The organism is Clostridium sp. CTA-19 (genome assembly GCF_054767855.1).
In genome coordinates this window covers 115,343-162,558 of sequence record NZ_BAAABH010000004.1, presented here as the reverse complement: position 1 = coordinate 162,558, position 47,216 = coordinate 115,343, and the positions used below count along the sequence as shown (strand labels likewise).

Here is a 47,216-nt window from a genome sequence, read left to right as displayed (position 1 = left end):
GCAGTGTTTCAATATTTATAGCTGATCTTCCCATAATAAAATCCTTTCTATACAATATTATATTTAAAAATTTACGTATATTAAGTATTTGTAGAAAGATTTTTATTATTCAGTATAATTTTAGCTATCAACTTGGAACCCTATATAAGCTTAAATTCAAATCTATTTTTAAATTACAAAAGGATGATTTATAAGCAATTATAAATACATCCTTTTAATATCCTTTATAACTTATTTTTTTACTGCTTTAACAGCTGCAGACATAATATACTCTCCAACTTTTAAATTATGTCCCCATTTTTCTTCATATTCCTTAGGTACTTCTTTTACATCTATTGTTATATCTTCAAAACCAGCTTTATAAAGATATGCTTCTAATTCCTCAACTGAGGATGCACCTGTAACTCATCCACAATAAAGCTTTTCATCATTTTTCATTTCTTCTGTAAGCTCTTTCATTATTACTATATCTGATATAGCAATTCTTCCACCTTTTTTTAAAGCACGATAAGCCTCATTATATACCCTCTGCTTATTAGTAGATAAATTTATAACACAATTAGATATGATAACATCCACTATATCATTTTCTACTGGAAGATTCTCAATCTCACCAAGTCTAAAATCAACATTTTTATATCTATTTCTTCTACTCGTAGCTCTTGCCTTTTTTAACATTTCAAAGGTCATGTCTACCCCTATTACCATTCCTTTATCGCCTACTTTATCAGCTGCTAAAAAACAATCGAATCCTGCTCCACATCCTAAATCTAATACGGTTTCACCTTCTTTTATATTTGCTATAAGCTGTGGATTTCCACACCCTAGTCCCATATTTGATTCTTTTGGTGCAGATTCTAGTTCTTTCATTGAATATCCTATTTTACTTGATATCTCTACTGGTGAATTTTTTATTGTTAAAGTTTTATTGTTACAGCAACTCTCACTTGCACCATTAGATATTGCAATTGACTTGTAACTTTTTAATACAGCACTTTTTATCTTTTCATCACTTAAATTTTTCATACTATATTCTCCTTTTGTATTTATATAATATCATTAACTTTGATTATTTATAGGGTTTCAAGTTGACTCTTAAAGTTATCCATTCCAAAACTTGGATACCTAAAATAGTGAGACATGCTCCGAATCACTTAGAATTCAATACTACATCTTGTGCAAAAATATTTTAAGGGTGTTGAATAAATTTAAATTGGAGCTTGTTTCCCTATAATTCTCGTTTTCCTTTTTTATTTAATATATATTATCACTTACTTGCAATCACTTTAGTTAATTCTAAAATTTTGAGTACTTCTTCATTTTTTATACTATAATACATCCACATTCCCACCTTACGAGAATCTAAAATATTTGCTTCTTTTAATATTTTTAAATGTTGTGATAAGTTAGACTGAGTAAATTCAACATCTTCATTCAATTTGCATACACATAACTCTTCTTTAGATAATTTTTCTACTATTTTTAATCTTATTGGATGGGCCAAGGCCTTTAAAATTTTTGTTTCCTTCTCCATAAAATCCTCCTTAAAGAAAAACATACTATATAAGTATTTTCTAATATACTTATATAGTATGTTTTTTATTTATTTTTGTCAATACATTTTTATTTTTCCTATAAAAAAACCAGCACCTAATCCATTTTAGTAATTAGTGGGCTGGTTTCTATGTTTCTAAATTTTATTTTAATTCTAATAATGTTATTATGTTATCACTTTTATTTAAAAAAGTTCTTTTTATACACCAATGTCCAGCAACAATTAATTTATCATTTTTTTTATTTAGTGATAAATTAATTAAATTCTCTCCATAAGTTAACTCTTCATTTCCGTGAATACATTTTTTATTAACAAAGTCACATTCTTCTAAGGATGTAGATGTTCTACCACATATGTGAAATAAAACATTATTACTTATTAAAATGTCTTTCACACTTCTTATAATATTACACGTCATAGCACCTGTTAACTCTTTAAAATATTTAGGTCCAATTATATCTATGTTACCAACAGGGTCTGCATACGATATAACTTTAACTCCATTTTCAATAGCTTTTCTAATATATTCTACTATGCCTTCTTCTATTAATTTTAAAAGTTTTTCTATAGCATCTTTATTTTTTCTATATAATTTATAAAACAACCTACTATCCATAAGTGAAGTAACTATTGTCATAGGACCTTCTACCATTAATACAACATTCTCCTTATCTTCACTTAATTTCTTTACAGAATCTAATACTTCTTTTATTCTACCTTTAGAAAAATTTATTGGCCTTATTTTTTCTAAATCCTCAACACTATTAATTAAATATTCCCCAACTCTTGATGATGTGTTTTCATCTGCTAATTTTATTATACCTCCGAAAGCTTCAGCCTCTATAGTATTACAAAATGGTACTTTACAAAATACATCATTTCTTACTTCTTTTATTTCCTTGGAAATTTTTGACATAAACTCATTAGTATTTATTCTATCGTAAAAGTCTGGATAGCAATCACATATTGTTTTAGGTACACTTTCTATATTATCACTAACACATTTAAACATATTTTTAATCACCTTTATTTATAAATTTTAAAAACTTAATTCTTTTACAAAATGCTTTTGAAATTCTTCACTAGTTGAAAGTTCTAATATTGATATCTTTTCTTTTAAGCCCATCATAGACTTTAATACATCTTCATTTATAGTTGCAAGCCTTGCTCCTTCTAAAGATGTGTTTCCTAAGAAATCTATTTTACCACTAAATCCTTTTGGAATAAGTCCTATACTGGTAATGCTTTCACCTTTAACATGATATCCAAAAGCTCCAGCTATATATGCATTTTTCACATTCTCTATTGATATATTCATTTCTTTTAACAACATAGTTATTCCTGCTGCAATTGCTCCTTTAGCTAATTGAATTTGTCTAATATCTTTTTGTGAAATATATATATTATCTGTTATATAAAACTTTTTCTCTTTTAATCTATTTTTTAATTTATCTGGTAATTCCTTATTAAATCTCCCACTACTTAATATTACATTAGATTTTACAAGTTCTGCAGCTATATCTAAAAGACCACTACCACATATTCCTATTGGCTTTGAATCTCCTATTACTGAGTATTCAATATGGTAATTTTCATCTATTCTAAATCCTTCAATAGCTCCTTCTTGAGCTCTGCATCCACAACTTATATTCATACCTTCTAATGCTGGACCAGCTGCTGTGGATGTCCCCATTATCTGACCATTATTTATGGCAACTATTTCTCCATTAGTTCCTATATCTACAAATATGCTACACTCACTATTTCTATCAAATCCACTAGCTACAACTCCAGCAATTATGTCCGCTCCAACATAAGCAGATCCATTAGGGAGAATTAAAATTGTACCTTCATGATTTATATCTATATTTAAATCTGTAGCTTTTATTTCTAACCCATTTAAAAATATCGGTCTATAGGGCGCTTTTGCTAATGAAATAGGGCTAATTCCCAATAATAAATGTAACATTGTAGTATTACCTGCAATAGCTATATTATAAATGTTTTTTCTTTCCCCTATTCCTCTTATAAGTTCTCCACTTAATCTATTTATTTCTAGTGTGATTGCCTTTTGTAAGTCTTCTAAACCGTTAGGATTCTCCATACAATATGTTATTCTTGTTAAAACATCTCCACCAAATTCTGTTTGAGGATTTAATGAAGATAATTTGTTTAAAATTGTTCCATTTTCTAAATTTATAAGATAACTGGATATTCCTGTTGTTCCAATATCTATTGCTACTGAGTAAACTTTTTCTATCTTATTATCTATATCTAATATTGTTGCTTTATTTTTCACAACTTCAAAAGAATCCACATTTTCTGATTCTAATTTGTAAATTTTTTCATAAAGTTCTATTGAAGATACATCCCCATTTACATACTCTATATATGGTATTGAAACTTTATTATCTAAGTTATTTACTAATTCTTTTTTTATTTTAGGTGACACTTTTATATCTATTGATTTACCTTTAGTTACTGTTTTTAAATTTTTATTGTTTTTAATAAATTGTACATCAATATCCCCTTGAATCTTTGCTACACATGCAAGTCTTTCATTTTTTTCTTTATTTATAAAAGGTAATTCTATAGTATCTATTTCACTTAATTTGCCCTTTGCAATAACCTTACATTTTCCACAAATGCCAATACCATTACATGGAGTTTCTAACTTTAAATTATTTTTTCTTATAACTTCCAGTATAGTTTTTCCTTCTTCACATTGTACCTTTAGATTCTCATCTATAAAATGTGCTATTGCCATTACTATCTTCTCCCTTTCACATAATCCGTCATAGCTCTTAAATTTTCTTTTGGAGTTGACATACCAAGTCCACAGGCTGGTGAAACTATATCAACACCAGAGTTAATACAATTTTCTGTTACCCTTATTATTCTTTCTTTATCACCTTGATGTAATAGCAAGGTACTTACATTCCCCATAAGTGCTTTATTTATTTGTTTTCTTGCACTTCTCATATTTACTATAGAGTCAAAACTTACTGCATCAATATCTAAGTCATCTAAACTTTCTATAATATTTTTTGTATCACCACAAATATGGATTATTACAGGAGTATCTAGTTCATGTATTTCAGTTAAAAACTTCTTATACATAGGATAAGCAAATTTTTCAAAGTTTTTTCTTCCTAGAATTTCACCTGTAGCTGTAGGATCTGATATGGCTATAACATCTGCTCCTGCATTAATCATAGCTTTTGCATAGTCTATAGAGTAATCATTTACATATTCTATAAATTCATATGCTAAATCTGGATCTTTTCTAAACATTTTTATAAGCTTTAAAGGATCTACAATAGAAGTTGCAGTACTTATGGGACCAGTTATATTACCTATCACTGGTACTTCATTATTTTTAAGTTTTTCTATAGCCTTTAAAATAATTGGCATTCTTTTATCTTTTATAGGATTTATATCATATTTTTTAATAATTTCCCCTATCTCTTCTTCATTATATTTTGTTACTCTTGGCTCTACTGTTTTATCGCCGAAACTTAATTCTATACCTAATGGTTCTGCCTCAACAGTCATACAAAATGGTACTCCATAATTTTCAAAGCCAATTTCTTCATTCACCATTTTTGCTGCCATTACCATACCTTCTAAATCACAATTGTGGTTTTCTTTAATTTCTTTTAATATATCAGTAACAGCTGCATTCATCATACCACCTGGACATATAACTGGAGGCCTGTCTACCTTTTCACCTTTTAAAACTTTTAATAATCTTTCCTTTTCATTCATAACTAAAACCTTCCCTTTTAATTTTTTAAAGTTTACTTATGTCTATAGGATATCTTCCATATATTCTAGCTGCATTCATAAGAGCTTCTATATTTTCAATTTTAGTTCCAGTAGGAATTTGACATCCAGTTCTTAATATATATCCTTTAGGACTTCCATAACCTTTTTTTATACAGCTTTTAGCTTCATTCATAATTTCTTCTATGGTTCCATTTTTTATAGTTTCTACTGGTTTAACATTGCCTGAAATACAAATTTTGTTACCTAATATATCTTTTGCATCTTTAACATCCTCAATATTATCTATACTTATAGATGTTATTCCTGTTTCAGCTACTAAATCCCAAATTTCTTTACTTTTACCACAAATATGGATACCCATTCCTCCACCAGTTGTTTCTTTAACCTTGTCAACACATTTTTTCTCATAAGGCATAGAAAACTCTTTATATTGCTTTATACTTAAAAGACTTGTAGATGATACTGGATCTGACATTGAAAAACCTACACCCAAATTTGATGCAGCTTCTATAATTTTCATATTGCACTGTGTAACAATATCCAAAAGAGTATGAAGTTTATCAGGATTTTTTATCATAGCTCTTAAAAGTTTATCTGTTCCTATAACAGCTGAAGCTGCGCTTAGTGGTCCAGCTAGATTAAATCCCACATTTACAACTTTAGAAAGTCTATCAACTACTTTAGATAATGCCTCTAAACAAATAGGAATCTTTCCATCTTTAAATGGGTTAATAACATCTAAATTGTCTACATCTTTTATATCCTTTAATATTGGTTCTCCAACATAAGATATATTATTCTTTGGAAAAACTAATTTACTTCCTAAAGCTTCTCCGACACCTCTTAATGTTGTATTTATCCCAACTGAATCATGACCTAATTTATTAAACAGAAATTCTTCTAAATCTGCCATTTTATCTGCTGAGTGATAATACTCATCAATTGTTATTCCTATAAGTGGTGCCATAGACTCTCCCATATGCGGCATACATGGTATTCTATCAATTTCTAATCCCTTTGAAAAAGCTGACATTCTTTCTTTAGAAGTCATTTCATCTTTCTTAATAATAATTTCCTCCATACTTTCCTACAACTCCTTTTAATATATAAAAATGCTCTATAAAAAATTAAGAGCATTTTCCCATATAATAATTATTAAATTATCTATATTTCTAGATTACAAAGACTTCTTTTACTTTTCTAACTGCCTCATTTGCATCAACTGTGTAAAAATCCGCACCTATTTCAGTAGCAAATTTTTGAGATACTGGACCGCCACCTATCATAACTTTGAATCTTTCTCTAATATTTCTATTTTTTAAATTATCTATAACAGTCTTCATTCCTGGCATAGTTGTTGTCATAAGTGTTGACATACAAATAATATCTGCTTCTTTTTCTTCTGCCTCTTCAACAAATCTAGTAATTGGAACATCCCTACCTAAATCATATACAGTAAATCCTGCCGCTTCCATCATTACCTTCACTAAATTTTTTCCTATATCGTGAGTATCTCCTTCTATAACGCCTATAACAACTTTCAATGGTTTATCTAATATTCCTCTATCTAAATGAGGCTTTAAAATACCCAATCCTTCATTCATCGCATCTGAACAAATTAGTACTTCTGGAAGAAAATATTCTTCTTCCTCATACAATTTTCCCACTCTATCCATACCTTTAATTAATCCATTATTTATAGTTTCATAAGCAGGAATACCCACTTCTAAAGATTTTTCACATAACTCTCTAGTTATATCTTCCTCCATATCTACTATGGCATCACTAATATTTTTAAATAATTCTTCTTTATTCACAATAACTACCTCTTTTCCAAAACTATATGATTACTTTTTATTACCTTTTTATTACCTTTTTATTACCCTTTTATATTAAAGTTCATCTACATTAATTGGATATCTTCCATATATTCTAGCTGCATTCATAAATGCTTCTATATTTTCAATTGGTGTTCCCATAGGAATTTGACATCCTGTACTTAAAACATATCCCTTAGGACTTCCATAACCCTTTTTTATACATAATTTAGCTTCATTCATTATTTCTTCAATTGTTCCATTTCTCATAGTATCTACAGGCTTAACATTACCTGAAATACACACTTTAGGTCCTAATATTTTTTTAGCTTCTTCTATATCTTCAGCATTATCAATACTAAAAGAAGATACACCAGTTTCTAAAATAGATTCCCATATCTCTTTGCTTTTACCACATATATGTATGCTCGTTCCTTTTCCAGAAAGCTCTCTCATTTTATCTACACACATTTTTTCATAAGGCATAGAGAATTCTCTAAATTGTTTTACACTTATTAAGCTTGTAGATGACACTGGATCTGACATTCCTAAATCTACACCTAAATTTGCAAAAGCTTTTACTATCCTTAAGTTTGTTTCTGTTACTATTTCTAACAATGTATGAACTTTCTCAGGATATTTTATCATGCCTTTTAATAAGTTCTCTGTTCCAACTACAGCTGCTGCTGCACTTAGTGGTCCTGCTATATCACTTCCCACATCTACTTTATCACCTATTTTTTTTACTATAATTTCTAGCGCTTTTAAAGCTAATGGTAATTTCCCATCTTTATATGGATCTGCTGGTGAAAGATTATCTACTAATCTTATATCTTTTAATACTGGTTCCTCTAAATAAGATACCCCATTATTAGGATAAGCAATTTTGCTTCCCATAGCTTCTGCTACTCCTCTTAAAGTAGTTCCTACCCCTACTGAATCATGACCTAATTTATTAAATAAAAATATTTCAAGTTCTGCCATGTATTCTGCAGAATTATAATACTGATTTGTTGTTATACCCATAAGTGGTGCCATTGTAACTCCCATTTGTGGCATACATGGTATTCTGTCTATTTTTAAACCTTTAGAGTAAGCAGCCATCCTTTCCTTAGGTGTCATTTCATCTTTCTTAATAATTAACTTGTCCATAAGGCCCCTCCTTTTCACTGTTCTTCAACTGTATTTTAAAGTATTTATCAATTCTATTCCAATAGAAAAAGGCTATAGTTTGTACAATATCTATCAGTATATTCTATAAAGTTACATTTTATTACTTATTTTTCTATTAACATTTTTTCATATTAAATATAATTTATCAAATAATAAAAACCTACATTGAAAATATTGTAGGTTTCTTATGTCTATTAATTTTTTACATAAAATTATGAAGTAGTATTTTAGTTTGATTCTATATATTTAAAAACTTTCTAATTTACAATCTTCCATATATATTACTAATCCTAAAAAACCATCGTTAATTTTTTTTAAAGTCCCCTTTATTAATATATTATCACCTTTTTTTAAACTTTCTATTTGCTCAATATCATAACATTCAAATTCAAAATTCCCTCTAATAATATTATAATCTTCAATAGATTTTATTATTATTTTTTCATCTTTTTTCTCAATTTTATCAATAGTAGTTTTTACTACTATTTCAGTATCTTTAGTTCTATTATATTTAACTTCATTATATTGCATCATCACTACATCTTTTAACGTCATAGGTTCTATTGCAACTGTATTTTTACACAAAAATACAGTTATTATAATCGCAAAAATAGCAAACTTTTTCTTCATATTTACAGCTCCTTAATTACTACCTATATTTTCATATATTGTACAGTTATCTAATTTTAATGTTCTAACTCCACACTCTGTCAAAATGCCCTTTATTGATACTTCTGTCCATACTTTTAAATCACATATTTTTTCTATATCAGAACTTTTCATTATACATTTTGCTCTTTTATCTAAATCAATTGTAGGTGTATTTTCTAATGGAGAATTGTGTTCCTTTATAAATATTGCTATCTCATCATCCTTTTCAGTTATTTTGTATATTTTTCCATAAACCATAATCTCATTATTTAAATACTCTTTTTCATATAGTTTTTTGTTATTATACTTTAAATCAAACACATTTTTCACATCAATTGGATTAGCATAACAATTTGAATACCCTATTAAACATATTAATATTGAAATTAGAGTGATACTTACTCTTTTCAAATTAATCCCTCCTCCATGAATTTTTTATATTTAAAACTAATATTCTACCTATGATTGTTTTTTATTCATAAATCTTACCAAAATTTTTAATTGTTATAAAAGTAAAACTAGCTACCTAAAATTATAATTTTAGGTAGCTAGTTTAGATTTAAATTTAATTTAAAACACTATTTATAAATTTGTGAACTATATCTTCATATTTTTTCTTATCTTTATCATATGCAACAACATGACCTGCATCCTCAATTATAAGTAATCTATCTTTTTTCCCTTTTTTAACTTTATACATTTCCTCACTCATAAAACATGGAACTGTAGTATCTGCTGTTCCATGTATAAACAAAGTTGGAATTTCACTTTCTTTTATATCATCTATTGGTGATACATCATTCATTGAAAACTTACATTTGATTTTAAATACCATATTTAGAAATGGATATATTGGCGTTAGAGGAACCTTAGCTTTTTTAAATTGATATTTTAAAATTTCCTTTCCATTTGAGTATCCACAATCAGCTATTATAAAATTTATTTTTTCTTCATGTCTTCCACCATACATAAGAACAGTTGCAGCTCCCATAGATTGACCACACAATCCTATAATAGCATCTTCACCTAACTTTTCTTTAATTTTTTCAACCCATATATCTAAATCGTCTCTTTCCAATATACCGTAAGTTGGATATTCCCCATCACTAGCACCATGAGCCCTTACATCTATTTGTAATATGTTAAATCCATCTTTTAAAAATATATCAATATATTGAAGAGTTAAATAATGATTTGCTGTATATCCATGGCATAATATAATAACCTTTTTATTATTAGGAAATTTATTTATATAATATCCTTTAAGTTTATATCCATCCTTACTTACAACTTCTAAATTTTCATATTCTATACTATCGTATAAATTTACATCATAGCTTCCTCTATTTTTTAAAACATTAAAAGCTTCTTCTTTATCTTTCTTCTTTCCTAATATAACTTTTTTATAAGAGTAGTTAACTAAATATACTATTGTTAGCACTAAAACTAATAGTAAAAATATAATTATGTTAATCATAGTAAATCATCCCACCTCACACTACTTAAATAATACAATTATATTCAAAAGATTTTTTTCAGTCAACAAAGTATTATTATATATAGGTTGCAAATTGACTTTTAAAATTAATGTTTTTTAAAATAAACTAGTAAAGACTAATTTTCTATAAAATTTATAAGGTGACAACAAATTTAAAATCTGTTGTCACCTTATTTTATATAAAAATCTCTATAGAATAAATCCATAGAAATTAGTTGTCAGTAAAAATTCATCTCCATTAATATATTTTTTAAATAATTATTTATTCTAATTTCTATCTTTTACATATATATATTAAAATAATTAATACACATAAACCAACAAAAAAAGGACTACATACTATAAATGATAATACTGCAATTATACTGGTTAAAATACCACCTATAGTTACCCCTATAATGCCTAATGAGGCTATCACTGGAAGAATTATAACTAATATAATTATGGATGCTATTATACTGATTAAAATGCCTAGCCCTATTCCAACACCTTTTATAATAAACTTACAGGTAATACAAATTATATAAAACATGAAAATTATCATAGCTAAAAAACATAAAATACTTATCATAATATTCATACCCTCCCTATATTATAATAGTATTATATAATTAAAATTATTTTACATATTTCATACAATTTAACATATTTTTAATATAGTTTCAAAATAAAAAAGTTTACTTCATATCTTAATAAAGTAAACTTTCTACCAATTATTTAACTATCTCTACATTCTCCAATAAAAATAGCAGCAAGCGTTCCCGGGCCACCATGTGCTCCAATTACAGCTCCCATAGAATTTAAAATAACCTTTTCTACATTATTTTCTTTTAAAATTATTTCTTTAAGTTCATGCGCCTCTTTTTCACAATCTGCATGGGCTATAAATATAACTTGATTTTCTATATTAAGTGCTTTTTCTTTAACTTGAGCTCCTAAATATTTAATTGCTTTTTTTCTTCCTTTTATTTTCCCAGCTTGAACAACTTTACCTTCATTATTTATAGTAAGTATAGGTTTTATATTCAATAAAGATCCAACTGTTGCTGCTGCAGATGAAATTCTTCCGCCTCTTTTTAAATGGGATAAATCATCTACAGTAAAAGCATGTAATATCTTACTTTTATTTTCTTCTAACCAATTTACAACATCACATTTGTCCTTACCTTCTCTTAGCATCTCACAAGCATAATACACTAATGCCCCTTCTCCTAAAGATGCACTTATAGAATCTATTATATTTATATCTGCATTTTCATATTTCTCTAAAATATTTTGTTTTGCGATATTAGCACTATTAATCGTACCACTTAAACCTGAAGATAATCCTATATATATTATACTCTTACCTTCTTTAACATATTTTTCAAAGACCTCTTCAAAAGCATAGATATTTACTTGAGATGTAGATGCCGCTTTGCCATCTCTTAATTCCTTGTAAAAGTAATCATACTTTAACGTATCACCTAAATCATCTAAAATATAATTCCCATTTATATTCACACCTAAAGAAAGAAATTCTATGTTGTTATCTTTAATATAATTTAATGGTAAATCACAAGCAGAATCTGTTATAAGTTTTATATCCATTTACTTTCGCTACTAAAATATCCATTTTAGTAACTTCCTCCTTCCAATCCCTTCATTATATATATTTTTTCACTTTATACTCTCTACTAAATCACTTTCTAAATTATTGTTTATTAATTGTCCTTAAGATAGTTTGCTATTTTAAAATATTAATATTCAATAAATTTTAAATAAACGATATCTTATCAAGATATCACATTATAACATAACTTATTTTGATATTCAAATGGTTTGACTATCAAAATAAGTTCGCCGTCTAACTATTTATTGCAAAGTACATTTTTGGAACTATTATAGGGAAACAAGCTCCCATTTAAATTTATTCATCAAATTTTTGTTATCAGTTAAGAAAAATAAGTACAAATATAGTTGGTTAAGAATTATGAATTAAGGATTTAGGATAAAAGTGGCAACCACTTTCTGAAAATGATTTTAAAAAATCTATCAATATAATTTGCTTTGCAAATTTATAAAAAGATACGTGGAGAATTACTAGGAACGAAGTGAGTAGTAATAACTACAACTGTTCACTCTTAACTTTTAACTAAAATAATCTGTTAGTTATTGATAAAATATTAATTTGAGTTTTCTCATTTTATAAATGAATAAGTTTAAAATTTAATTTGGAATCCTACAGTATGTTGTTAATCTTAAATTTTCTTAATCTAACAAATTTAAAATTCAATAATATTTTACACATATAAATTATTATTGAAATAAATGTAATTCTACATAAAAGGAGCCATTGACCGATTAACTTTTATTAGTTAATTTTCCAATAGCTCCTGTTTTTATTTTTTACATTTTTTCTACAACTTCTAAACCTATTAAAGACAATCCATTTTTCAATACTTGAAGTGTTGCCTTTACAAGATTAATTCTTGCATTTTTAATTTCTTCACTTTCTGAGTTTGCTATGTTGTGAGCATTATAAAATTTATTAAATGCTTTAGCAACATCTATACAATATCTTGTTACCATACATGGTTGAAGCTTATCTAACGCAAAATTAATTACATTTTCTAAGTTTCCAAGTTCTTTTACAAGTTCAAATTCTTCCTTAGAATTTAATTTGCTATAATCTATATTTTCATCTAAACCTTCTCCAACTTTTCTTAATATACTTCTTCCTCTTGCATAAGTATATTGTACATAAGGACCTGTTTCACCTTCAAAGCTTAGCATTTCATCCCAGTTAAATATTATATCTCTTTCTCTATTATTTTTAAGATAAGTAAATACTATTGCACCTATACCAACTTTTTTAGCCACTTCTTCCTTATTTTCTAATTCAGGATTCTTTTCATTTATTATTTCTAAAGTTTTAGCTACTGCTTCATTTAATAAATCTTCTAAAAATACAACATCACCTTTTCTTGTTGAAAGCTTTTTATCAGCAAATCTTACAAGCCCAAATCCTACGTGTGTACAATCATTAGCCCACTGATGACCCATAAGTTCTATTGTTTTAAATACTTGATTGAAATGAAGTGCTTGGTCCTTTGCAACTACATATATATTTTTATAAAAGTCATAAGTTTTCTTTCTATAAAATGCTGCTGCTAAATCACGAGTTGCATATATAGTAGCTCCATCTGCCTTTTTTATTATACAAGGAGGCATATTGTATTCATCAAGCATAACCACCTTTGCTCCTTGACTATCTGTTAAAAGACCCTTTTCATCTATCTCTTCTATAACTGCATCCATTTTATCACTGTAAAAACTTTCGCCTGCAAAAGAATCAAAAGATACATTTAACATTTTAAATAACTTGTCAAACTCTTTTAAACTTAAATCTCTAAATCTAGTCCAAAGTTTAACTTCTTCTTCATTTCCATCTTCAAGTAGTTTAAAATGTCTTCTGCCTTCATCATTAAGAGATGGATCTTTTTCTGCTTCATCATGAAACTTAACATAAACCCTTAACATCTCTTTTATTGGTTCTTTTTCTAAAGCTTCTTCATCTCCCCAATTATTATAAGCGTATATAAGTTTACCAAACTGTGTTCCCCAATCACCTAAATGATTTATTCCTATGGCATTATATCCATGAAAATTAAATAATTTATATAAAGAATTTCCAAGCATTGTAGTAAATAAATGTCCTACGTGGAAAGGTTTTGCAATATTAGCTGAACAATACTCAACTATTACATTCTTTCCGTCCCCATCATTATTACTACCATATAAATCTTTTTCTTTTAAAATTTTTTCTATAGTATTTTTTATAAGAATCTCTTTATTAACAAAAAAATTTAAATATGGTCCAAAAGCTTCAACCTTTTCAAAGTTATTATCCTTTATTTTTTCTTTTAATTCTTGTGCAATCATTTGTGGTGCTTTTCTCATTGATTTTGCTAATGAAAAACAAGGAAATGCATAATCACCCATATCTGACTTTGGTGGTATTTCTACTAATTTTTCTAACTCATCTATTGATATATCTACATTTGAAGATAATATACTTGCTATATGATTTTTATAATCCATTTAAAATTCCTCCTAATTTTTTATAATAAAAAAACCGCCTCTTTACAAAAGTAAAGAGACGGGTAAATATCCGTGGTACCACTCTATTTGATCTTAATTATAAGATCCTCTCAAAATTTAACGCTATTTAGCGGCAATCCTTTGTTAGCTTATATTAAACTAACTTTCTAAAATTGCATCTCCAAGGCTCTCTTCCTATAGCAATTGCTATGCTTTTATGTCCCCACTTAAGCTTCTTTGAAATATAAGGCTCACACCAGTTCCTTACTCGCTTAATTTCTTTAAAGAAAGTACTATCCTTTTCATTGATTTTTTCATTAAATTATATATTACATTATATACATATCCTTAATTTTGTCAATAGTTTTTATCATTTATTTTATTTATATAATTTAAAAATTATTTTTCCCATTATATATTATTTATATTCATTACTAAATAACCGCTGTTTTCATTCTCAATTGATAATAGAATCCACATATCTTTTTATATAATTTTTATTCACAAAACAGGAATTTTAGTATATTATAGTTAGTATACTTATATATAAACAAACTTTTTGTGTTATATCAATTGATAATGGAGGAATTATGAATAACAATTTAGAAATCGGAGTAAAGGTTAGTAAAAACACTATAATAGTTAACGGACTATTATCTTTTGTAAAAATTTTTATTGGCATTATATCTAAAAGTAATGCAATGATAGCAGACGGAATTCACTCTTTTTCAGATATAATAAGCACTTTAGGTGTTATTATAGGTTTAAAACTTTCTAGCAAACCTGCTGATGAATCTCATCCTTATGGACATGAAAAAATAGAAAGTTTATCTTCACTATTTTTATCTATATTACTTTTTATAGTAGCTATTGGTATCGGTTTTACTGGTATTAAGAACATAATTTCAGGAAATCTTAGTGTTCCAACTTCCATTGCGATATTAGGAGCTATAATTTCTATAATCACTAAAGAATGGATGTATTTTTACACAATGAAATATGCTAAAAAAATAGACAGTCCATCTTTAAAAGCAGATGCATGGCATCATAGATCTGATTCATTATCATCAATTGGAGCGCTTCTAGGAATTTTAGGCGCTAGAATGGGTTTCCCTGTATTAGATTCATTAGTAGCTTTAGTAATCTCTATTTTAATAATCAAAGTTTCTTATAATATAGCAAAAGAAAGTATATCTCAACTTATAGACCAATCTGCAGATAAAAATACAGTGTTAGAAATAGAAAATAAAATAAAATCCATAGATGGAGTTGAAAGTATAGATAAGCTAAGAACAAGGCTTCATGCTAATAAAATTTATGTAGATGTTTCAGTTTCCGTAAATTCTAACCTTACAGTAGATGAAGGTCATTCAATAGCAACAAAGGTTCATAATTTAATAGAAGAAAACTCTAATATAAAACATTGTATGGTTCATATTAACCCATATAAAGCTTAAATTTTTAACTTTAATAAGAAGCGCAATATATTAATGCGCTTCTTTCTTAACATTTATTTATTTTAATAACAATTTAATAAATATTTAAGTGACTTAAATTTAAGACTTGTAATCCTACATTAATACTTTTTTTTCTTCTAATATTTCAACATTATAATTAAAAGAATTTACAAATTTATATTTAATTTTAAATATACCACTTTCCTGTGAACAATGTACAAATTCTGTCAGTATATTTTCCGTATATTTTGATATAATCATTTTTATGTCTTTTATTACAGTTTTATTATTTGTAAAAGGATTAAACTCTAAATCTACCTCCTTAGCCCCTTCTAAAGGCATATAAATCACATAATATCCACTTTCACATGAAAAACCATTTTTTATAATATCCTTAGGTTTTAAATACTTTATCGTTATAGATAAAATCCCTTCATATATTAGTATCCCTTTATTATTTTTATTACTTTTTGCACAGTTTGAATTTAAAATAAAAAGTTCACTGCTAACACTCAATATTTTAAGTACTGGAAAATTAAATTCCACATTTGCTACTACTAAATCATTAATAATTGTATTAGCTAATTGAACTTCTACTTTTTTTATGCTTTTATCATCTTGTGATTTTTTCAAAACAACATCGTCTTTTTTATATCCTTCTATTGATGCACTATCACAAACTTGTATTTTATTTAAATCAACACTATTATAATCAGGCTTAACTTCATATGAATTTCTATAGTTTTTTTTATAATCATCATCATTTAATATCCTACTCTTTTTATAATGTTTTTTAATATTTGTATTATCAACTTCGGTATTCTTACTATGTTCTTTTGAATCTATCTTATAAGTACTACTATCCTTAATTTTATTTATTGTTTTTTTTTTATTTTTAGATGTTTGATCAATTTCTTCTAAATATAAATATAGTAATATATAATTTAAGGTTTTAGAATCAATTTTAATTTTTTTTATTATCAATCCCACAGCTATTTTTATTAGTAATATTTCTAATTCCATATATACCCCACCATAACATTGCTATAATATTATTTTATAAAAAAGATGCAGAGTTGTTACAACTCTGCATTATTTTTAAACTTTCAATATTCAATTTTATATATATTCTTCTATCCTAATCTTGATTATCTTCTACTGCTTCATCATCTTCTACTGCTTCATCAGCATCTACAACATAGCATCCTTTACCATCAGGTTCTGCACTATAATGCCATCTTTCTATTTCAATTTTAAATATATCAAATTCAAGAGTTAATACTATTTTTTCTGTAAATATAGAATATAGTTCTCCCTCACAGCAATTTTCATCACATTTTCTTAAAATGTCTCCTTCTCGTATTGACCATGATATTAATTCTGCAAAAGGAGGTCTAAATAATGTTACACTTTCAAATTCTTCTCCATCACATAATGATTGACCCATAAATCCCTTATCACATGGTTCTATTGTATTGTTATAATATTCAAACCTTCTTTTTTCTCTTGCTTCCGGTCTTGGCAATCTTATACGTCTATCTAATGGACTAGCAAAACTAAATGGTACTTTTATAATTATATCATTTAAATTATTTCTGTAAGTTCTACATCTACTTGTGTCTATTGTTGGATCTATAGGAGTAGCATATTTTATATCTTTTATAATATATCCTTCAACAATTAGCATATGATCTATTATTTTACATTGGTTTATTATAGGAGTTCTTTTTATTCCTTTTATTTCAACAAATCCCTCTGGAATTTGAACGTGATCAATTATTACACCACTAATTTTTGCTTCACCTATTTTTTTTATTTTCTTTTCGCCATGTCTTCTATGAGAAGTTCCTGTAGGTGTTAATATAGTAGATTCTAGTTCTATATCACTACAATCATGTGTTGGACATCCACTTGGTAATAAGTTTGGTATACAATTATTGCTCATTATTTTTTTCACCTCAAAATATAGTGTAATCACAATATATAACTAAAGCTGTATTACAAGCTTTATACTATAATATATTGTATTTATTTGTTTTTGTTACACTCCTCTACATTTTTTGCAAACAATTTATTATAACTAAACATTTTTTAAATAAATTAATTATTATTTTATATATATTATTAAATAATAGTCACTTCTACATATTTTTTTACATATATATCAAAATTCAAATTTAATGAAATTTTTTCACTAAATACTTTATATAGTTTAGTATCTTTATTTTCCCTTTTATAATTATCTACTCCCTCTATTGTCCAACCAGTTAAATCACCATAAGGCAAATCATTAAAAGTCAAAGAATTTTTAAAATAATTTTCACATATTGACGATGTATTGAAATTTTCTTCAAAATATCTTTTTTTATTATCCTTATTTAAAACTTTACCATTTTTATTTTCTGTAAAACTATTAGAATTAAGTTCACTTATAATAGTAGAAATGTTAAATGGAATTTTTATTTTCACATTTCTTAAATAGTTTTCACAAAAATTATATTTTTTCAAATTACTATCACTATATTTAGGTGTAGCATAACAAATATCTTTTAATATATATCCTTCAACAATTAAGTTGTCATATAAAATTTTGCAATTTTTTATAAAAACATCTCTTTTACATTCTTCTATACTTATATAACCTTCTGGAATTGTTACCTCTTCTAATATAGTAGTTTTCATGAATACAGTAGCAAGTAAAACAGGAACTTTTGCTTTATTTAACTTTTTTTCACCAGAATTCACTCCACTACTTCCTATCTGTTTATGTTCTATTGTTATATCGCTACAATAATTGTTAGAATTATTTATAATACTTTCTTCTACTTTTATGTTCATACCCATATAAAAATCACCTCAAAAGTGCTATTTATAATATTCTATTCCCCCTCTAGAAGTTAAGTTCCATTTTTTCATATGTTTTCCATACTTATAACTATAAAAATGGCCTAAGATAATAAAATTATCTTAGGCCATTTTTTATAAATTACTTCTTATACATTTCTTGAATTTTACTTTGAATTTCATCATTTTCTAAATACTCATCATATGTCATCGCTCTATCCATCATTCCATTTGGAGTTATTTCTATAACTCTATTAGCTATTGTTTGAATAAATTGATGATCATGTGATGTAAAGAATAATGTTCCTGTAAAGTTTATAAGTCCATTATTTACAGATGTTATCGATTCAAGATCTAAGTGGTTAGTTGGTTCATCTAAAATTAATATATTAGCGGAACTTAACATCATCTTAGATAACATACAACGAACTTTTTCTCCTCCTGATAATACAGAAGATTTTTTTAATGCTTCTTCTCCAGAAAATAACATTCTTCCTAAAAATCCTCTTATAAAACTTTCAGATTTTTCTTCAGAATATTGTCTTAACCAATCAACTAAAGTTAAGTCACAGTCCTCAAAATACTTTGAGTTATCGATTGGAAAATAACTTTGAGAAGTTGTAACTCCCCATTTAAACTCACCATTATCTGCTTCTAGTTCTCCTACTAAAATTTTAAATAAAGTAGTTTTTGCAATACCTTCACCTAAAAATATTATTTTATCATTCTTATTTACTCTAAAACTAATATTATCTAAAACTTTTATTCCATCTATAGTTTTACTTAAGTTCTTAACCTCTAAAATATCGTTTCCAGCTTCTCTTTCTGGTTTAAATCCAACAAAAGGATACCTTCTTGTAGATGGCTGTATATCATCTAATGTAATTTTATCTAATTGTTTCTTTCTACTAGTAGCTTGCTTTGCTTTAGATGCATTTGAACTAAATCTAGCTATAAAAGCTTGAAGTTCTTTAATTTTTTCTTCTTTTTTCTTATTTTGATCTTTTGACATTTGAAGTGCTAACTGACTTGATTCATACCAAAAATCATAGTTTCCAACATAAAGTTGAATTTTTCCGAAGTCTACATCTGCCATATGTGTACATACTTTATTTAGGAAATGTCTATCATGGGATACAACTATCACAGTTCCTTCAAAATCTAATAAAAAGTTTTCAAGCCAAGTTATAGATTTTATATCTAAGTGGTTAGTCGGTTCGTCCATTATTAAAATATCTGGTTTTCCAAATAAAGCTTGAGCAAGTAATACTTTAACTTTTTCTGGACCACTTAAATCTTTCATTAATTTTGCATGTAATTCTTCAGTAATTCCTAAACCATTTAATAATGTAGCTGCTTCACTTTCAGCTTCCCATCCATTTAATTCTGCAAACTCACATTCAAGTTCTGATGCTTTTATTCCATCTTCATCTGTAAAGTCTGGTTTTGCATATAATGCATCTTTTTCATCCATTATTTGAATCAATCTTTCATGACCCATCATAACTGTTTTTAATACTTCTACTTCATCATATTCAAAGTGATCTTGCTTTAAAACAGCCATTCTTTCACCAGAAGTTATAGATACCTCTCCAGTATTTGCTTCTATTTCCCCTGATAATATTTTTAAGAAAGTAGACTTTCCTGCTCCATTTGCTCCTATTATTCCATAACAATTTCCTTCAGTAAACTTTATATTAACATCTTCAAAAAGTTTTCTTCCACCATATCTTAAACTAATATTAGTTGCTTGTATCATTAATATGTACCCTCCAAATAATTCAAATTTATTCTTTTGTAATTATAACTAATCACCTAAAATCAGTATATTTTTTACAATTAGTGTTCTCAATATAAACACGTTCACTATTATAGCATATAGCTTGCTTTATTTACAATTATAAATTTAAAATCTCTTTGCTATAGGGTTCCAAGTTGACTTTTAAAATTATCCATTCCAAAACTTGGATACCCAAAATAGTGAGACATGCTCTGAATTGCTTAGAATTCAACACTACATTTTGTATGAAAATATTTTAAAGTTATTGAATAAATTTAAATTCGAGCTTGTTTCCCTATAACTGTTGAAGTTTATAACTTTTCACCTCCATTTTCAAGAAAAACACCATCAACATTTATATATTTGATAGTGTTTTGCTACAATAATTATTTATTCTTTTTATTTTTCCAATATTCACTTGAGTTATGTTGTTTCTTATTTTCTTTATAATTTTCTTGTTTGTCTTTTTTCCCTTTTTTGCTAACTTTATTATATGTCTTCATTTGTTTCTTTTCTTCATCGTTAACTATATTACCAAAATATAATTCTTTTAAAAGAATGCTTATCTTAAATTTATTTTCTAATTTAGTTATTAATGGCTTTTCTATTTCCGTAATTACTGACACAGAAACTCCTTTGTTTTTTCCTCTTCCACATCTACCTGACCTATGAAGATAATCCATTTCATTTTCAGGTAAATCTATATTTATTATATGTGTTATTCCCCTTATATCAATCCCTCTAGCTGTTAAGTCTGAGGATACTAGAATATTACTTTTTCCATTTATAAACTCATCCATAGATTTTTTTCTACTTGATTTAAAATCTCCACCTGAAATAGAGGCTGCCTTTAATCCATGATATTTTAATTTATCTGTTATAACCTCTACATCATTACTATTATTTATAAACACTATTGCTTTTTTAGGCTTTAAAGCTGCAACTAACTTTCTCACCATTAATGTTTTATCTCTTTTATCACATAAAAAACACATATGCTCTATATTTTTATTAGCCATTGGAACTTTATCTTCTTTTACTATAACTGACTCTTTCATAGATTCATCAGCAAATTTTAATACCTCTTCTGTAACAGTTGCTGAAAAGCATAAAAGCTGTCTATCTCTTAATGTAGTCTTTATTACAGCCTTTGTAACCTGGCTATTATTTTCATCTAAAAGTTTATCACATTCATCTAAAACAATTGTTTTAACTGTATGAGCTGATATTTTTCTTTTTTTAATAAGTTCTAATATTCTTCCACCGGAACCAATTATTATATGTTGTTTTTCTTTTAGCTTTTCAGTTTGACGTTTTATGTTTACATTTCCAATTATAGTTGTAGATGTTATGTTCATTTTGCTGTCTTTAGATAACTTATCTATAACTTTATGTACTTGTACTGCTAATTCATGTGTTGGCGTTAATATTATAACTTGATTTTCTTTTTTATCTATATCTATTTTTTGAAATATTGGAAGTAAATAAGCTAAAGTTTTTCCACTTCCAGTTTCACTTTCACCAACTAAATCCTTATTTTCTAGTATATGCTCTATAGTTTTTCCTTGTATTGATGTAGGAACTTTTATCCCTTGTAATTTTAGAGCATTAATAATGTTTTCTTGTATTTTTAAATTTTTAAAATCTTTTTCCATATATATCTCTCTCCTTAAAGTTTAAATATAAGGCTATATTTTTATATCATCATCTATTATAGTGTCCATTGCAACTATTATACTTGCAAATTATATCATTATAAATGAATTTTTACAAAACAAACTGTAATCTCTACAATAAAAATTTTAGAGATTACAGTTTTTTAAGTATTGAGTCATTATTGTTCTATGTTAAATCTATTTTACATATTTTAAATTCAATAAGAGATTGAAAAAATATTTAATCCTCAAATAACCATTTGGTCAAAGAAAATTTTTCTTGTGTAGATCTCTCATTATTACCTTCATTTATAATCTTTTCAGAATTAGATAAATTTTGAATCTCCATAAGATTTATTTGCTTTTTTAAACTTTCGTTTTCGTTTTCTTTTTCAACTAATTTTTCTTCAATAGATATTTTTTCTTTATCCTTTAATAGCAGCTTGTTCTCTAAATATCTATTTTTTTCTTTTAATTTATCATTATCATTGATGCATAGCTTACCTTTCTCTTTTTCCTTATAAAATTGATATTTAAACTTTATTGCTTGATTTTTTTCATACTTCATAGCTTCATTCAATCTTTTCAGTTCTTCTTCTGCAATTTTTAATTTTGCTTGAGATTGTTCTTTTTCCATTTTAAGTATTTCTATTTTTGTAAAATAATCTTTTAGTTCTATCATTTTATAATCTAAATCCTCTCCTGTATCATATAAATCACCTTTATCATCCTCTTGTATGTTTATTGAATTTTCTAAAAGTTCTTGCAAAAACATTTGTTCTTGTCCATTTACACTAATTGCGTATATCTCATAGAAATAATATTTATCTTTTCTATCTTCTAAATATTCTTGGTAAAATACTTTTATAGGGACTTCCTTATTAAAGTGCTTATATACCCTTGGAGTACTAAAATTTTGTCCATGATTTTTAGAAAAACATCCGTAAAGATCATCATCACAAATCCACAAAGCCCATAATGCACCCTTTAATAGTATTAATACACAAGAATCAATCTTTTCACATTGAAACAGTATAACATTTTTTTGTAATCCTATTTCTTTATACTGATAAATTACTCTATTAATCTGATTATCTTGAGTAATAAACAGATAATGATTTCTGCTTTCTTCTACGCAAAAAGTAAAATCTACGTAAGGTAATAATGATGTATATATAACTTCTTGCTTTCCCCATCGCTTTTCAATAATATGAAAATTTCTAGAAGTTAATTTATACCTTCCATCTAACATAGTGTTTAATAATACTAGATTTGATTTAGAATCTTCATAAATAAAATATGGAATTTTATTATAATAATCTAATTTATTAATTATTTGTGGACTACCCAAATTCACTCCATTTTCAGTAATTTGGTGAACTAATACTTCTGAATAAGTATGTTTATCTACTATGTTATATAACAAATGAATATGGCCTAAATGAAAGAATGCTCTAATATATATAGGCATAATTGAATCATACTTCATATGGAGAAGTGTTTTGTAATTCCATTTTATCCCTTCTAATGTGCATAAAATAATATCACCACAAATATCCTGACAGAAAACATTAATTTTCCCATTGCCCTCTTCTAATACATAGAAGTATTTTAAACTTTTCTTGTAAATACTCTTCTTATCTGACCAGTTATGCTTCATAAATATTTGATAATATACCCCTTTTTCACTATCATAAGAAAACTTTAGGATTGTATTATCTTTTTGCTTAATCAAATAACAATCATATTTTTCGTTAATCATTATTTCCCCTCATTTTTTCATCTTTCCTTTGCCACATCCTACAGTCCTTACAAAATGGAATAAATACTATTTCATCCACAATTACTTTCGTTGAAATCAAAACACTAACATCAAACTTCAAATTCTTATTAATAATAATTGGAGTACTTGTTAATTTAGCAAAAGAATTGATTACAAATTCTACTCCCTGCTGCTCTGCATAAACAGGTATATATAATGTAGCTTTTTGAGTTCCCTCCAATCTTCCTTCAATAGTATATTTTCGTTGCTGTTCGTCAGTACATTCTATGCAATATGGGATATAAAAATTATATTGTATTATTGAATAATCTTTCCTATCATCTATAATACTTCTATTTTTTGTTTCATTTATAATTTCACATTTTTTAAATGTAATTTCTTCTATATTTATAATTTCTGTTTCTTCTAAGCATATATCAACTGACACTTCAGGAAAATTTATTTTTTCTTGATAATTTGATAAAACCTTTTTAGCAAGTATTGTAGTTCCATTTTCTTGTTTCAATTTATCTTCTGAATTCGTAAAAATAAAAGATTCATCTTGTACTTCAAATTCACTCTGACTAATCACTCCAATATCATATGGAAGACTATTATTTTGTTTAAATGTAACTGTATCTAAAATAGTGTTACTAGAAGTATCTATTATATCAATTACTCCCTTTCCATCATTACTTCTACTAGTTACAAGTAATTTCTTTTTATCAGGAGATAATCGAAGTCTTTGCAATTCTGTTAGAGTTGTTTTTATTGTTGCTACATATTCTTTTTTTAATATATTTATAACATCGATTCTATGTAATCCACTATTTGCTACATATAAATTTTTTTCATCCTGCTCCAAGGCAGTAATAGCAGATCCCTTTTCTAAATGTATATATGAAATACCTCCACTTTCAATATCTAACACGGAAATATTACTTGTATAATTTAATCTATTAACTCCTTTGTTAGAAATATAAATCTCCTTTTCATTTTCCGATATGAGAATATAGTTAGGTGAAGTCCCAACATCTTTATATTTCTTAATTAAATGAAAATCTGATGTATCATAAACTTTTATTTCATTTTGTAAAATATCCAACACAAATATTTTTTTCTTGTCCTTATCAAGTTTTAAGCTATCTGCAGCAATAAAACCTGTTAAGCATTCAATCTTTTCACCAGTTTTTAAACTATAAATACATACCTCTTCAGTATCACAAACATAGATATTCTGATTGATTGAATCCACCTGTATATTACCATTATTAGGCATATGCCATGTTTTATTAGAATCATATAAGTCATTAATGAGTGTGACTTTACCATTTCTATCACTGGCTATATACACATTGTTTTTTTCATCTACTATGATATTTTGTGGTCTTGGACCTATTTCAATTTCCTTTATAATACAATAATTTTCTCCATCAATAATAGACACCATGCCTGTACCTAAGTTTGATATATAATAAATTGTTTTTTCTCCTTTATCAATCATAAAGTCGCTCTCCCCCTCAATTACTTATACTAAAGAATATGCTTTATGAGTGCTGATTATTCAATAAAAAACGTGAAAAGATCCAGTTAACCAGATCTTTTCAACTAATTCATAATTTTCATTTTTTCCTTATCTTAAAATCCTATATACTGCAGTAGGATACATATTATTATTTAACTCCTCTTGTACTACTTTCTGTCTATTTCTTTAAACTTTACTGCTTGAGTACAACTAATATTGATTTTATTAGGAGAACTAACAAGTTTTACTTGAATGTTTTTCAAAGTAAATGTTGATATATATCATGCCCTATTAATAAGAAGTAAATTTCAGTGTATACTTATCTACTTTTAGATTAATACCCATATTTTATATGTTTTTTAATTTATACATATGCAAGAAAATGATAGACTAAATATGAATAATATATTTTTTAATGCAAATCATAACAATTCTCTATTTTTTATTGTATAATCTAAAATCTTAGAAGTGACTCTATATTTCACTTGGTCTTTTTCCTAATAATCGCTCCATAATGGATTGATTCTTTTCAAGTTCAAGTTCTTTATGCAATTTTTCCTTTTCTTCACTTATCATCCTAATTTGCTGTTTAATTACTATATTTTCCTCTTTAAATTCTTCTAATTCACTTTCAATACTTGTTTTAATCTCTCTTTCTTCTAATAGCCGCTGATTTATATCCTCTAAATCTTTTTGAGTCTTCTGTTGCAACTCCAAGAATATATTATAATTTTCTTCCACCTTATGTTTTTGTTCTAATACTCTTACAATTTTTTCTTCATAATCTTCCATAAATCTTTGCTTTTTTTGTAATTGCATCTTTAAGGAATCAATTTTTCTTTCTAAACTCATCTTCTCTGATGTTATCCTAGATAATTCAAGTTTTAAGTTTTTAACTGTTTTTTCTTCATATGGTGTATCTGTGTTAACTTTATCTACCTCGTCATATTTCAACGAATCTTTATTATCTACTACAAACCAACTTGGAATGAATAAGCACAAATCTAACTCATTAGTTCCATAAACTCCCATTGATTTAATTGAACTCTTATTATCGATACGAATAAAACAATTATATCGATTTACTGCAAGTTCACCTCCTCTATCAAAGTAGAACGCACTACTCCACTTTCCATCATTAAAAACTGTGTAAAAAATCTTGCCTTGCTCTAACCAACAGGAATACAACTTATTATTTTCAATAAATAATAAAGGTTCCTCTAATTTATTATTGCTTTCATGAACTCTAAATTCTTGGATATTTCCAGTTATATCTATATAAACGTGGTCAAGAAAATTTATAGACTCTTCTCTAGACTTATTTAATATATGAATTTCTTCTTGATCTCTTAGTACTTCAAATCCTATATCATCACCTTGAATGCCATAAAGCCTATTTACAGGAGACCATTTAAGATTTTCAAATCTATAATAGTTTAAGGATACCTCATCACCTGCATCAGTAATAAAAAACATATCAATATTATTATTTTCATTTACATTTATTAAATAGTGTTCTCTTAAATTAGGTACTAACATAATATCCTGCAATGTAGTACTTCTAGTTTCTTTTCCATTCCACATGCAATGCATTAACACTCCATGATCACTACCATCACTATCATCACTACCTACTAGTAAATAAAAAATATGCATATTATCTCCACTAATTTCAACTTTTAAGTTTTGTATTTTAAAGTCATCAATTTGTATTTTATAGAGAATCTTTCCTACCCATTGCTTATCCTTCATGGTACAGTATTTCAATTCTCCTTTAATGTTGCTGTAAACTATATGTATTGTTTCATCTTCATCTACATACACAGCAAACCCTAGTACATCTCTATCAATAAGACTTTCTTTTGTCCATTTTCCTTCTCCATACATAATTTTATAAACTAATTCTTTATTATTATTTTCAAAAAATTTCCATACATTATTTGCATAATCAACATATATCCATGGATATATACTACTCATTCCACTCCCCCCTTTATAGAATTATATTTTTAGTAAAAACTTATTATGCCCTTCTATAAAATAAAAAATTATTTTTCACAACTTTTATCGCTTAACATACAATATATTATAAACAATAAAAAAATTTATATTTACTATATTTTTTTGAAGAGGAGGAGAATTTATGTCCATTAACTTGAGGAATTTTTCACCACGTCCCGGTCTTGTAAATAAACAGGGACGTTTACCAGATCCTTCTGAATTAGTCTGTATTGAAGTGCCTAAAATCTTCGATCAATGCTTAATAAAAAGATGTCTTGTATATGGTCAAGGCCATGACACAAATATGACAGATTGTGATTTAAGAAGCAATCCATTAACAAATCCAAAGAGATATATTAACAGTAGAGATTTTAATTTAGAATTAATTTCAGTGGAAAAATTTCCACTTATAGGGAAACCAGGCTTTAAAAAACTAGTTATTTCTTACAAAATTTCTTTCTATTCAGATTATATTGATGAAAATGGTGTCAATCAAAGTGAATTTTTTGAAATTAATAGAACAGATGTAATTTGTAAATTCTACTGTCCTGATTCTATAGCTCAAATTTCTGCTAGCACTATACCAGTTCAAAATGCTGAAGATTTAGACTCTAATATAATAAAACTTGAAATGGTTGCTACTGCTCTAGATGGTAAACTACTAAAAGATGAGAACTGTAACGATGTTTTAGATATTACTTTAGGATACTACATCATTGTAAAATGTGAGCTTATTGTACAACTTTTAGTTCCTGCTTATGGCTACTGTCCAGTTCCAAAAGAACCGTGTGCAGAAGAGCCTGAAGAAAATCCATGTGAAAGATTTAAAAAAGCTCCAATTCCTAAGTTCTATCCAGATCAAAATTTAGAGCCTTTATTCCCAGATTGCGATGACAATGATTGAAAATATAATTAGTAAAATGAAATCAATACATTATCATCACCATTCTTATATAATAATCATATATTATAGGAGAAGTATTAAAAATTACTATATAATGAATTAATTTGCATATAGTAATTTCTAATTAAATTTATCTAATTAAAGGAGGGTTCATTTATGAATTCAATGTCAAAAAACTGTTGTAATGATAACCATAAGTGTTGTAATGATAACCATAATTGTTTTAACGATAACCATAATTGTTGTAAAAAAGAAGATAGACCATGTCCAACTATTATAAAATGTGGAACTCCTAGTGCAACTACAATTCCTGCTGGTTCAGTAGCTGGCGCACATTTTACAGTTAGCTCTATTACTTTAAATAATTCTTGTTTATGTAGACCTATTACAAAACTAGAATTTGCAAGTAATCTTGTTGCTCCAGTTGCTTTCGCAGGAGTTATAAACTTCCAAGTATTTAAACTTTGTAGAGGTCAATTTGCACCTGTTCCTGTTGGACCTGCATGGACATTTGAGTTAGCAACAGTAGTTTCATCACAAACATTCTCATTCTTCGTTTGTGACTGTGATTCTTGCTTTGATGAGTGCTGTACCTATACTGTAGTTGCAACTGTTACTAGTGCACTTACTGCTGGTACTCTTAATATCAACAACGCAACTCTTGGCGCAATAACAACATGTAATTCAGGTAATTGTTGCTAATAATCAATTAAGAAGCTAATTAGTTTTTTATATCTAGAGTAGGTGTAACACACAATAGTGTTACTTACCTCTTCAGATCTTGATGTATAAATTTAATGCAACTAATTCTCGATAGATTTATTTAATTAATAATTTATTTAACTGTTTGGTGGCTGTATTGGATTAGAGTTCTTAACTCAATTTGATACAGTCTATTTTAATATTTCGGTATTTTATTCATCAAGTTTTATGTATTTAATTTTAAATAATAAATTTTTTGGTACAACAAAATATAGGGTAAAACATATTTATCCTATATTTAACTTTTCTTTAATTACGAATATGGCTGCTTATGAAGTAGCTTACCATTTCCTTTCTGAAGGGTTTTATTATATAGCTTATTGACATTGTATCCAAATACCGTTAATAAAAATTTAGTTATAACCTTAACATCTCCACACATAAACAATCTTCTAAAACCGTAATCTTCTTTAATAATCCCCAAAACACCTCCAACTTAAATTGACCTATTCATCCTTAGAATGATTCCTTTAGGAGTTACTCTATTTTCAAGATGTTTTTCTTAGACATATAAAATAAATAACTACATGTAATTATTTATTTTTTTGGTTCCTTTTAAAGCAATTTCTTGCTAGCAACATATATATATTGAAGTTTTAGTTATAATCATCCGACTATCTGCAAAACAAATAATTTATTCTATGCCTATAAGGATTTTTTACTGGTCATCATAATAATATGGTAAATTTTATTCATTTTTATTTTTCATTTTTTATACATTATTTTACAAATTAATTGTTTATTGTTAACTCAGAAAAATCCTACATCTCATTTGCATAATTAGCATATATGGATATATCCTAATTACTACACCTCATCCTTTATAAAATTATATTCTTAGCGAACATTTATTATGCCCTTCTATAAAACAAAAAATTATTTTTCACAACTTTTATTTTTTAACATATAATACATTATAAGCAATAAATAAACTTATATTTATTATATTTTTTAAAGAGGAGGAGAATGTATGTCCATTAATTTGAGCAAATTTTCACCACGTCCCGGTCTTGTAAATAAACAAGGTTGTTTGCCAGACCCTTCTGAATTAGTCTGCATTGAAGTACCTAAAATTTTTGATCAATGCTTAATAAAAAGATGTCTTGTATACTGTGCAGGTTCTGATACAAATACAACGGATTGTGAATTAAGAAGCAATCCATTAATAAATCCAAAGATATATGTTAATAGTAGAGATTTTAATTTAACATTAATTTCAGTGGAAAAAATTCCACTTATAGGGAAGCCAGGCTTTAAAAAACTAGTTATTTCTTACAAAATTTCTTTCTATTCAGATTATATTGATGCAAATGGTATGAATCAAAGTGAATTGTTTGAAATTAATAGAACAGATGTAATTGGGAAATTTTACTGCCCTGATTCTGTAGCTCAAATTTCTGCTAGCTTTATACCTGTTCACAATGCTGAAGATTTAGATTCTAATATAATAAAACTTGAAATGGTTGCTAATGCTCTAGATGGTAGATTACTAAAAGATGAGAACTGTAATGATGTTTTGGATATTACTTTAGGCTACTACATCGTTGTAAAATGTGAGCTTATTGTACAACTTCTAATTCCTACTTATGGCTACTGTCCAGTTCCAAAAGAACCATGTGAAAAAGAGCCTGAAGAAAATCCATGTGAAAGATTTGAAAAAGCTCCAATTCCTAAGTTCTATCCAGATCAAAATTTAGAGCCTTTATTCCCAGATTGTGATTGCGATTGTGATCACGATTGCCATTGCGATTGCGATGATCGATAGTATAATTAGTAAAATGACATCAACAGATTATCATCACCATTTTCCTATAATGCTTATATAATATAGGAAAAACATTAAAAATTTACTATGCAATTTAATTTGCCATTTAGTAATTTCTAATTAAATTTATCTAAATTAAAGGAGGGTTCATTTATGAATTCAATGTCAAAAAATTGTTGTAATGATAATCATAAACATTGTAATGATAACCATAATTGTTCTAAGAAAGAAAATAATCCATGCCCAACTATTATAAAATGTGGAACTCCTAGTGCAACTACAATTCCTACTGGTGCAGTAGCTGGCGCAAATTTTACAGTTAGTTCTATTACTTTAAATAATTCTTGTTTTTGTAAACCTATTACAAAACTAGAATTTGCAAGTAATCTTGTTGCTCCAGTTGCTTTCACAGGAGTTATAAACTTCCAAGTATTTAAACTTTGTAGAGGGCAGCTTACACCTGTTCCTGTTGGACCTGCATGGACATTTGAGTTAGTAGCATTAGTTTCATCACAAATATTCTCATTCTTCGTTTGTGACTGTGATTCTTGCTTTGATGATTGTTGTACCTATACTGTAGTTGCAACTGTTACTAGTGCAGTTACTGTTAATACTCTTAACATCAACAACGCAACCCTTGGAGCAATAACAACCTGTAATTCAAGTAACTGTTGCTAATAATCAAGTAAGAAGCTAATTAGTTTTTTATATCTAAAGTGGTGTAACACACAATTAGTGTGACTGGCCTCTTCAGATTCTTATGTATAAATTTAATGCAACTAATTCTTCATAGATTTATATATTTAATAATTTATTTAACTGTTTGGTGACTGTATTAAATTAGAGTTCTTAACTCAATTTGATACAGTCTATTTTAATATTTGGGTATTTTATTTATTAAGATAAAATTAGAATCTATTGCAGCTTTAATCTTTCTTACTAAATAATTTCTAGGAATTAATTAAGCCATACTATTAGATTCTATTTGTTATCTATTGTATTTATTTTTTACTGTTATAATAATTTATCACCCAAGTTATAGGGTTCCAAGTTGACTTTTAAAATTGTCCATTCCAAAATTTGGATACCTAAAATAGTGAGACATGCTCCGAATAACTTAAAATTCAACACTGTATCTTGTGTGAAAATATTTTAAAGTTATTGAATAAATTTAAATTGGAGCTTGTTTCCCTATATTTTTGCCAAAAACAAAGAGTGTCGACTTTTCGACACTCTGAAATCTATACAACAAAAATTGTAATGATTAAATTTGCTTTATTTTTACATCATTTTAGATAAAGCTATTAATATTCCTGTTTTAGCATGTTCAAAAGTTAATCCCCCTTGTAGGTATGCAATATATGGCTCTCTTATTGGTGCATCTGCTGAAAGTTCAATAGAAGATCCTTGTATGAAAGCACCAGCCGCCATAATTACTTGATCAGTATATCCAGGCATATCCCATGGTTCACATTCAACATGAGAATCTACTGGAGAACCTTTTTGAATTCCCTTACAGAATTTTATTAACTTTTCTTTGTCATTAAATTTTATTGCCTGTATTATATCGCTTCTTTCATCATTATATTTAGGTAATACTTCAAAACCTGAAAGTTCCATTATTCTTGCACAAAATATAGCTCCTTTAACTGCTTCTATAGCTATATGCGGCGCTAAAAACAATCCTTGGAATAAGCTTCTCATAACACCAAATGTAGAACCACATTCTCCACCAATTCCTGGTATTGTCAATCTATAAGCTGCTTGATTCACGTAGCTTTCTTTACCAGCTATATATCCTCCAGTAGGTGCAATTCCTCCACCTATATTTTTTATAAGAGATCCAGCTACTAAATCTGCCCCAACATCTGTCGGTTCTATAATTTGAATAAATTCTCCATAACAGTTATCAACAAAGCATATAACTTCTGGGTTTATTTCTTTTACAGCTTCAATTATAACTTTTATTTCATTTACCAATAATGAATTTCTCCAACCATAACCTGTGGATCTTTGAATATGTACAAGCTTTATACTACTATCTTCTTTAATTGTAGTTTTCATAAGTTCTATGTCAACTTTATTATTTTTTAATTCTATTTGTTTATACTTAACACCATATTCTCTAAGTGAACCTATATTTTCTTCACCACTAATTCCTATTATGTTATGTAACGTATCATAAGGTGATCCACAAACACTAAGCATAGTATCATTAGGTCTTAAGTTTCCAAATAATGCTGCTCCTATAGCATGAGTTCCATTAACAAAATGTGGTCTTACAAGTGCTGCTTCTGTATTAAATATTTTTGCATAAACCCTATCTAATGCATCTCTTCCTATATCTCCATATCCATATCCTGAAGAATTTGTAAAATGCATCTCACTAATTCTTTCTTCTTGTAGCGCACTTAAAACTTTCATCTGATTATATTCTTTTATTTCATCTAATTTTTTAAATTCATCTTTAACATCTTCTAATGCCTTTTGTGATAATTCAATTATTTCCTGATTTACATTGAAATTTTTAATTAAAAAATCTTTAGTTATGTCTAACATTATGTTCTCTCCTTATTACTTAATTAACATCATAATACTACCATAGTGAAAAATAATAATCAAATCATATAACAAAACAAAGAAAATGAGGTGTAGCCATTTAAACTCCACCTCCATACAATTTACTATAAAATTAAACATTTATGATGTAATTTTATTTTTTATTTTGATTTTTCAACTATAAAGTTAATTATTTTCTCTTTATTTCTCCATTTATTTGCTATTTTCTTAGGATCTGGTGTGTGTTTTTTCATTATTTCTTTTAATTCCTTTATATCTAATTTCGATAAGTACTCTCGTACTTTTTCTTCTCCAGCATTTTTAATTTGTTCTATAGGATTATACGACTCATCAATTTCTGTCTTTATATAATCCTCACACTCATTATTTCCATTTAAAATAATATTTAAATTTATCTCTTTTATTTTATCTGTATTTTTGTTTAAAAACTCCATAACTTCTCTTAAATCCTTTTGAGATGTATTTAAAATCTCACATTGTATTTGCTCTACAGATTCATCAAATTCAAATCCTAAATCTTCTTTTAATTCATCCTTTACATCTTCATGAATTTCTTCTTTTTCTGCTAAATTTACTTTTGAATCATTTTGTTTTTTATATTGATTTATAATTTTTTTAACATATTTTTCTTCAAACCCAAGAGATATTATTTCTTCTATACTCTTACCATCCTTAAAAGATTGCAATATTTGAGATTTCTTACTCATTTTAATTCTCTACCTCCATTAATAAGTACTAAATTGTTCTTGTTATAATATATTCATTAGCTTTTCCTATTATTAACACAAATAAAAAAACCCAGCTATTTTGCCGAGTTTTTTTAATAACTTCAATAAAATTATATTTAAATCATCAACTTAAAAATAATTCAATTAATTTTAAAATTCATGTTGAGATTCTTTAACCTCATTATTATTATTATTGTTATTATTATTGAACAGTATTGCCTTTGCAGGAGTTATTGTAGATATTGCATGTTTGTATATTAACATTTGTTTGCCTTCTGAAAATAAAACAACTGTAAAACTATCAAAACCATTTACATTTCCTTTTATTTGAAATCCATTAGTTAAATGAATTGTAACAGGAATTCTGTTCTTCCTTGCACCATTTAAAAATATATCTTGTAAATTATTTGTTGATTTACTCATTTTAAGCACCTCCATAGTTTTTAAATACCCCAATTTTCACTATTTATTATAGATAAATACTAAATGTATCCATTAGACTTTCAGTTAACAATTTACTAACTATTAACTATACATATCTACCATAGTTTTGGTTTTAATCAACAATAATGTATTCTAAAATTTAGAAAGCTTCCCTATATATTATTCTATACTATCGAGGAAAATCCTTCCTATTTTATTCTATTGTTATATTAATTATTACACAATTCTCTTTTTTTAAAATCCTTTTTTATAAATTTTACAATTTCTTCATCATTAGTAAAATTATCTTTATCAATCCACACTACTCTTTTATCTTTTCTAAACCAAGTTAGTTGTCTCTTTGCATAATTTCTACTAAATTGTTTTATCATATCCACTGCGCATTCTAGTGAAATCTCTCCATCTAAGTATAAAAGCAATTCTTTATACCCTATACCTTTCATGGATTGCATATCTTTTGTATAGCCTTTGTCTTTTAATTCCTTTACTTCATTTAAAAGTCCTTTTTCCATCATTATATCAACTCTTTTGTTTATTCTTTCATATAAATTTTCTCGGTTCATATTTAAAACATAGTAATGAACATTATAAGGTATATCATATATTTTTTGTTCTGATAAATACTTGCTCATTGTTTTCCCTGTAACTTTATACACCTCTAAAGCTCTTATAACCCTTTTTAAATCATTAGGATAAAGCTTTTTGTAACTTTCAACATCTATGTCTTTTAACATATTATGAACATAATCTTTACCTTTTTCATTAGCAACTTTCTCTAACTCTTTTCTATACTCTTCATCCTTACTTGTGTCTCCAAAACTATAATTAAATATTAATGAATTTATATAAAGTCCCGTTCCCCCTACAACCATAGGAACTTTTTCTCTTTTATAAATATCTTCTATAATATTTTCTGCATTTTCCTTAAATGCAGCAACACTAAATTCTTCATTAGGTTCTATAATATCTATCAGATAATGTCTTACTCCATCCATTTCATCTTTTGAAATTTTAGCTGAACCTATATCCATATCTTTATAAATCTGCATAGAATCACAGGAAATTATCTCCCCATTAATTTCTTTGGCAAGCTTTATAGATATCTCTGTCTTTCCGACTGCAGTAGGTCCTGCAATAATTAATAAATTTTTCATATATCTCACCCAAACCTATAATGTATTATTGTATTCTCTTAAATTTCTTTTCAATCTCTGTTAATGTCATTTTTATAGTTGTAGGTCTACCATGGGGACAAGTAAAAGGATCATCCATGTATCTTAAATCTTCTAAAAGTTTTTCCATCTCTTTTATTGTCAACTTATCATTAGCTTTTACAGCAGCCTTACATGCTAATGTTGCAATTTTATTATATTTTATATCTATAGTACTTCCAGTTCCCATGTTTTTAAGATCATCTAAAATATCATAAAATAATGTTTTAAAATCCGGTTTACCTAAAAACATTGGAACTTCTCTAATACTTATTGTATTATTGCCAAACTCTTCAATATTAAATCCAGCTTTTATAAAAACTTCCTTATTTTCTTGATAATATGGATATTCATCAAAGCTTAATTCTAATATTATAGGAGTAATTAATAATTGACTAACTACTGATAAATTTTCTATAGATTTTTTATATTTTTCAAAAAGATATTTTTCATGAGCAGCATGCTGATCTATTAAAATAAGTTCTTTATTACATTCCCCTACTACATAAGTGTTATTAAACTGTCCTATTATTCTTATAGGTGGAAATTTAGAAATTAATTCTTCTTTTAAATTTAATTCTTCTTTAATAATAGGAATACTTTTTTTTAATTTCATTTCTTCATTATATTTTACATAATTAGCATTAACAGTTTCTATCTTATCCTCAGTATTAGTTGTATAAGGACTTAAATCAGTTTCTCTTTTAAACTCCTCTTTATCCTCTTTTATCATGTAAGTTGCTATATCACTACTTTTTAAATCTACTGGTATAGTTTCAAATTTAATTTTATTTAAATCTATATTGTTTTGAAAAAAATCCTTATGTATACTTTCTTGCTTATATTCTGGTTTTGGAATTTCTTCTACTTTTTCTAACTCTTTTAAAGTAACCTCTTCATCCACTTCGAAAGATTCTCTTAAATATTCTCTTAAAGCTTCATGAACTGTATTAAATACTAATTTAAATATACTTCTTTCGTCATAGAATTTTATTTCTGCTTTAGATGGATGTACATTCGGATCAATATATTCAGGGAATATATCTAAAAACAGTACAAAAAACGGGAACTTATTCACTGTAAGAAATGATTTAAATGCATTCTCAACAGCTGCTGTTATAGTGCCGCTTTTTATAAGTCTTTTATTTACAAAAATACTTTGTCTATTTCTGCTTCCTCTACTTATTTCACTATTTCCTATATATCCATATACCGATGCTATATCATTATGACTTTCAAAAGAAATTATATTTTCACTTACTTGCTTACCATATAAAATCCTTATGGTATCTTCTATATTTTCAGTTCCATAAGTTGTTATTACATTTTTACCGTTATTAATAAGTTTAAATGACACTCCATAATTTGCGAGCGCTAGTCTTAATACTAAATCAGAAATTAAAGATGATTCTCTTTGTGGTGATTTTAAAAATTTTTGTCTCGCTGGAACATTATAAAATAAATCCTTAACCTCTATAAGTGTACCATCATTAGAAGGCGCATCTAAAAGACTCTTCTTCTCTCCACCATTTATTATTATTTCCACCCCAAAATCATCTTCTTTTGTTTTACTCTTCAATTTAACTTTTGAAACAGCAGCTATACTAGCCAATGCTTCTCCTCTAAATCCAAAACTATTTATTTTATATATATCATCAAGTTCTTTTATTTTACTTGTAGCATGTGGCATAAAAGCTTTTTCTATATCCTCTTTATATATTCCATGTCCATCATCGCTTATTCTTATAAGTTTATTACCACTATCTTCAATTTCAATTGTTATATTACCGCTATTTGCATCTATACTATTTTCAATTAATTCTTTAACAACAGAACTTGCTCTTTCTACTACTTCTCCTGCAGCTATTTTATTAGTTGTAGCTTTATCCAAAACATTTATTCTTTTCATAGATTCACCTCCTATTATCGCAGATAATAATTGAATTTTTTATAGTTTTTTTGCTTTTATAATTAATTCATTTAATTTATTTACACATTCAATTATTGTCATATTTAATAAATCAATATTTTTTATTTCTTCTATAAACTCATTATTTTCCGCTGTTTGTAAAAATCCTAATTGCTGAGCAATGGCATCTTCTTTTTTCTCTATTTTATCTATAGCAACCTCTTTACAAGGTATTTCTTCCACTTTTTCTTCCTTATATCCTTTATCACTTATCTCTAAAATTACATCTTTATCTTTTTCTTTATTATCACATTCTAATTTACATAAAATTTCTCTTGCTCTATCTATAACAATTTCCGGTATACCAGCAAGTTTTGCAACCTCTATACCATAAGATTCATCTGCTCCCCCCTCTATAATTTTTCTTAAAAAGATTATAGAGTTATCAACTTTTTTTACTGCTATAGAATAGTTTCTAACACCATCTACAATTCCCTCTAATTTTGTTAATTCATGATAATGTGTAGCAAATAAAGTTTTACATTTTATATTTGAACTTTTACAAATATACTCTATAACAGACCATGCAATACTTAAACCATCATAAGTACTAGTTCCTCTTCCTACTTCATCTAATAATATTAAGCTTTTACTTGTGGCATTTCTAAGAATATTAGAAACCTCCCACATTTCTACCATAAAAGTACTTTTCCCACCAGCTAAATCATCTGATGCTCCTATTCTTGTAAAAATTTTATCACAAATAGATATATCTGCAACTTTGGCTGGAACAAAACTTCCTATTTGAGCCATCAATGTTATTAGTGCAACTTGCCTCATATATGTAGATTTACCTGCCATATTAGGACCTGTTATTAGTAGTAGTTGATTGTCTTTAGTATCCAAATTAGTATCATTAGCTACAAACTCATTTACATCTAACATTTTCTCAACTACAGGATGTCTTCCATCCTCAATTTTTAATATTCCTTTAGTATTAATATTAGGTTTTATATATCCATTTTCTCTTGCAACTCTGGCTAAGGAACATAAACAATCTAATTCTGATATAAGTTTAGATGATATTTTCATTCTATCCACATGAGCTTCAACCATATCACGTATATCTACAAAGATTTCATATTCTAATGCCATAAGCTTATCTTCTGCACCTAATATTTTTTCTTCCATTTCCTTTAATTCTGGAGTTATAAAACGTTCTGCATTAGATAAGGTTTGTTTTCTTATATATCTACCTTCTGGTACTAAAGCTAAGTTTGCTTTGGTTATTTCTATATAATAACCAAAAACTTTATTATATCCTACTTTTAGAGACCTTATCCCAGTTTCTTCTTTTTCTGTACTTTCTAAATTAGCAATCCATTGTTTACCACAATGTTTTGAATTTCTAAAGTCATCTATCCTCTCATCAAATCCATCTTTTATTATGTTTCCTTCTTTTACAGATATAGCTGGATTATCACTTATTGACTTGTCTAGTATTTCATAAATATCTTTTAAATCATCTAATTCATTTAATACCTTTAAAAGCAAATTACTTTTAAAACTTGTTAAAACTTGTTTTATTGTAGGTATCTTCTCAATAGAATTTTTTAATGAAATAAGTTCTTTTGCATTTATACTCTTTGAACTAATTTTACCTACAAGTCTTTCTATATCATATACTTCTTTTAATGCATCTTTTAAATCTTCTTCTTTAGATATATGTTTTACAAGTTCTTCAATTGCATCCTGTCTCAAAACTATTTTTTCTTTATCTACAAGAGGTTGATCTACCCAATTTCTTAGTCTACGCCCACCCATTGCGGTGCTTGTTTTATCTAAAACCCATAATAAAGATCCTTTTTTGTTTTTATCTCTTAAACTTTCTGTTATCTCTAAGTTTCTTCTTGAGCTTCCATCTATAACTAAATAATCATTTATATTATAACTTTCAATCATGTCTATATGTGACATTTTTACCTTTTGAGTTTCTATAATATAATTTAAAAGACCATTTATTGCAGTTAACAACACTTTATTTATCTGTATATCATTCAAATTTCTAAACTGCTCTTTTATTTTAATATCTTCTATATTAAAGTACATATCATCTAAATATGATACTGAAACTTCAAACCTATCATTTATATCAAAAACTAAATCTCTAATAACACTTTTAGGTAAAACTATTTCTTTAGGATTAAATTTTGCAATTTCATCTAAAATTACTGTTTTATTATATTTAAAATCACTGCAATAAAATTCTCCTGTTGAAACATCACAAAATGATACAGCGCAATTATCTTGTAAAATAGAGATTCCCATTAAAAAATTATTTTTTCGTTCTTCTAAAAAACCACTTTCAGTGTATGTGCCAGGGGTTAATATTTTCACTACATCTCTCTTTACTATACCTTTTGCAACTGCGGGGTCCTCCACCTGTTCACAAATGGCAACTTTATATCCTTTAGTTACCAATCTACCAATGTATGATTCTGCAGAATGAAATGGTACACCACACATTGGAGCTCTTTCTTCAAGTCCACAGTCTCTTCCAGTAAGAGTTAATTCTAATTCTTTAGACACAAGTTTTGCATCTTCAAAAAACATTTCATAAAAATCTCCTAATCTAAAAAAGACTATAGCATCTTTACATTTATCTTTTACATCAAAATATTGCTTCATCATCGGCGTTAATGCCATAACTTAATCCTCCTTATTAACTTTCATTCAAACTTATAAAGTATAAAAAAAGCGACAATGTCGCTCTTTTTTTATACTTCTTCCCCAACTAATGAGAATGATTGTGCTTTTATTATTTTAACATTAACAAGTTTTCCTATATTTTCTTTATTTCCAGCAAAATTCACAAGTTTACCTGTTCTTGTTCTTCCTGCTAACTTACTGTCATCATTTTTGCTAAGTCCTTCAACTAAAACCTCAACAACCTTTTGATCGTAAGCTTTATTCTTTTTAGCAGATATTTCGTTTACAGCCTCTACAAGTCTATTGAACCTTGCTTTTTTAGCTTCTTCTGGTACTTGGTCTAACATTAAATCTGCTGGTGTTCCTTTTCTCTTAGAATATAAGAATGTAAATGCTGAATCATATTCAACTTCCTTAACTAAGCTTAATGTTTCTTCAAAATCTTCCTCTGTTTCACCTGGGAAACCAACTATTATATCAGTAGTTAACGCTACATTTGGTATTCTTTCTTTTATTTTTCTTATAAGCTCCACATATTGCTCTCTATCATAATGTCTATTCATTTTCTTTAAAATTCTAGATGAACCTGATTGAACTGGTAAGTGTATACATTCACATAACTTATCACATTCTGCTATCGCTTCTATAACTTCATCACTTAAATCTTTTGGATGAGATGTCATAAATTTTACTCTTTCTAAACCTTCTATTTTATTAATTCTTCTTAATAATTGAGCAAAGTTTATTTCTGGTTCTAATCCTTTACCATATGAGTTTACATTTTGCCCTAATAAAGTGATTTCTTTATAACCCTCTTTAACCATAGCTCTTATTTCATTTTCTATTTGCTCTGGTTGTCTGCTTCTTTCTCTTCCTCTAACATGAGGTACTATACAATATGTACAGAAATTGTTACAACCATACATTATAGTGACAAAACCTTTTATGCTACTTGCTCTATCTATAGGTTGCCCTTCGATTATATCATCTTCTTTATTCCAAACTTCAACTATTGGTCTCTCTCCACCTAATGCTCTACTTAAATATTCATTAAATTTATAAGCATTATGTGTACCTATTATAATATCAACATATGGAAACTTTTTTATTATGCCTTCTGCCATTCCTTCTTGTTGCATCATACAACCTGTTATAGCTATTACAGTTTCAGGTTTTTCTTTTTTAAGCTTTTTAAGAGCCCCTAAGTTACCTTCTACCTTTTGTTCTGCGTTTTCTCTAACACAACAAGTATTATATACTATAACATCTGCTTCTTCTTTTTTATCAGTTCTTTCATGTCCTAATGGCTTTAATCCACCAGATAATTTTTCAGAGTCCTCTTCATTCATTTGACAACCCCAAGTTTCTATAAAATATTTTAATTTTTTATTCATTCCTTCATTCTCCTTTGTAAAATTATAACCATTTTTATATTATCATAAACTTTTCCTTTTAAAATAAAAATGTGTTAATTTAAGTATCTAATTATTATCTAATTATATATAATTTAGTGACATAATTAAAGTTTTTTATCATCTATTACCAGTTATTTTTATATGTTTCAAAATTAATTTTTTTTAGAAAATTCAATTTAATTTTTTTATACTTTTTATCATGTTATTTTGTCATGTTTGTTATTTTTTTAACTATGTGAGATTATTCTAATACATCTTTTTTAAGCATTTTTCAAAAATATAAAGCCGTAATTTTTTCACTTTTTTATATTAACTATCTTTTAACTATCTTTATAATTAATAATCAAAAAAATATTTTTTCTAAGTTGTTGTAAATTTTTTTCCTTACATTTTATAATATACTTTCATATCATTTAATATATTTTTATAAATTATTTTAGTTTTTATAAATTTTTTTAAAGAATTTTTCCTTAATTTATAAATTAAGCATAATTATGTTTTATTAATATATACATAATTATAAAAGAATAACCGCTTGAAAAAAATAATATTTGATATATAATTAAATTATAATAGAATATTTGGAATTTTTATAAAGTTTTTTATATTTTTTAAATTCAGGCTTTTTATTTATTGGGGGGTGCATTATGAATTTAAATTTTTCCGACAGAATGTCTAATATTAAGGCTTCTGAAATAAGAGAACTTTTAAAATTAACAGAACAACCTGAAATAATTTCATTTGCAGGTGGACTTCCTGCTCCAGAATTATTTCCAAAAGAAAAAATTGGGGAAGTAGCTAAAGAAGTATTATTTAACGAAGGCGCTTTTGCTCTTCAGTATACTACAACAGAAGGTTTTGCTCCACTTAGGAAAATAATAGTTGAGGAAAGAATGGCTCCATCTGGAGTTAAATGTGACATATCTAATATTATGCTAACAAATGGTTCCCAACAAGGTTTAGAGTTTTCCGCAAAGCTTTTTGTAAATAAAGGCGATGTAATAATTTGTGAAAGCCCTAGCTATCTTGGTGCGATAAATGCTTTTAAAGCCTATGAACCTAAATTCATTGAAATATCAATGGATAAAGATGGTATGATCATAGAAGAACTTGAAAAAGCTATAAAGGAAAATGACAATGTAAAAATGATTTACACTATTCCTGATTTTCAAAATCCAAGTGGTATAACCATGTCTTTAGATCGAAGAAAACGTTTAGCTGCTTTGGCTGCAAAATATGAAATACCTGTTATAGAGGATAGTCCTTATGGTGAATTAAGGTATGATAACGAAAAATTACCTGCGGTAAAAGCATTTGATGAAAGTGGCTTTGTAATTAACCTTGGCACATTCTCAAAAACATTCTGTCCTGGTTTAAGACTTGGATGGGTAGTTGCAGATACTAAAATTCTTCAAAAATATATATTAATTAAGCAAGGTGCAGATTTACAATGTAATACTTTGAGCCAAGTTATAGCTGCAAGGTATATGGAGAAGTATAGTCTTGATGAACATATTGCTTCACTTATAAAAGTTTATAAAAAACGTAGAGACTTAATGATTGACAGTATGAAAACTTATTTTCCAAAAGAAGTTAAGTTTACAATACCTGAAGGTGGTCTATTTACTTGGGTTGAGCTTAGAGAAGATTTAGATGCAAAAGCTATAATGGAAGATGCTTTAAAAGAAAAAGTAGCATACGTTCCTGGTGGATCTTTCTTCCCTAATGGTGGTAAGAAAAACTTTTTCAGACTTAACTACTCTAATATGAATGAAGAAAAAATAGTTGAAGGCATAAAACGTCTTGGAAGTGTTCTAGATAAATATTATTGTAATTGTAACTCATTTGAGGAAACAGCTGCAGTTAAGGAAGACTAATAATAACTCCTCCTTTTGGGAATAATATGAACAAAAGGAGGAATTTTTGTGAAAAATGTAAAAAATTCAAACAACAATAGTTCTACATTAACAAATATGTGCTATAATGGTATCGTTGACAGAAGTTATTTTAGTGGTAAGTTTAGAAACACATCTGTTTTTGATGTAAAAACTTACGCTAACTCTTTTACTGATATTGTTGATAATAATTTAACTGATCAAAATAATCTTTTTTAAAATTGGAGGATTAAATTAATGAGATTTTCAAATCGTATTCAAAAAATGAATTATTCATCAATCCGTAAATTAGTACCTTATGCTACAGAAGCTAAAAAAAGAGGAATTCATGTTTACCACCTTAATATTGGTCAACCTGATATCGAAACTCCTAGTACTTTCATTGAAGCTGTTAAAGAGTTTAATGAACCTGTTTTAAAATATGCACAATCTCAAGGATTGGATAATACAATAAATAGTTTCAGAAAATATTATAAAGAATGGGATATAGACTTTGATTATGATGAACTATTAATAACTGCTGGAGGCTCAGAAGCTATATCTTTAGCTTTCATGGCTATAGCTGATGTTGGTGATGAAATAATAATTCCGGAACCATTTTATGCTAACTACAATGGATTTGCTCAAGTAACAGGGGTTAATGTTGTACCATTCTTAACGACTGCTGAAAATGGATTTCACTTACCTAAAAAAGAGGAAATAGTGAAAAAAATTAATAATAAAACTAAAGCAATTATGATTTCAAACCCAGGAAATCCAACTGGTGTTGTATATACTAAAGAAGAAATCAGAATGCTTGCTGATATAGCGAAAGAAAACGATATCTATCTTATCTCTGATGAAGTGTATAGAGAATTTGTTTATGGTGATGATAAATATACATCTGCACTTTATATGGAAGATGCTTTAGATAGAGTTATATTAATAGATAGTATTTCTAAACGTTATAGTGCTTGTGGTGCTAGAATTGGTTTAGTTGCTTCTAAAAATAAAGATCTTATAAAACAAATCTTAAAGATTTGCCAAGCAAGACTTTGTGTTCCAACTATAGAACAACTAGCTGCTGCTAATCTAATTAATACTCCTAAAGAGTATTTTGATAAGGTTAAAAAGGAATATGAAAAAAGAAGAAATGTAATGTATGAAAAGCTTTGTAAGATTCCTAATATAGTATGTGAAAAACCAAATGGAGCTTTTTATATTATGGCTAAATTACCAATAGATGATGGTGAAAAATTCACAAAATTCATGCTTTGCGACTTTAATCATAATGGTAAAACAGTTATGGTTGCTCCAGCTGAAGGTTTTTACTCAACTGCTGGACTAGGTAAAAATGAAGTAAGACTTTCTTATTGTTTAAACTGTGATGATATTTCAAATGCAATGGACATCCTTGCACTAGGTATCGAAGAATATAATAAGCTTAATAAATAATTATATGAAAAGAGATAATTTGTCTTTAATCAAATTATCTCTTTTTCTTTATTAGTCTTTGTAAAACCTAACATCTTATATTTTGATATAATTTCAAATTCATGTTTTTTATATATCGTTAAAGCTGCAATATTCTTCTCATTACATTTCAAAAAAATATCTTTATATCCCATACTTATAGCTATATTTATAAGCTTTCTTAATATAAAACTACTGTATGCTTTTCCCCGAAATTCTGGAATTACTCCTAAATTAACAATATATAAATTTTCATATTCTTTTATCAGTTGCCCATATCCAATAGCTTCATCTTCATGCATTAAAAAATAAGAGGCATTTTCTATATAATATTCTTGATTTTCTTCAAAAACTATATCACAAATTTCAATATCAGCTCTGCCTTTTGCTTTAAAAATTTTATTTTGTATATCTTTTCTTAACTCTTCATCTTTTCCCTTTTCAAATAATTTTAATTGAAGATTATCTTCTAAAGAAATATTATATTCTTGTAAAATTTCCTTTTTCATTTCATATAATAATTCAAATTTTTTAAAACCCAGTCTTTCTAACATAATCAATTCCTCTTGTTCAAAGGTTCCTTCTATTTCAAAATAAGCACCTACTGGAAACTTATTAAAAAAACCAGTATATAATTTAATATCATAATTATTTTCAAGAATTATTCTATTTATCTTATAACTTTTAAACTCATATCTGGTAACCCACATATATCCTATATATTTTTCATTTTCTTTTAAAAGCAAAATATTTTTATAACGAAAAAGCTTCATTATAAAGGGAAGATTTTCATATTCATCTAAAAATTTATGCTGTAATTTAGTAAATTCATAATCTTTATTTACTAATCGTCTAAAATTTTTTAAATTTATTAAATTTAAGAATTCGTACCTATACATAATTATTTATGATGCCTCTTTCAAAAATTAATAATACTCTATAAAACTATATTATTAATTAAACTATAATTATATGCAAATAAAATACATGGCAAAAGCCATGCATCTTATACTACATTTCATCTACTGCTTTAATACTTAAAGAAATTCTTTTCTTTTCCTCATCTGCTTCTAAAATTACAGCTTTGACTTCTTCACCAATTTCTAAAACTGAACTTGGTCTGTCTACTTTAGCTTGACTTATTTGTGAAATGTGAACTAAACCATCTACACCTGGCTCTAATTCAACAAAGGCACCAAAATCTGCAAATCTAACAACTTTTCCAAGCACAACATTTCCTGTTGGATATTTTTCATTTACTCTTGACCAAGGATTTTCTTGTAATTTTTTTAAGCTTAATGCAAGTTTCTTATTTTCTTTATCTACATCTAAAACATATACTTTTATAGTTTCTCCAATTTTAACAACATCTTTAGGACTTGAAACTTTATTCCAAGACATCTCTGATATATGAAGTAATCCATCTACTCCACCAACTTCTACAAATGCACCAAATGTTGATAGTCTTCTTACTGTTCCTTCTATTACTGTATCTTTTTCTAAATTGTTCCAAGTTTCTACTTCTTGCATATCTTTTTCTTGTTGAAGTAACGCTCTTCTTGATGCTACCATTTTCTTGATAACTCTTCCACGCTTTTCAAATTCTATTAATTTAACTGTAACTTCATTACCTTTAAACGATGCTAAATCATTAACTCTTGAAAGTGAAAGATGTGATGCTGGTATAAATACTTTTATTCCTTTATATGTAGCTATAACTCCACCTTTTACAACTTCTACAATTTTAACGTTTATTTGCTCGTTATTATTGTATATTTCTTCTAATTCTTTTTGAACGCCTTCTCTTTCGATTTCAGTTTTTGAAACAACTATATATCCATCATTGTTCTTA

General features: G+C 27.0%; 39 protein-coding genes and 1 pseudogene (1 of these 40 cut by a window edge). 8 read left to right on the top strand and 32 right to left on the bottom strand.

Annotated elements, in window-relative coordinates; all coding sequences use genetic code 11:
* Positions 1-231: 231 nt before the first annotated feature.
* From arsM to argS, 14 genes are all read right to left on the bottom strand, one after another.
* Positions 232-1,026, bottom strand: a complete 795-nt coding sequence (gene arsM / locus ACYUE0_RS04000; protein WP_460269573.1) for an arsenite methyltransferase — start codon at positions 1,024-1,026, stop codon at positions 232-234.
* A 241-nt stretch (positions 1,027-1,267) separates the two neighbouring features.
* Positions 1,268-1,534, bottom strand: coding sequence for an ArsR/SmtB family transcription factor (locus ACYUE0_RS03995; RefSeq protein ID WP_061995879.1), 267 nt, complete (start codon positions 1,532-1,534; stop codon positions 1,268-1,270).
* A 163-nt stretch (positions 1,535-1,697) separates the two neighbouring features.
* On the bottom strand, positions 1,698-2,567 hold the full coding sequence (locus ACYUE0_RS03990) for a uroporphyrinogen decarboxylase family protein (RefSeq protein WP_460269572.1): 870 nt from the start codon (positions 2,565-2,567) through the stop codon (positions 1,698-1,700).
* Between the two features lie 27 nt (positions 2,568-2,594).
* Positions 2,595-4,322 carry an ASKHA domain-containing protein gene (locus ACYUE0_RS03985; RefSeq protein WP_460269571.1) on the bottom strand — a complete coding sequence of 576 codons (1,728 nt, stop codon included), beginning with the start codon at positions 4,320-4,322 and terminating at the stop codon, positions 2,595-2,597.
* 2 nt (positions 4,323-4,324) lie between these two features.
* Positions 4,325-5,323: an MtaA/CmuA family methyltransferase gene (locus ACYUE0_RS03980; protein ID WP_460269570.1), complete on the bottom strand. Its 999-nt coding sequence runs from the start codon at positions 5,321-5,323 to the stop codon at positions 4,325-4,327.
* A 25-nt stretch (positions 5,324-5,348) separates the two neighbouring features.
* Positions 5,349-6,425 (bottom strand): uroporphyrinogen decarboxylase family protein, encoded by a 1,077-nt coding sequence (locus tag ACYUE0_RS03975; protein ID WP_460269569.1) that lies wholly within the window; start codon positions 6,423-6,425, stop codon positions 5,349-5,351.
* Between the two features lie 91 nt (positions 6,426-6,516).
* Positions 6,517-7,161, bottom strand: a complete 645-nt coding sequence (locus ACYUE0_RS03970) for a corrinoid protein (protein ID WP_460269568.1) — start codon at positions 7,159-7,161, stop codon at positions 6,517-6,519.
* Positions 7,162-7,236: 75 nt separating this feature from the next.
* Positions 7,237-8,313 carry a uroporphyrinogen decarboxylase family protein gene (locus tag ACYUE0_RS03965; protein WP_460269567.1) on the bottom strand — a complete coding sequence of 359 codons (1,077 nt, stop codon included), beginning with the start codon at positions 8,311-8,313 and terminating at the stop codon, positions 7,237-7,239.
* 267 nt (positions 8,314-8,580) lie between these two features.
* Complete coding sequence (locus ACYUE0_RS03960) at positions 8,581-8,964, bottom strand: hypothetical protein (protein WP_460269566.1); 384 nt, start codon at positions 8,962-8,964, stop codon at positions 8,581-8,583.
* Between the two features lie 12 nt (positions 8,965-8,976).
* Entirely contained in the window at positions 8,977-9,396 is a 420-nt protein-coding gene (locus tag ACYUE0_RS03955) for a hypothetical protein (protein WP_460269565.1), read from the bottom strand.
* Positions 9,397-9,550: 154 nt separating this feature from the next.
* Positions 9,551-10,462 carry an alpha/beta hydrolase gene (locus ACYUE0_RS03950; RefSeq protein ID WP_460269564.1) on the bottom strand — a complete coding sequence of 304 codons (912 nt, stop codon included), beginning with the start codon at positions 10,460-10,462 and terminating at the stop codon, positions 9,551-9,553.
* A 295-nt stretch (positions 10,463-10,757) separates the two neighbouring features.
* Entirely contained in the window at positions 10,758-11,054 is a 297-nt protein-coding gene (locus tag ACYUE0_RS03945) for a hypothetical protein (protein WP_061995886.1), read from the bottom strand.
* 146 nt (positions 11,055-11,200) lie between these two features.
* Positions 11,201-12,073, bottom strand: coding sequence for a DegV family protein (locus ACYUE0_RS03940; RefSeq protein WP_460269563.1), 873 nt, complete (start codon positions 12,071-12,073; stop codon positions 11,201-11,203).
* A gap of 798 nt (positions 12,074-12,871) precedes the next feature.
* Entirely contained in the window at positions 12,872-14,566 is a 1,695-nt protein-coding gene (argS, locus tag ACYUE0_RS03935; RefSeq protein ID WP_061995888.1) for an arginine--tRNA ligase, read from the bottom strand.
* 590 nt (positions 14,567-15,156) lie between these two features.
* Here argS and ACYUE0_RS03930 point away from each other — a divergent pair.
* Positions 15,157-16,023 carry a cation diffusion facilitator family transporter gene (locus tag ACYUE0_RS03930; protein WP_061995889.1) on the top strand — a complete coding sequence of 289 codons (867 nt, stop codon included), beginning with the start codon at positions 15,157-15,159 and terminating at the stop codon, positions 16,021-16,023.
* A 114-nt stretch (positions 16,024-16,137) separates the two neighbouring features.
* On the opposite strand, the gene ACYUE0_RS03925 is transcribed toward ACYUE0_RS03930, so the two are convergent.
* From ACYUE0_RS03925 to ACYUE0_RS03890, 8 genes are all read right to left on the bottom strand, one after another.
* Positions 16,138-17,046 carry a hypothetical protein gene (locus tag ACYUE0_RS03925; RefSeq protein ID WP_460269562.1) on the bottom strand — a complete coding sequence of 303 codons (909 nt, stop codon included), beginning with the start codon at positions 17,044-17,046 and terminating at the stop codon, positions 16,138-16,140.
* 115 nt (positions 17,047-17,161) lie between these two features.
* Positions 17,162-17,968: a hypothetical protein gene (locus ACYUE0_RS03920; RefSeq protein ID WP_460269561.1), complete on the bottom strand. Its 807-nt coding sequence runs from the start codon at positions 17,966-17,968 to the stop codon at positions 17,162-17,164.
* Positions 17,969-18,147: 179 nt separating this feature from the next.
* The gene (locus ACYUE0_RS03915; RefSeq protein ID WP_460269560.1) at positions 18,148-18,867 is read right to left on the bottom strand and encodes a hypothetical protein; all 720 of its coding nucleotides are present in this window, start codon (positions 18,865-18,867) and stop codon (positions 18,148-18,150) included.
* 142 nt (positions 18,868-19,009) lie between these two features.
* The gene (locus tag ACYUE0_RS03910) at positions 19,010-20,626 is read right to left on the bottom strand and encodes an ABC-F family ATP-binding cassette domain-containing protein (protein ID WP_061995893.1); all 1,617 of its coding nucleotides are present in this window, start codon (positions 20,624-20,626) and stop codon (positions 19,010-19,012) included.
* Positions 20,627-21,033: 407 nt separating this feature from the next.
* A complete protein-coding gene (locus ACYUE0_RS03905; RefSeq protein WP_460269559.1) occupies positions 21,034-22,302 on the bottom strand; it encodes a DEAD/DEAH box helicase in 1,269 nt (422 codons plus the stop codon).
* A gap of 241 nt (positions 22,303-22,543) precedes the next feature.
* Positions 22,544-24,064 carry a hypothetical protein gene (locus ACYUE0_RS03900; RefSeq protein ID WP_460269558.1) on the bottom strand — a complete coding sequence of 507 codons (1,521 nt, stop codon included), beginning with the start codon at positions 24,062-24,064 and terminating at the stop codon, positions 22,544-22,546.
* A complete protein-coding gene (locus ACYUE0_RS03895) occupies positions 24,057-25,568 on the bottom strand; it encodes a YncE family protein (RefSeq protein WP_460269557.1) in 1,512 nt (503 codons plus the stop codon). The genes ACYUE0_RS03900 and ACYUE0_RS03895 overlap by 8 nt, the downstream gene beginning before the upstream one ends.
* A gap of 495 nt (positions 25,569-26,063) precedes the next feature.
* Complete coding sequence (locus ACYUE0_RS03890) at positions 26,064-27,569, bottom strand: hypothetical protein (protein ID WP_460269556.1); 1,506 nt, start codon at positions 27,567-27,569, stop codon at positions 26,064-26,066.
* A 163-nt stretch (positions 27,570-27,732) separates the two neighbouring features.
* Here ACYUE0_RS03890 and ACYUE0_RS03885 point away from each other — a divergent pair, with 163 nt between their 5' ends.
* Entirely contained in the window at positions 27,733-28,494 is a 762-nt protein-coding gene (locus ACYUE0_RS03885) for a hypothetical protein (protein WP_460269555.1), read from the top strand.
* Positions 28,495-28,650: 156 nt separating this feature from the next.
* The gene (locus ACYUE0_RS03880) at positions 28,651-29,196 is read left to right on the top strand and encodes a DUF4489 domain-containing protein (RefSeq protein WP_460269554.1); all 546 of its coding nucleotides are present in this window, start codon (positions 28,651-28,653) and stop codon (positions 29,194-29,196) included.
* 313 nt (positions 29,197-29,509) lie between these two features.
* Here ACYUE0_RS03880 and ACYUE0_RS03875 read toward each other — a convergent pair.
* Positions 29,510-29,749, bottom strand: a pseudogene (locus ACYUE0_RS03875) (transposase); the annotation flags it as partial.
* Positions 29,750-30,226: 477 nt separating this feature from the next.
* On the opposite strand from ACYUE0_RS03875, the gene ACYUE0_RS03870 reads away from it, so the two are divergent.
* Together ACYUE0_RS03870 and ACYUE0_RS03865 are read left to right on the top strand one after the other, a co-directional pair.
* Positions 30,227-31,021: a hypothetical protein gene (locus ACYUE0_RS03870; protein WP_460269553.1), complete on the top strand. Its 795-nt coding sequence runs from the start codon at positions 30,227-30,229 to the stop codon at positions 31,019-31,021.
* Between the two features lie 153 nt (positions 31,022-31,174).
* Entirely contained in the window at positions 31,175-31,699 is a 525-nt protein-coding gene (locus ACYUE0_RS03865) for a DUF4489 domain-containing protein (RefSeq protein WP_460269552.1), read from the top strand.
* Positions 31,700-32,302: 603 nt separating this feature from the next.
* Here ACYUE0_RS03865 and ACYUE0_RS03860 read toward each other — a convergent pair.
* The 7 genes from ACYUE0_RS03860 to miaB form a co-directional block, all read right to left on the bottom strand.
* Entirely contained in the window at positions 32,303-33,580 is a 1,278-nt protein-coding gene (locus ACYUE0_RS03860; RefSeq protein WP_460269551.1) for a methionine gamma-lyase family protein, read from the bottom strand.
* A 161-nt stretch (positions 33,581-33,741) separates the two neighbouring features.
* Entirely contained in the window at positions 33,742-34,308 is a 567-nt protein-coding gene (locus ACYUE0_RS03855; RefSeq protein ID WP_460269550.1) for a hypothetical protein, read from the bottom strand.
* 171 nt (positions 34,309-34,479) lie between these two features.
* On the bottom strand, positions 34,480-34,752 hold the full coding sequence (gene hfq / locus ACYUE0_RS03850; protein WP_460269549.1) for an RNA chaperone Hfq: 273 nt from the start codon (positions 34,750-34,752) through the stop codon (positions 34,480-34,482).
* 230 nt (positions 34,753-34,982) lie between these two features.
* On the bottom strand, positions 34,983-35,927 hold the full coding sequence (gene miaA / locus ACYUE0_RS03845; protein ID WP_199869992.1) for a tRNA (adenosine(37)-N6)-dimethylallyltransferase MiaA: 945 nt from the start codon (positions 35,925-35,927) through the stop codon (positions 34,983-34,985).
* A 25-nt stretch (positions 35,928-35,952) separates the two neighbouring features.
* On the bottom strand, positions 35,953-37,893 hold the full coding sequence (gene mutL / locus ACYUE0_RS03840) for a DNA mismatch repair endonuclease MutL (RefSeq protein WP_460269548.1): 1,941 nt from the start codon (positions 37,891-37,893) through the stop codon (positions 35,953-35,955).
* A 39-nt stretch (positions 37,894-37,932) separates the two neighbouring features.
* Positions 37,933-40,599 carry a DNA mismatch repair protein MutS gene (gene mutS / locus ACYUE0_RS03835; protein WP_460269547.1) on the bottom strand — a complete coding sequence of 889 codons (2,667 nt, stop codon included), beginning with the start codon at positions 40,597-40,599 and terminating at the stop codon, positions 37,933-37,935.
* A gap of 71 nt (positions 40,600-40,670) precedes the next feature.
* Positions 40,671-41,996, bottom strand: coding sequence for a tRNA (N6-isopentenyl adenosine(37)-C2)-methylthiotransferase MiaB (gene miaB / locus ACYUE0_RS03830; RefSeq protein ID WP_199869989.1), 1,326 nt, complete (start codon positions 41,994-41,996; stop codon positions 40,671-40,673).
* Positions 41,997-42,664: 668 nt separating this feature from the next.
* Between miaB and ACYUE0_RS03825 the strand changes: the two genes are divergently transcribed.
* From ACYUE0_RS03825 to ACYUE0_RS03815, 3 genes are read left to right on the top strand one after another with little or no spacing between them, the layout of a single operon-like run.
* Positions 42,665-43,894 (top strand): aminotransferase-like domain-containing protein, encoded by a 1,230-nt coding sequence (locus tag ACYUE0_RS03825; RefSeq protein ID WP_061994749.1) that lies wholly within the window; start codon positions 42,665-42,667, stop codon positions 43,892-43,894.
* 48 nt (positions 43,895-43,942) lie between these two features.
* Positions 43,943-44,131, top strand: a complete 189-nt coding sequence (locus tag ACYUE0_RS03820) for a hypothetical protein (protein WP_010292063.1) — start codon at positions 43,943-43,945, stop codon at positions 44,129-44,131.
* 18 nt (positions 44,132-44,149) lie between these two features.
* Positions 44,150-45,346: a pyridoxal phosphate-dependent aminotransferase gene (locus ACYUE0_RS03815; RefSeq protein ID WP_061994750.1), complete on the top strand. Its 1,197-nt coding sequence runs from the start codon at positions 44,150-44,152 to the stop codon at positions 45,344-45,346.
* A 29-nt stretch (positions 45,347-45,375) separates the two neighbouring features.
* Here ACYUE0_RS03815 and ACYUE0_RS03810 read toward each other — a convergent pair whose 3' ends face one another.
* Together ACYUE0_RS03810 and ACYUE0_RS03805 are read right to left on the bottom strand one after the other, a co-directional pair.
* Complete coding sequence (locus tag ACYUE0_RS03810; protein ID WP_061994751.1) at positions 45,376-46,263, bottom strand: GNAT family N-acetyltransferase; 888 nt, start codon at positions 46,261-46,263, stop codon at positions 45,376-45,378.
* A 112-nt stretch (positions 46,264-46,375) separates the two neighbouring features.
* Positions 46,376-47,216, bottom strand: partial view of a bifunctional 4-hydroxy-3-methylbut-2-enyl diphosphate reductase/30S ribosomal protein S1 gene (locus ACYUE0_RS03805; protein ID WP_061994752.1) — the 3' portion only. The gene runs 1,076 nt beyond the window's last position; only the last 841 of its 1,917 coding nucleotides appear in the window; its start codon lies beyond the right edge, outside the window — the gene reads right to left on this strand; the stop codon is at positions 46,376-46,378.

Coding starts and splice junctions, on each gene's coding strand:
- ACYUE0_RS03995 (WP_061995879.1), bottom strand. CDS start 1,534: ATGGAGAAGGAAACAAAAATTTTAAAGGCCTTGGCCCATCCAATAAGA.
- ACYUE0_RS03855 (WP_460269550.1), bottom strand. CDS start 34,308: ATGAGTAAGAAATCTCAAATATTGCAATCTTTTAAGGATGGTAAGAGT.
- mutS (WP_460269547.1), bottom strand. CDS start 40,599: ATGGCATTAACGCCGATGATGAAGCAATATTTTGATGTAAAAGATAAA.
- argS (WP_061995888.1), bottom strand. CDS start 14,566: ATGGATTATAAAAATCATATAGCAAGTATATTATCTTCAAATGTAGAT.
- ACYUE0_RS03895 (WP_460269557.1), bottom strand. CDS start 25,568: ATGATTGATAAAGGAGAAAAAACAATTTATTATATATCAAACTTAGGT.
- hfq (WP_460269549.1), bottom strand. CDS start 34,752: ATGAGTAAATCAACAAATAATTTACAAGATATATTTTTAAATGGTGCA.
- mutL (WP_460269548.1), bottom strand. CDS start 37,893: ATGAAAAGAATAAATGTTTTGGATAAAGCTACAACTAATAAAATAGCT.
- ACYUE0_RS03870 (WP_460269553.1), top strand. CDS start 30,227: ATGTCCATTAATTTGAGCAAATTTTCACCACGTCCCGGTCTTGTAAAT.
- ACYUE0_RS03925 (WP_460269562.1), bottom strand. CDS start 17,046: ATGGAATTAGAAATATTACTAATAAAAATAGCTGTGGGATTGATAATA.
- ACYUE0_RS03890 (WP_460269556.1), bottom strand. CDS start 27,569: ATGAGTAGTATATATCCATGGATATATGTTGATTATGCAAATAATGTA.
- ACYUE0_RS03810 (WP_061994751.1), bottom strand. CDS start 46,263: ATGTATAGGTACGAATTCTTAAATTTAATAAATTTAAAAAATTTTAGA.
- ACYUE0_RS03910 (WP_061995893.1), bottom strand. CDS start 20,626: ATGATACAAGCAACTAATATTAGTTTAAGATATGGTGGAAGAAAACTT.
- ACYUE0_RS03965 (WP_460269567.1), bottom strand. CDS start 8,313: ATGGACAAGTTAATTATTAAGAAAGATGAAATGACACCTAAGGAAAGG.
- ACYUE0_RS03885 (WP_460269555.1), top strand. CDS start 27,733: ATGTCCATTAACTTGAGGAATTTTTCACCACGTCCCGGTCTTGTAAAT.
- ACYUE0_RS03900 (WP_460269558.1), bottom strand. CDS start 24,064: ATGATTAACGAAAAATATGATTGTTATTTGATTAAGCAAAAAGATAAT.
- ACYUE0_RS03990 (WP_460269572.1), bottom strand. CDS start 2,567: ATGTTTAAATGTGTTAGTGATAATATAGAAAGTGTACCTAAAACAATA.
- ACYUE0_RS03905 (WP_460269559.1), bottom strand. CDS start 22,302: ATGGAAAAAGATTTTAAAAATTTAAAAATACAAGAAAACATTATTAAT.
- ACYUE0_RS03930 (WP_061995889.1), top strand. CDS start 15,157: ATGAATAACAATTTAGAAATCGGAGTAAAGGTTAGTAAAAACACTATA.
- ACYUE0_RS03860 (WP_460269551.1), bottom strand. CDS start 33,580: ATGTTAGACATAACTAAAGATTTTTTAATTAAAAATTTCAATGTAAAT.
- ACYUE0_RS03865 (WP_460269552.1), top strand. CDS start 31,175: ATGAATTCAATGTCAAAAAATTGTTGTAATGATAATCATAAACATTGT.
- ACYUE0_RS03980 (WP_460269570.1), bottom strand. CDS start 5,323: ATGAATGAAAAGGAAAGATTATTAAAAGTTTTAAAAGGTGAAAAGGTA.
- ACYUE0_RS03945 (WP_061995886.1), bottom strand. CDS start 11,054: ATGATAAGTATTTTATGTTTTTTAGCTATGATAATTTTCATGTTTTAT.
- ACYUE0_RS03815 (WP_061994750.1), top strand. CDS start 44,150: ATGAGATTTTCAAATCGTATTCAAAAAATGAATTATTCATCAATCCGT.
- miaA (WP_199869992.1), bottom strand. CDS start 35,927: ATGAAAAATTTATTAATTATTGCAGGACCTACTGCAGTCGGAAAGACA.
- ACYUE0_RS03950 (WP_460269564.1), bottom strand. CDS start 10,462: ATGATTAACATAATTATATTTTTACTATTAGTTTTAGTGCTAACAATA.
- ACYUE0_RS03825 (WP_061994749.1), top strand. CDS start 42,665: ATGAATTTAAATTTTTCCGACAGAATGTCTAATATTAAGGCTTCTGAA.
- ACYUE0_RS03985 (WP_460269571.1), bottom strand. CDS start 4,322: ATGGCAATAGCACATTTTATAGATGAGAATCTAAAGGTACAATGTGAA.
- ACYUE0_RS03880 (WP_460269554.1), top strand. CDS start 28,651: ATGAATTCAATGTCAAAAAACTGTTGTAATGATAACCATAAGTGTTGT.
- miaB (WP_199869989.1), bottom strand. CDS start 41,996: ATGAATAAAAAATTAAAATATTTTATAGAAACTTGGGGTTGTCAAATG.
- ACYUE0_RS03975 (WP_460269569.1), bottom strand. CDS start 6,425: ATGGAGGAAATTATTATTAAGAAAGATGAAATGACTTCTAAAGAAAGA.
- ACYUE0_RS03940 (WP_460269563.1), bottom strand. CDS start 12,073: ATGGATATAAAACTTATAACAGATTCTGCTTGTGATTTACCATTAAAT.
- ACYUE0_RS03960 (WP_460269566.1), bottom strand. CDS start 8,964: ATGAAGAAAAAGTTTGCTATTTTTGCGATTATAATAACTGTATTTTTG.
- ACYUE0_RS03920 (WP_460269561.1), bottom strand. CDS start 17,968: ATGAGCAATAATTGTATACCAAACTTATTACCAAGTGGATGTCCAACA.
- ACYUE0_RS03915 (WP_460269560.1), bottom strand. CDS start 18,867: ATGGGTATGAACATAAAAGTAGAAGAAAGTATTATAAATAATTCTAAC.